This is a genomic window from Nonomuraea sp. SBT364 (genome assembly GCF_001083785.1).
In the GTDB taxonomy this organism is placed as follows: Bacteria; Actinomycetota; Actinomycetes; order Streptosporangiales; family Streptosporangiaceae; genus Nonomuraea.
Genome location: NZ_LAVL01000049.1, coordinates 1 through 53,469, shown reverse-complemented (window position 1 = coordinate 53,469; position 53,469 = coordinate 1). Strand labels below are relative to the sequence as shown.

The 53,469-nt window shown below is 72.7% G+C and carries 46 protein-coding genes, 5 tRNA genes, 1 pseudogene and 1 riboswitch; of the genes and pseudogenes, 28 read left to right on the top strand and 24 right to left on the bottom strand.

The window, feature by feature from the left end; translation table 11 throughout:
- Both ADY59_RS22660 and ADY59_RS48925 read left to right on the top strand, forming a co-directional pair.
- A partial coding sequence (locus ADY59_RS22660) for an ATP-binding cassette domain-containing protein (protein WP_156325660.1) occupies positions 1-396 on the top strand: 396 nt, incomplete at its 5' end.
- A gap of 20 nt (positions 397-416) precedes the next feature.
- Positions 417-2,474 carry a prolyl oligopeptidase family serine peptidase gene (locus ADY59_RS48925; RefSeq protein ID WP_082310318.1) on the top strand — a complete coding sequence of 686 codons (2,058 nt, stop codon included), beginning with the start codon at positions 417-419 and terminating at the stop codon, positions 2,472-2,474.
- Here ADY59_RS48925 and ADY59_RS22650 read toward each other — a convergent pair.
- From ADY59_RS22650 to ADY59_RS22630, 5 genes are all read right to left on the bottom strand, one after another.
- Entirely contained in the window at positions 2,358-2,963 is a 606-nt protein-coding gene (locus ADY59_RS22650) for a response regulator transcription factor (RefSeq protein WP_049565247.1), read from the bottom strand. The two genes, ADY59_RS48925 and ADY59_RS22650, sit on opposite strands and share 117 nt — an antisense overlap.
- Before the next feature lie 81 nt (positions 2,964-3,044).
- Positions 3,045-4,082 carry a zinc-dependent alcohol dehydrogenase family protein gene (locus ADY59_RS22645; protein WP_049565231.1) on the bottom strand — a complete coding sequence of 346 codons (1,038 nt, stop codon included), beginning with the start codon at positions 4,080-4,082 and terminating at the stop codon, positions 3,045-3,047.
- 1 nt (position 4,083) lies between these two features.
- The gene (locus ADY59_RS22640; RefSeq protein WP_049565230.1) at positions 4,084-4,914 is read right to left on the bottom strand and encodes a helix-turn-helix transcriptional regulator; all 831 of its coding nucleotides are present in this window, start codon (positions 4,912-4,914) and stop codon (positions 4,084-4,086) included.
- 64 nt (positions 4,915-4,978) lie between these two features.
- Positions 4,979-6,376: a glutamate--cysteine ligase gene (locus ADY59_RS22635; RefSeq protein ID WP_049565228.1), complete on the bottom strand. Its 1,398-nt coding sequence runs from the start codon at positions 6,374-6,376 to the stop codon at positions 4,979-4,981.
- 34 nt (positions 6,377-6,410) lie between these two features.
- Positions 6,411-7,121, bottom strand: coding sequence for an SDR family oxidoreductase (locus ADY59_RS22630; RefSeq protein ID WP_053175046.1), 711 nt, complete (start codon positions 7,119-7,121; stop codon positions 6,411-6,413).
- Positions 7,122-7,224: 103 nt separating this feature from the next.
- On the opposite strand from ADY59_RS22630, the gene ADY59_RS22625 reads away from it, so the two are divergent.
- The gene (locus ADY59_RS22625) at positions 7,225-8,229 is read left to right on the top strand and encodes a hypothetical protein (RefSeq protein WP_156325659.1); all 1,005 of its coding nucleotides are present in this window, start codon (positions 7,225-7,227) and stop codon (positions 8,227-8,229) included.
- 30 nt (positions 8,230-8,259) lie between these two features.
- On the opposite strand, the gene ADY59_RS22620 is transcribed toward ADY59_RS22625, so the two are convergent.
- On the bottom strand, positions 8,260-9,006 hold the full coding sequence (locus ADY59_RS22620; RefSeq protein ID WP_197093788.1) for a PaaX domain-containing protein, C- domain protein: 747 nt from the start codon (positions 9,004-9,006) through the stop codon (positions 8,260-8,262).
- Between the two features lie 31 nt (positions 9,007-9,037).
- On the opposite strand from ADY59_RS22620, the gene ADY59_RS22615 reads away from it, so the two are divergent.
- Positions 9,038-10,723 carry an acyl-CoA dehydrogenase family protein gene (locus tag ADY59_RS22615; protein WP_049565222.1) on the top strand — a complete coding sequence of 562 codons (1,686 nt, stop codon included), beginning with the start codon at positions 9,038-9,040 and terminating at the stop codon, positions 10,721-10,723.
- Between the two features lie 124 nt (positions 10,724-10,847).
- On the opposite strand, the gene ADY59_RS22610 is transcribed toward ADY59_RS22615, so the two are convergent.
- The gene (locus tag ADY59_RS22610; protein ID WP_231618837.1) at positions 10,848-11,714 is read right to left on the bottom strand and encodes a LysR family substrate-binding domain-containing protein; all 867 of its coding nucleotides are present in this window, start codon (positions 11,712-11,714) and stop codon (positions 10,848-10,850) included.
- A 55-nt stretch (positions 11,715-11,769) separates the two neighbouring features.
- Between ADY59_RS22610 and ADY59_RS22605 the strand changes: the two genes are divergently transcribed.
- The 5 genes from ADY59_RS22605 (at position 11,770) to ADY59_RS22585 (ending at position 16,166) form a co-directional block, all read left to right on the top strand.
- Positions 11,770-12,141 (top strand): DUF5997 family protein, encoded by a 372-nt coding sequence (locus ADY59_RS22605; protein WP_049565218.1) that lies wholly within the window; start codon positions 11,770-11,772, stop codon positions 12,139-12,141.
- Between the two features lie 724 nt (positions 12,142-12,865).
- On the top strand, positions 12,866-13,846 hold the full coding sequence (locus ADY59_RS22600) for an ADP-ribosylglycohydrolase family protein (protein ID WP_049565216.1): 981 nt from the start codon (positions 12,866-12,868) through the stop codon (positions 13,844-13,846).
- Positions 13,840-14,130 carry a transposase gene (locus ADY59_RS48025; protein ID WP_082310316.1) on the top strand — a complete coding sequence of 97 codons (291 nt, stop codon included), beginning with the start codon at positions 13,840-13,842 and terminating at the stop codon, positions 14,128-14,130. The genes ADY59_RS22600 and ADY59_RS48025 overlap by 7 nt, the downstream gene beginning before the upstream one ends.
- A 90-nt stretch (positions 14,131-14,220) precedes the next feature.
- Positions 14,221-15,147 (top strand): endonuclease/exonuclease/phosphatase family protein, encoded by a 927-nt coding sequence (locus ADY59_RS22590; protein ID WP_063780739.1) that lies wholly within the window; start codon positions 14,221-14,223, stop codon positions 15,145-15,147.
- Positions 15,148-15,347: 200 nt separating this feature from the next.
- Positions 15,348-16,166 (top strand): alpha/beta fold hydrolase, encoded by an 819-nt coding sequence (locus tag ADY59_RS22585; RefSeq protein ID WP_049565214.1) that lies wholly within the window; start codon positions 15,348-15,350, stop codon positions 16,164-16,166.
- Between the two features lie 400 nt (positions 16,167-16,566).
- Here ADY59_RS22585 and ADY59_RS22580 read toward each other — a convergent pair whose 3' ends face one another.
- Positions 16,567-17,550, bottom strand: coding sequence for a helix-turn-helix transcriptional regulator (locus ADY59_RS22580; RefSeq protein WP_049565212.1), 984 nt, complete (start codon positions 17,548-17,550; stop codon positions 16,567-16,569).
- Between the two features lie 60 nt (positions 17,551-17,610).
- Between ADY59_RS22580 and ADY59_RS22575 the strand changes: the two genes are divergently transcribed.
- The 3 genes from ADY59_RS22575 (at position 17,611) to ADY59_RS22565 (ending at position 21,408) form a co-directional block, all read left to right on the top strand.
- Complete coding sequence (locus ADY59_RS22575; RefSeq protein ID WP_049565210.1) at positions 17,611-18,801, top strand: epoxide hydrolase family protein; 1,191 nt, start codon at positions 17,611-17,613, stop codon at positions 18,799-18,801.
- 313 nt (positions 18,802-19,114) lie between these two features.
- Positions 19,115-20,464: a carotenoid oxygenase family protein gene (locus ADY59_RS22570; protein ID WP_049565208.1), complete on the top strand. Its 1,350-nt coding sequence runs from the start codon at positions 19,115-19,117 to the stop codon at positions 20,462-20,464.
- Between the two features lie 194 nt (positions 20,465-20,658).
- Positions 20,659-21,408, top strand: coding sequence for a crotonase/enoyl-CoA hydratase family protein (locus ADY59_RS22565; protein ID WP_049565206.1), 750 nt, complete (start codon positions 20,659-20,661; stop codon positions 21,406-21,408).
- A 2-nt stretch (positions 21,409-21,410) separates the two neighbouring features.
- Here the strand turns inward: ADY59_RS22565 and ADY59_RS22560 are convergent, their stop codons facing one another.
- Positions 21,411-21,701, bottom strand: coding sequence for a hypothetical protein (locus tag ADY59_RS22560; RefSeq protein ID WP_053175043.1), 291 nt, complete (start codon positions 21,699-21,701; stop codon positions 21,411-21,413).
- Between the two features lie 192 nt (positions 21,702-21,893).
- On the opposite strand from ADY59_RS22560, the gene ligD reads away from it, so the two are divergent.
- The gene (gene ligD, locus ADY59_RS22555) at positions 21,894-23,075 is read left to right on the top strand and encodes a non-homologous end-joining DNA ligase (RefSeq protein ID WP_049565204.1); all 1,182 of its coding nucleotides are present in this window, start codon (positions 21,894-21,896) and stop codon (positions 23,073-23,075) included.
- Positions 23,076-23,108: 33 nt separating this feature from the next.
- Here the strand turns inward: ligD and ADY59_RS22550 are convergent, their stop codons facing one another.
- Genes ADY59_RS22550 through ADY59_RS22540 form a run of 3 tightly spaced genes read right to left on the bottom strand, consistent with a single transcriptional unit; the run spans position 23,109 to position 28,194 of the window.
- Positions 23,109-26,444 carry a hypothetical protein gene (locus tag ADY59_RS22550; RefSeq protein WP_156325658.1) on the bottom strand — a complete coding sequence of 1,112 codons (3,336 nt, stop codon included), beginning with the start codon at positions 26,442-26,444 and terminating at the stop codon, positions 23,109-23,111.
- 28 nt (positions 26,445-26,472) lie between these two features.
- On the bottom strand, positions 26,473-27,393 hold the full coding sequence (locus ADY59_RS22545) for an SDR family oxidoreductase (protein ID WP_049565200.1): 921 nt from the start codon (positions 27,391-27,393) through the stop codon (positions 26,473-26,475).
- A gap of 36 nt (positions 27,394-27,429) precedes the next feature.
- The gene (locus tag ADY59_RS22540; RefSeq protein ID WP_049565198.1) at positions 27,430-28,194 is read right to left on the bottom strand and encodes an IclR family transcriptional regulator; all 765 of its coding nucleotides are present in this window, start codon (positions 28,192-28,194) and stop codon (positions 27,430-27,432) included.
- Positions 28,195-28,262: 68 nt separating this feature from the next.
- On the opposite strand from ADY59_RS22540, the gene ADY59_RS22535 reads away from it, so the two are divergent.
- Both ADY59_RS22535 and ADY59_RS22530 read left to right on the top strand, forming a co-directional pair.
- Entirely contained in the window at positions 28,263-29,426 is a 1,164-nt protein-coding gene (locus ADY59_RS22535; protein ID WP_049565196.1) for a 4-hydroxybenzoate 3-monooxygenase, read from the top strand.
- Positions 29,427-29,501: 75 nt separating this feature from the next.
- Positions 29,502-29,768, top strand: a complete 267-nt coding sequence (locus tag ADY59_RS22530) for a DUF6401 family natural product biosynthesis protein (protein ID WP_049565194.1) — start codon at positions 29,502-29,504, stop codon at positions 29,766-29,768.
- A gap of 75 nt (positions 29,769-29,843) precedes the next feature.
- Here the strand turns inward: ADY59_RS22530 and ADY59_RS22525 are convergent, their stop codons facing one another.
- Positions 29,844-30,584: a mechanosensitive ion channel family protein gene (locus ADY59_RS22525; protein ID WP_331459502.1), complete on the bottom strand. Its 741-nt coding sequence runs from the start codon at positions 30,582-30,584 to the stop codon at positions 29,844-29,846.
- 268 nt (positions 30,585-30,852) lie between these two features.
- Here ADY59_RS22525 and ADY59_RS22520 point away from each other — a divergent pair, with 268 nt between their 5' ends.
- Positions 30,853-31,344, top strand: a complete 492-nt coding sequence (locus ADY59_RS22520; RefSeq protein WP_049565192.1) for a DUF5946 family protein — start codon at positions 30,853-30,855, stop codon at positions 31,342-31,344.
- Positions 31,345-31,453: 109 nt separating this feature from the next.
- On the opposite strand, the gene ADY59_RS22515 is transcribed toward ADY59_RS22520, so the two are convergent.
- From ADY59_RS22515 to ADY59_RS22495, 5 genes are all read right to left on the bottom strand, one after another.
- Positions 31,454-31,528 (bottom strand) — tRNA-Val (locus ADY59_RS22515).
- Positions 31,529-31,547: 19 nt separating this feature from the next.
- Positions 31,548-31,619: transfer RNA gene (locus ADY59_RS22510), tRNA-Gly, on the bottom strand.
- A 52-nt stretch (positions 31,620-31,671) separates the two neighbouring features.
- Positions 31,672-31,742, bottom strand: a tRNA-Cys gene (locus ADY59_RS22505).
- Between the two features lie 16 nt (positions 31,743-31,758).
- Positions 31,759-31,830 (bottom strand) — tRNA-Gly (locus ADY59_RS22500).
- Positions 31,831-31,916: 86 nt separating this feature from the next.
- Entirely contained in the window at positions 31,917-33,752 is a 1,836-nt protein-coding gene (locus ADY59_RS22495; RefSeq protein ID WP_053175039.1) for a peptidoglycan recognition protein family protein, read from the bottom strand.
- 195 nt (positions 33,753-33,947) lie between these two features.
- Here ADY59_RS22495 and ADY59_RS22490 point away from each other — a divergent pair, with 195 nt between their 5' ends.
- From ADY59_RS22490 to ADY59_RS22460, 7 genes are all read left to right on the top strand, one after another.
- Entirely contained in the window at positions 33,948-34,223 is a 276-nt protein-coding gene (locus ADY59_RS22490) for a hypothetical protein (protein WP_049565190.1), read from the top strand.
- A gap of 10 nt (positions 34,224-34,233) precedes the next feature.
- Positions 34,234-36,054, top strand: coding sequence for a glutamine--fructose-6-phosphate transaminase (isomerizing) (gene glmS / locus ADY59_RS22485; protein WP_049565188.1), 1,821 nt, complete (start codon positions 34,234-34,236; stop codon positions 36,052-36,054).
- A gap of 89 nt (positions 36,055-36,143) precedes the next feature.
- The gene (locus tag ADY59_RS22480) at positions 36,144-36,854 is read left to right on the top strand and encodes an SAM-dependent methyltransferase (protein WP_197093787.1); all 711 of its coding nucleotides are present in this window, start codon (positions 36,144-36,146) and stop codon (positions 36,852-36,854) included.
- Between the two features lie 67 nt (positions 36,855-36,921).
- Positions 36,922-37,869: a tripartite tricarboxylate transporter substrate-binding protein gene (locus tag ADY59_RS22475; RefSeq protein ID WP_156325657.1), complete on the top strand. Its 948-nt coding sequence runs from the start codon at positions 36,922-36,924 to the stop codon at positions 37,867-37,869.
- 4 nt (positions 37,870-37,873) lie between these two features.
- Positions 37,874-38,078: riboswitch (cobalamin riboswitch) on the top strand.
- Between the two features lie 103 nt (positions 38,079-38,181).
- Complete coding sequence (locus ADY59_RS22470; RefSeq protein ID WP_049565184.1) at positions 38,182-40,335, top strand: ribonucleoside-diphosphate reductase subunit alpha; 2,154 nt, start codon at positions 38,182-38,184, stop codon at positions 40,333-40,335.
- A 12-nt stretch (positions 40,336-40,347) separates the two neighbouring features.
- Positions 40,348-41,343: a ribonucleotide-diphosphate reductase subunit beta gene (locus tag ADY59_RS22465; protein ID WP_049565183.1), complete on the top strand. Its 996-nt coding sequence runs from the start codon at positions 40,348-40,350 to the stop codon at positions 41,341-41,343.
- A 20-nt stretch (positions 41,344-41,363) separates the two neighbouring features.
- The gene (locus tag ADY59_RS22460) at positions 41,364-42,494 is read left to right on the top strand and encodes a mechanosensitive ion channel family protein (protein ID WP_053175037.1); all 1,131 of its coding nucleotides are present in this window, start codon (positions 41,364-41,366) and stop codon (positions 42,492-42,494) included.
- Between the two features lie 86 nt (positions 42,495-42,580).
- Here the strand turns inward: ADY59_RS22460 and ADY59_RS22455 are convergent, their stop codons facing one another.
- From ADY59_RS22455 to ADY59_RS54075, 3 genes and pseudogenes are all read right to left on the bottom strand, one after another.
- Complete coding sequence (locus ADY59_RS22455; RefSeq protein WP_049565181.1) at positions 42,581-43,387, bottom strand: cytochrome c biogenesis CcdA family protein; 807 nt, start codon at positions 43,385-43,387, stop codon at positions 42,581-42,583.
- Positions 43,384-44,160, bottom strand: coding sequence for a DsbA family protein (locus ADY59_RS22450; RefSeq protein WP_231618836.1), 777 nt, complete (start codon positions 44,158-44,160; stop codon positions 43,384-43,386). Before ADY59_RS22450 ends, ADY59_RS22455 begins: the two co-directional genes overlap by 4 nt.
- 169 nt (positions 44,161-44,329) lie before the next feature.
- Positions 44,330-44,623, bottom strand: a pseudogene (locus ADY59_RS54075) (MMPL family transporter); the annotation flags it as partial.
- A gap of 439 nt (positions 44,624-45,062) precedes the next feature.
- Here ADY59_RS54075 and ADY59_RS22445 point away from each other — a divergent pair.
- Together ADY59_RS22445 and ADY59_RS22440 are read left to right on the top strand one after the other, a co-directional pair.
- Positions 45,063-45,136: transfer RNA gene (locus ADY59_RS22445), tRNA-Leu, on the top strand.
- Between the two features lie 105 nt (positions 45,137-45,241).
- The gene (locus ADY59_RS22440; RefSeq protein ID WP_049565177.1) at positions 45,242-45,502 is read left to right on the top strand and encodes a hypothetical protein; all 261 of its coding nucleotides are present in this window, start codon (positions 45,242-45,244) and stop codon (positions 45,500-45,502) included.
- A gap of 94 nt (positions 45,503-45,596) precedes the next feature.
- On the opposite strand, the gene ADY59_RS22435 is transcribed toward ADY59_RS22440, so the two are convergent.
- Together ADY59_RS22435 and glgC are read right to left on the bottom strand one after the other, a co-directional pair.
- A complete protein-coding gene (locus ADY59_RS22435; protein WP_049565176.1) occupies positions 45,597-45,896 on the bottom strand; it encodes a hypothetical protein in 300 nt (99 codons plus the stop codon).
- A 16-nt stretch (positions 45,897-45,912) separates the two neighbouring features.
- Complete coding sequence (gene glgC / locus ADY59_RS22430) at positions 45,913-47,148, bottom strand: glucose-1-phosphate adenylyltransferase (protein WP_049565175.1); 1,236 nt, start codon at positions 47,146-47,148, stop codon at positions 45,913-45,915.
- A gap of 179 nt (positions 47,149-47,327) precedes the next feature.
- On the opposite strand from glgC, the gene glgA reads away from it, so the two are divergent.
- On the top strand, positions 47,328-48,500 hold the full coding sequence (gene glgA, locus ADY59_RS22425) for a glycogen synthase (protein WP_049565173.1): 1,173 nt from the start codon (positions 47,328-47,330) through the stop codon (positions 48,498-48,500).
- 56 nt (positions 48,501-48,556) lie between these two features.
- Positions 48,557-50,035, top strand: coding sequence for an Nramp family divalent metal transporter (locus ADY59_RS22420; RefSeq protein ID WP_049565171.1), 1,479 nt, complete (start codon positions 48,557-48,559; stop codon positions 50,033-50,035).
- Positions 50,036-50,041: 6 nt separating this feature from the next.
- Here the strand turns inward: ADY59_RS22420 and ADY59_RS22415 are convergent, their stop codons facing one another.
- Positions 50,042-50,446, bottom strand: coding sequence for a nitroreductase family deazaflavin-dependent oxidoreductase (locus tag ADY59_RS22415; protein WP_049565169.1), 405 nt, complete (start codon positions 50,444-50,446; stop codon positions 50,042-50,044).
- 191 nt (positions 50,447-50,637) lie between these two features.
- On the opposite strand from ADY59_RS22415, the gene ADY59_RS22410 reads away from it, so the two are divergent.
- Positions 50,638-53,469, top strand: a 2,832-nt coding sequence (locus ADY59_RS22410; protein ID WP_049565167.1) for a hypothetical protein, incomplete at its 3' end; no start/stop codon positions are given.

Below are 53,469 nucleotides of genomic sequence, written 5' to 3'. Positions count from 1 at the left end.
GTCCTGGATCGAGCCGTGACCGAGCTGGGGGCGCGGGGGCTGGTGGAGGCGGCCGGCGGCTACGGGGCGCAGGTGGATCCCGGGGCGCTGTCGGCGGGGCAGCGGCAGCTCGTCGCTCTGGTGCGGGCCTATGTGTCGCCGGCGCGGCTGGTGATCCTGGACGAGGCGACGTGCCACCTGGACCCGGCCGCCGAGGCGCGGGTGGAGCGGGCGTTCGTGCGGCGGGGCGGAACGCTCGTAGTGGTCGCGCACCGGCTCACCTCGGCGTTGCGCGCCCGGCGGATCCTGCTGCTGGACGGCGGCCGCGCGCTCGTCGGCGGCCACGAGGAACTGGTGGCCGCCTCACCGCTGTACGCCGACCTGGCCGGACACTGGGAACCGGAGACCGTGTCATGAAAAAAGTCATGAAGAAAACCATGAAATACCCTGAAACGTTCACCCTGCCCCTGGTCGAGAACCTGCACGGCCACCCCGTCAGCGACCCCTACCGCTGGCTGGAGGACCCGGACAGCCCGGCCACCCGCGAGTGGCTGGCCGAGCAGGAGACGCTGTGGCGCGCCGCCCGGCCGCCGCTGCGCGAGCGCTTCCTGGCCCGCCTGACCGAGCTCAGCCGCACCGGCATGGTCACCGCCCCGGTGTGGCGCGGCGGCCGGCGCTTCGACCTGCGGCAGGCCGCCGGCCAGGAGCACCCGGTGCTGTACTGCGACGACCGGCCGGTCCTCGACCCGATGGAGCTCGACCCCACCGGCCTGACCACGCTCGACGACTGGCAGCCCGACCCGTCCGGCCGCCTGCTCGCCTACCAGCTCTCCCGCAGCGGCGACGAGCGCGCCGACCTGTACGTCGGCGACGTCGGCACGGGGAAGCCGGTCGACGGCCCGATCGGCGGCTGCCGCTACTCGCCGGTGGCCTGGCTGCCCGGCGGCGACGCCTTCTACTACGTACGCTTCCACCAGGGCGTCTACCTGCACCGGATCGGCACTCGCGAGGACGTGCCGGTGTTCGAGCGCGGCCCGGTCTCCTACGGGCTGACGATCAGCCCCGACGGCCGCTGGCTGCTCATCTCCGCGGGCACCTCGTACCACGACGTCTGGCTCGCCGACCTGGCGCGCGGCGGGGAGCCGCGCCCGGTGCAGGAAGGCGTGCGGGCCCGCACGGCGGCGGCCGTCGGCCCGGACGGCCGGCTGTACCTGCTCACCGACCGGGACGCGCCACGCCGCAGGCTGTGCGTGGCGGACCCCGAGACGCCGGAGCGGTGGCGCGACCTGGTCGCGGAGGACCCGGAGGCGGTGCTCGGCTCGTTCACCGTCCTGGACGGCGGCAGGCTGCTGGTGTCGGCGACCCGGCACGCCGTCGGCGAGATCGGCCTGTACGACGCGGCGACGGGCGAGCGGCTGGGCCCGGTGCCACTGCCCGGCCTCGGCTCCATCGGCCCGCTCACCTCCCGGCCCGGCGGCGGGCACGAGGCCTGGTTCAGCTACACCGACGCCGTCACCCCGCCGCAGGTCTGGCGGTACGACGCGCGCGAGGGCAGCACCACCCTGTGGGCGACCCCGCCGGGGCACGTGCCGCCGCCGGACGTGGAGAGCCGGCGTCTGGAGTACACCTCCGCCGACGGCACCCGGGTGCGGATGCTCGTCGTGGCACGCCCGTCCGACGGCGGCCCCCGGCCGGCGATCCTGACCGGGTACGGCGGCTTCGGCATCCCCCTGCTGCCCGGCTACGCCAGCGACTCGCTCGCCTGGGTGGAGGCCGGCGGCGTGCTGGCCGTCGCCGGGCTGCGCGGCGGCGGCGAGGAGGGCGAGTCCTGGCACCGCGACGGCATGCTCGATCGCAAGCAGAACGTGTTCGACGACTTCACCGCCGCCGCCGAGAAGCTCATCGCCGACGGCTGGACCACCCCCGACCGGCTGGCCGTCTGGGGCGAGTCGAACGGCGGCCTGCTCGTCGGGGCGGCCGTCACCCAGCGGCCGGACCTGTTCGCCGCCGCCGTGTGCTCGGCCGGCCTGCTCGACATGATCCGCTACCACCGCACCGGCCTCGGCCCCTCCTGGACCGGCGAGTACGGCAGCGCGGACGACCCCGCTCAACTGCCGTGGCTGCTCGCCTACTCGCCCTACCACCGGGTCAGGAAGGGCGTGGACTACCCGGCGACGCTGTTCACCGTCTCGGCCGCCGACACGCGGGTCGACCCGATGCACGCCCGCAAGATGTGCGCGGCGATGCAGCAGGCCACCTCCGGCGACCGGCCGATCCTGCTGCGCCACGAGCCGGACGTCGGACACGGCGCGCGGGCGGTGAGCCGGTCCATCGCGCTCGCGGCCGACGCGCTGGCCTTCCTGGCCGAGCACACCGCGTCAGATCCACCCGGCCTCGCGGGCGATGCGGATGGCGTCGATGCGGCTGCGGGCGCCCAGCTTGGACGTGCTGCGGTGCAGGTAGTTGCGGACGGTGCCCTCCGCCAGGAACAGTGACGCGGCGATCTCGGTCACCGAGGCGCCCTCGGCGGCCGCGCCGATCACGTCCAGCTCCCGCTGGGTGAGCGGCGCGTCCGGCGGGCTCATCGCGGCGATCGCCAGCTCCGAGTCGATCACCCGTTCCCCGGCGGCCACCCGCCGGATGGCGTCGCCGAGCCGGCCGGGCGGCGCGTCCTTGGCCATGAAGCCGCGCACGTGCACGTCCAGCCCGCGCTTCAGCAGGCCCGGCGTGCCCACCCCGGTCAGGATCAGCACCCCGACCTCGGGCATCTCCCGGTGCAGCTGCCCTGCGGCCGACAGGCCGTCCAGGCCGGGCAGGGCGATGTCGAGCACGGCCACGTCGGGCTTGCAGGAGATCGCCGTGGAGAGGATCCGGTCACCCCGGTCCACCTCCGCGACGATCTCGATGTCCTCCTCGTAGGCGAGCAGGGCGACGATCGCCCCCCTGACGAGATGCATGTCCTCGGCCAGCAAGGTCCGGATCATCAAGTTCCTCGTGGTCAGGCGGGCGATCACACAGGCGCTCCTCATCTTTACCCACCCGCGCCGCTTCGAAAAGCGGCCAAGTCAGATCGGGAATCCTGGTGTGATCATCGTGACGCCGGGGACCGAGCCCAGCGAGGCCAGGGCCTTGCCCGCGTCGGCCAGCCCGATCGTCCGCGTGATGAGCTGGTCGGGATGCAGGAGCCCGGCCCTGATCATCTCCAGCATCGGCGGATAGGCGTGCGCCGCCATCCCGTGACTGCCCAGCAGGCTCAGCTCCAGGGCGATCACCCGGTCCATCGGCACCGGCGTCGGGCCGCCCGGCAGCAGCCCGACCTGCACGTGACGGCCACGCCTGCGCAGGCTCTCGACCGAGGCCGCGCACGTCTGCGGGCTGCCCAGCGCGTCCAGCGACACGTGCGCGCCGCCCCGGGTCAGCTCCCTGACCTGGGCGGCGGCGTCGCCCGCCGAGCCGTCGACGAAGTGCGTGGCGCCCGCCTGCTCGGCCAGGTGCAGCGCGTCGGTGCTGATGTCGACGGCCACCACCCGCGCCCCCGCCGCCGTGGCGATCATGACGGCGGACAGCCCGACGCCGCCGCAGCCGTGCACCGCCACCCACTCGCCCGGCCGCACCCGGCCCACCTGCGCCACGGCGCGGAAGGAGGTGGCGAACCGGCAGCCCAGCCCGGCGGCGGTCACCGCGGCCATCTCCTCCGGGATCGCGATCAGGTTGACGTCCGCGTGGTCGATCGCCACGAGCTCCGCGTAGGAGCCCCAGTGGGTGAAGCCGGGCTGCGTCTGCCGCTCGCACACCTGCTGCTCGCCGGTCGCGCAGGCCGTACAGGATCCGCAGGCGCACACGAACGGGACCGTGACGCGCGCGCCGGGCCGCCAGTCGCGCACCTCGGAGCCGACGGCCTCCACCACGCCCGCCAGTTCGTGGCCCGGCACGTGCGGCAGGACCCGGATGTCGGGGTCGTGCCCCTGCCAGCCGTGCCAGTCGCTGCGGCACAGGCCGGTGGCCTCGACCCTGATCACCGCCCCGTGCGGGGCGGGGGCGGGGTCGGGCAGCTCGCGCACGTCGAGCTCTCCACCGAAGACGTCAAAGGCAACCGCTCGCATCTCATGAGCTTAGGGTCAACTGCCGCAGCTCGCGCAAGGCCTGGTGGGAGCGCGACCCGGGCTCGGCGGTGTAGAGGACCAGCCGCAGGTCGTCGCGGTCGGGCACGGGCATGACCTGGCAGATCGCCTCGATCCGGCCGACCCGCGGGTGAGTGATGATTTTGCGCTGCTCGCGCCGGGGCCGCACCTCGTGCTCGGCCCACAGCCGGGCGAACTCCGGGCTGAGCGCCAGCATCTCGGTCACCAGCGCCTGCAGGCCCGCGTCGTCGGGGTAGCGGCCGGCGGCCATGCGCAGGTCGGCGACCGAGGCGCGGGCGAAGCGGCCCTTCTCCTCGTCGCCCAGGTGCTCGGCGATGTCGGGCGCCATGAACACCCAGCGGATGACGTTGAGCTGCTCGGGCGGCCGCGCGTCGAGGTCGCCGAGGAGCAGGCCGGCCACCGGGTTCCAGGCGAGCATGTCGTACTTGGCATCGAGCACGAAGGCCGGCACCTCCTCCAGGAAGGCGATCAGGTGCATGACGGAGTCGGGCACGTCGGTCCTGATCCTGACCGGCTCGAGCGGCTGCCCGGCCAGCCGGAACAGGTGGGCGCGCTCGTCCTGGTCGAGCATCAGGGCCCGGGCCAGCGCGTTGAGCACCTGCCGGGAGGGATGCGGGCCGCGCGCCTGCTCCAGCCGGATGTAGTAGTCGATCGACATGCCCGCCAGCTGCGCGACCTCCTGCCGGCGCAGGCCCGGCGTGCGGCGGCGGCCGGCGTCGGGCAGGCCCACGTCACGCACGGTGACGCGGGCCCGCCTGCTGCGGAGGAATTCGGCAAGCTCGTCGTGGTTCATGCCGCCATTGTCCGCTACGGGGTCCGCTACGGGGGAGCGGCGTGGGTGGTACCGCCGATCCCACCTACGGCCACAGATGCACCGGCAGGCCCGACAGCGCCAGCTCGCGGTAGCGCCGCACCAGCCGCTCCCGGTCGCCGCCGAACGCCTTCAGCGCCTCCCGCTGCCAGGCCGCGCCGGTGCGGCGCAGCTTGGTCCGCTGCTCGATGATCTCGAACGCGTCGTCGACGTCCTTGGCCGACACCCCGGCGCCCAGCAGCGCCGCCCGCGCCTCGGGCAGCAGGCTGAGCACCAGGTCGGCGGCCTCGAACTCGCCGTCCCTGCCGGGCCACGACAGCTTGGCGTCCAGCCCGTGCATGGCCGCCCGGTAGAAGTTCTGGTACGCCTGCGCGAACCGGTAGCCGGTCAGGTCGCGCTCGGCCTGCGCCAGCGTCAGCCCGAGCAGGAACGCGGTGTTGGCTGCCATGTCCGCGCACGACGGCCCGGCGGGCAGCGCGCGCATCTCGATGCGCAGGTGCCCGCCGTCGGCCGGGTCGTAGACGGGCCGGTTCCACTGCCAGATCGTGCCCTGATGCAGCCGGAGCTGCGGCACCTCGGCCGGGTCGCCGCCGGCGGTCAGGTCGGGCACGACCGGGTCGTAGTCGCGCACGTACCGCTCGAACAGCTCGTAGGCGCCCTCGCGCACCCAGTCGGAGCCGAACGTGACCCGCCCGTCCTTGCGGTAGAGCCGCTCCACGTCGCGGTCGTCGGCCGCCTCCTCGAACAGCGCGATCCTGGTCTCCTCCCACAGCGTCCGGCCGAGGAACAGCGGCGAGTTCCCGCACACGGCCAGCACCGGCCCGATGGCGAGCTGGGCGGCGTTGAACAGCCGGGCGAACCGGTCCGGCGGCGTGCGCAGGTGCACCTGCCAGGAGGTGTTGGCGCTCTCCAGGATCACGTTCTCGACCGACAGCTCCAAATCGTCGATCTTGACGAGGAACGGTTCCAGCCGCAGCCGCCGCATGCCCCTGCTCAACGCCTCGTAGCGGTTCTCGTCACTCATCGCGTCGGGCGTGAAGTCGTCCGCGTCGAGCGTGGGCAGGATGCCGATGGGCAGCGCCCCGCCGCCCTCGACGGCCGCGTCCACCATGCGCAGGGTCTCCTGGATCTCCCCGCCGAGCCGTTCGAACGGCCGCCCGGCCAGCGGCAGCGGGGTCAGGTTCACCTCCAGGTTGAACCGGCCCAGCTCCAGCACCACGCGCGGGTCGCCGAGCGAGTCGCGTACCTCGCTGTTGCGCGGCAGCGGCCGGCCGGCCTCGTCGACGAGGAACAACTCCAGCTCGGCGCCGATCGTGACCGGGCCCTCGCCGAACCCCGGCCGGTCGAGCAGCTCGCGCAGCACGACGAGCTGCTCCTCCAGCCGTTCGCCGAACAGCCGGAACTCTTCCTCGGAAAAACGCGCCTTGTCCAGATCCCGTCCCATCACCCCCCTCTGTCCTGGGGGAGCGGGTTGACACCTACCAGGGCACCGGACCGTCGTCCTGCTGGTACGTCCCGGTCGGGCCGTCGGCGTCCAGCGTGGCCAGCCGCACCGCGATGGCCGCGCCCTGCTCGGCGGTCCGGTGGCCGGAGTGCCCGTTGAGGTCGGTGGCGCAGTAGCCCGGGTTGGCCGCGTTGACCTTGATCGGGGTGTCCCACAGCTCTTTGGCGTAGGCGGCGGTGACCATGTTGAGCGCGGACTTGGAGGAGTTGTAGGCCATGAAGTTGTGCGGCCAGAACGGTGAATCGGGATCGAGCGCCAGGTGCAGGGAGCCGAGCTCGCTCGACATGTTCACGATGCGGGCCGAGGGCGCCCGGCGCAGCAGCGGCAGCATCGCGTTCGTCACCGTCACCACACCGAACACGTTCACCTCGTAGGTCTGGCGCATGATGTCGGCCGTCGTGGCGCTGGGCCGGGGGTCCTCCTGCCAGATGGTCATGCCGGCGTTGTTGACCAGGATGTCGAGCGCGCCGTACTCCTCCCCGATCCACTTGGCGGCGGCCTGCACGCTGCTCTCGTCCGTCACGTCCAGACGCACGTACGGCTGGCCGAGCTCGGCGGCGGCGGCCCGGCCGCGCTCCTCGTCGCGCGCCCCCACGACGGCGGTGACGCCGCGTGCGGCGAGCAGCCGCGCGATCTCGAACCCGATTCCCTTGTTGGCGCCCGTGATGAGGGCGGTCGTCGTCATGGCCACCACCTTCGCGGAGAACGGCGGCGCGCAGGAGAGCCCTTCACAGCCTGGGATCGCCGATACCACCCTGAACCGGCGCGATGTCCGCCAGACTGAGACCATGCTTCCCACGGACGAGACGCCCTTCACGTTGCGCCGGGCGACCGGCTCTCTGGCCGAGGGGGCCGCCAAACTGGCCGGCGAGATCGGCGCCACCTCGGTGGAAGCGGTGATCGCCGCCGCCAACCGGCAGGCGGTGCGCCGGGGCGCCGGCGCGGCGCTCGGCGCGATGAGCCCCCGCCCCGCCGAGTGGTACGCCTTCGACGCCGGCGACCAGGACACCGTGGACTGGTACCCGCAGGGCCTGACCTGCGCCGAGGACTCCGGCTCGATCGGCGTGCCGATGTTCGTGGCGACCTGGTACTACAAGCCGGAGGCGGGGGAGCGGGGCATCAGGGCCACGTTCTTCAGCCCGCGGACGCTGAAGTACCGGCACGCGCTGCTCGTCGAGGCCAAGCCCGACGGCTCCTTCGCGCCGATCGACATCCACGCGGGCGGCGTGGCCTGCCACGGCGACCTGCTGTACGTGGCCGACACCTTCCGGGGGCTGCGCGTCTTCGACCTCGGCCACGTGCTCGACCTGCGTACCGTCCAGAACGACGTGGGCGACGGCGACCGCGTGGGCCGGCACGGCGGCCGGTTGCACGCCTTCGGCTACCGGTACGTGATCCCGCAGACGGACTTCTGGCGGGTCGCGGAGAGGCGCGCGATCTTCTCCTTCGCCGGCGTCGACCGGGTCACCGGCACGCTGATCTCCGGCGAGTACGACGGCGACGGCCCCGGCGGCCGCGTCGCCCGCTGGAACCTGCCGCTGGACGGCGTGCCGAGGGACGCCTACGTCCTGGGGCACGAGAAGATCCAGGGCGCGCTCTCGCAGGGCGACACCTGGTACCTCAGCCAGTCGCGCGGCAGCGCCGGCAACGGCAAGCTGCTCGTTCACAGCGGAGGCGAGCTCACCACCAGGCCCTACCCGGTCGGCCCCGAGGACCTGACCGTCCAGGACGGCAGGCTGTGGAGCCTCACCGAGTTCCGTGGCAAGCGCGTCATCTTCGGCGTCGACCTCTGAGACGCCGGAGCTGCCTTCCGAGGTGGCGGGTCATTCTTGAAGGGCCGGGTCATTCTTTGAGGTGGCGGTCGAGGAGCTCCCGGTAGCGGCGGTCGAAGTCGTCGTAGCGGGCGCGCAGGCCGGCGCCCGGCCACCCGGGCGGCAGCAGCTCCGGCGGGAGCAGCGGGTCGGCGAGCAGGTGGCGCAGCACCGCCGCCGACACCAGGAACCCCTCGGCCAGCCCGTCCGCCGGCCGAGCGCCCCGTCGAGCGCCCGTTCGAGCCGGTGGGCCTCGGCGGTCCACCCCTCCAGGTCCCACAGCAGCCCGGTCGGGTCGCCGTGCGGGCGGCCGTCGATCAGCGTGCACTGCGCGGCCACGCTCTCCGGCCACGCCCGCAGCAGGTTGGCCGGCCGCATCCAGGTGCCCTCACGCAGCTCGGCCAGCCGCAGTGCGGTCATCGTGTGCCGGAACGCCGCCCGGTCCGCCGGCGCGCGCCGCTCGGCGGTCACCACGGCGATCTCCCACGTGCCGTCCCACGGCCGGGTGTGCGGGGCGCGGCTCTCGTCCTGCCTGGCCTGCCGCTCGACCAGCCGCTCCGACAGCGTGTAGAGGCCGCCGGCCTGGGTCAGGTCGCCCGCGCCGACCATCCGCGACAGCGCCACCCGCACCGTGCCCTCGGCGATGCCGAACAGCGCGCCGATGCGCACCAGCCGGCGCGCGGGCAGGCTCGGCGGATGGCTGCCCAGCAACGCGCTCAGCACCGCCGACCGGGCACTCAGACCATTACGCTCTTCCATCGCGTGTCGAGTATATGTAACACTCCGGAGTATGGGCCGCTATCTCACCGAACCGTTCGACGGCAGCGACCGTTACGCCACCGAGCGCTACCAGGGCGCGGCCAGGCGCAACTGGTGGCGCTGCGACCCGGCGCTGCGCCTGCTCATGCGGCGCCACCTGGGCGACGGCTACGCCTGGGCCGAGCCGCACCTCGACCGGCTCGGCGCGCTCATGGGCGGGCTGATCGCCGAGTGCGCCGAGGAGACCGACCGCAACCCGCCACGCCTGGAGAAATACGACAAATGGGGGCGTGACATCAGCGAGGTCGTCATGCCGCCCTCGTTCCACACCGCCCGGCAGGCCCTCATGGCCGACAACTTCACCTCCCCGGCCTTCGCCGAGCAGGCCCGCGCCAACGGCGCCGACCCTGCCGCCCTCGCCGCCGCCTGGACGTACCTGCTCGACCAGGCCGACATCGGCATGGGCTGCGCGCTCGGCACCGGCGGCGACATGGTCGTCTCGCTCGCCGAACGCCACGCACCCGACGACGTCAAGGAGCGGGTCCGGCAGATCTTCGCCGACGGCTACTACTCGGGCGAGGCCGCCCAGATGTTCACCGAGCGCACCGGCGGCTCCGACCTGGCCGCCCTTGAGGCCGCCGCCGTCCCCGACGGCGACGCGTGGCTGCTGACGGGCCTGAAGTGGTTCGCCTCCAACGCCAACGGCTCGGCGTTCGTGGTGCTGGCCCGCCACGAGGGCTCCGTCGCGCCGTTCCTGGTGCTGTGGGAGCGCCGCGACGGCAGCCGCAACGGCGTACGCATCCGCCGGCTCAAGGACAAGCTCGGCACCCGCTCCGTCGCCTCGGCCGAGGTCGAGTTCACCGGCGCGGAGGCGTTCCTGCTCGCCGGGCCGGGCTCCGGCTCCGGACTCGGCACCATGATGAAGCTCACCAACGCCTCCCGCCTCGGCGTCGCCATGATGGGCGCCGGCGTCGCCAGGCGCGCCCTCGTCGAAGCGCTCTGCTACACCGGCGCCCGCGAGGCCTTCGGCCGCCCCCTCAGCGAGCAGCCGCTCATGCGCCGCAAGCTCGCCGAGCTCATCGTCGAGGCCGAGGCCGCCCAGGCGCTCGTCTTCGACGGCCACCTCGGGCCCCGCCTGCGCCTCGCCCCCGCGCTGATCAAGCTCCGCGCCGCCCGCCTGGGCGTCACCGCCGCCGTCGACGCCGTCGAGGCGCACGGCGGCAACGGCTACATCGAGCAGTGGCCGGTGGCCCGGCTGCTGCGCGACGCCCAGGTCAACCCCATCTGGGAGGGCGGCGACAACATCCTCTGCCTGGACGTGCGCCGGGCCATGCTCCGCGAGAACGCCCACGAGCCGTTCCTCGACCGCCTCGCGGCCGCCCTGGAATCGGCCCCCTCGGGCGACTGGTCCCTGGTACAAGGCCGCGTCGAGGACCTGCGCAAGGCGATCACCGCCTGGTCCACGCTCGACCCGGCGGTGGCCGAGGCCCGGCTGTACCCGCTGGCCCAGTTCATGGCCGACGTGTACGCCGCCGCGCTGCTGGTGGAGCAGGCGGGGTGGGAGGAGCGTGCGGGGCACGGGTCACGCAAGGCGCTGGTCGCCCGCCTCTACGCCGACGCCCACCTGGCCGACCACGGACCGCTCCGCGGCCTGGACCGCCCGGCCGAGGACCTGGACCACTTCGACGCCCTCGTCAGCGGAGCCCTCACCCTCTGACAGAGATGATGGAGGTGAGCACCTCCCGTCAGTCCTGACCCACCCTCTGCCTGACCTCGGGTCTTCAACGGGATCTGTCCCGCCGCTGCGGTCACCGGGGCGGCGGAGGCAGCGGAATCACCGGTCACCGGGGGCGGCGGCCCGGCTTGCCGCGCCCGGCCTTGCCCCCGCCGGTTTTGCCTCCGCCGGTTTTGCCCTGACCGGTTTTGCCCCCGCCGGCCTTGCCGCGGGCGGTCGGGGTCGCCGAGCGTCCGGAGCTGCCCTGCGCGGGCTTCCGAGCCTGACGCTGCGCGGGCTTACCACCCTGCTTCTCCCCCTGCTTCGCCCCCGCCTTACCTCCTGGCGCCTTCACCGGTTCCTTGTCCGGCTGCTCCGCCGGCGAGGCGGAAGTACGGCCACGCGAGCTGTTCGCCGTCCGCCCGCGGACGATGCCGATGAAATCCTCCACCAGGTCCGTCGTGGCGTCGGTGAGCCAGGCCAGCCCCACCTGCGACTGCGGCGCGTCCGTGACGGGCCGGTACGTGAGATCCCTCCGATGATGCAGACGCGCGAGCGACTGCGGCACCAGCAGCACCCCCGCCCCGGCGGCCACCGACTGGACCGCGTCCCCCGTGGTGGCCGGACGCTCGAACGCGGGCACCCCCGGCCGCACCGCCCACTCCAGCGCGTCGTCCAGCGGATGGAACACCTCTTCACCGGCCAGATCGGCGACGCTCACCTCGTCGGCCGCCGTCACCGCGTGGTCCTTCGGCACCACGACCACCGTGGTCTCCACGTACAGCGGAATCACGCTGAGCCCGTCCCGGTCGACCGGCAGCCGCACGAACCCGGCGTCGGCGCCCCCGCCGCGCAGCAGCTCCACCACCTCGGCCGAGGGCGCCGCCACCAGCGTGAGCGGCACGCCGGGCAGCCTCTCGGCCCAGACACCGACCCATTTCGCGGGCGTCACCCCGGGTGCGTACGCCAGCCGGAACGTCTCCTCATGAGTCACCCCCACAGGGTACCGATGTCAAAGGAACCGGCCGGACCTGACTACCCTTGACCCCATGACCTCGCTCAAACCCAAGACGACCCAGACGATGAAGCCCGCGACCGCGGCCAAGAAGCTGGGCATCCTCCTCTCGGCCACGCCCGCCGAGTTCCAGGAGGGCGTCGTCTCCAGGAGCGAGCTGAACGCGCTGCAGACGTCGCCACCCGCCTGGCTCGCCGACCTGCGCCGCAACGGTCCCCACCCCAAGCAGGTCGTCGCCGCCAAGCTGGGCGTGTCCGTCTCCGGCCTGATCAGAGGCGGGATCACCGACCCACTCACCACGGCCGAGATCGACGCCCTGAAGGCGGAAAACCCGGCGTGGCTCGAGCACGAACGCTCCGTCCAGGCCGACGTCCGCAAGGAAGCCCAACGCCTCAAGGAGCGCTGAGCCCGGCCGCAGCGATCACGACGCCGGCAGCTCCGCCGGTGCTGCGGAGGGGTCCCGCCACGCGTCTTTCGGCGGGTATCCAAGGGCACCTCGCCTCCAGAGCCTGCTCCAGCGCCGTGGCCGTATTCGTGGATCGCCCATGTCTCGGAACAGGCCCCTGATCGTTTCCGCCAGGAGACTTCCGCGCAGCCCGGTCCCGCTCCGGGGCTATAGGCTGACGGGATGCGTTCGGCAGCCGAGTTGCGGCGCCGCCGGCTGGAATCCGTCCCCCTGGTGATGACGCGGGCCGGCATGTACACCACGCACGGCCAGGAGATGGCGACCGTAGGCCGGACCCCGCTGGAGAACCTCTGCTTCCTCGACGAACGCGACGACGACTTCGCCGCTACCGGCCGGATGCTTGGCGTACCGGGGCCGTTCACCTCGATGTTCGGCCCCGGCGGCAGGTGCGTGGAGGAGGCGCGCAGCTGGTCCGGGACGCGGGATGTGCGCCGCGACGACGTCGAAGCAGCCTTCGGAACACCCGGCTTGGTCGTCGGCGAACGGGTTCTCTGCTACGTCTCCGTGGCGGGGGAGTGGGCGTTCTTCGACCGCTGGGACGAACCCGTCATGCGCTATGTGCCGGGAAAGGGCAGCTACGACCCCGTCCCCGGAGACGGGCAGCTCGTCCGGTCCGTGCGCATTACTGCACAGGATTTCGAGAGCGGCTTGGTCCGGGCGACCGATGAGGGGGAGCGAGGCTACCTGGACCGACCGGGTGCGAGGGCTGGTGCTGGGGCTCGCGCTGGGCGACAGCGTCGGCCGTGGAACCGTCCCGCCGTCCGGTCCTCTCCGGGCCGGAGTGAGCACGCAACTGGCCGCCTTCACGATCGAGGGGATCATTCGCGCCTTGGTCCGCGGGGAGCACAGGGGCATCTGCCATCCGCCGTCGGTGGTCTGGCACGCCTACTGCCGATGGGCCGCTCTGCAGGGCATCGAGGTCCACGAACAGCACCGGCACTGGGCGAACGGCTCGGCGCGGTGGCCGGACGGATGGCTCGCCGACGTGTCCGAGTTCCGGGAGCGGCGCGGTTCGGCACCCGCCACCGTCCTGGCGCTGAACCGGCCCGAGCAGGGCAGCACCCGCCGGCCGACCACCCACAGCCGCGGTTGTCATGCCCTCACCCGCTCCCTCCCTCTGGCCGCACTGTCCAAGAATGTTCCCCCGGACGGGGTCGCCGATCTCGCTCAGGACGTGGCCGCGCTGACTCACGGAGACCCGCAGGCGTACCGGGCGACGGCCGCGGCGGCGCTCCTAACGGGGCGGTGCCTGGCCACGAATGCCCTCGGCGATGCGGTGGAGAGCGTGCCTGAGCTGCCTCGGACGCGCGAGCCGGCGGGAATTCTGGGTGAGGCGCGCACGGTATGCGCCAAGGCCCGCGAGGAGCCCCGGTCGAAGGCCCGGCTGGCAGAGGTCGCGCCCGACGCCACCGCGCCGTCGGCGCTGCTCGGCGGCCTGTACGTCGCCGCCGTCAGCGGGGCGCTGCTCGGGGCGCTGTACGGCGTCGGCGCGTGGCCGGTCCGGCTCCTCGGCAGGCTGGAATCGGTGTGGGTCATGGACACACTCGCACGAGACCTGGCGTCGCAGCTGACCGAGAGCCCCTCCGGCAGCGCGTACGAGCCGGCGAAGGATCCCTCCTGGCTGACCCGCTACCCAGGATGGTGAAGCAGCCGAACCAGGTGGGCGGTCTCGACGAAATCGGGTGGGCGGCGGACGAGACGTACAGGCGACTGGGACCGGGACACCCGCGCGCCCGGCCGGACCATCCGACCGTGGACGAGGGCGTCTCCTCCCACGCCAACCGCTTCAAGGGCAGGAGCGTCGTCGTGGAACGGGCGATCAGCCGGCTGAAGACCTTCCGCGCAGTGGCGACCCGGTACGACAAGCGCGCCTGCACGTTCCTGGGCACCGTCCCCCTGGCGGCCCTGATCATTTGGCTTCGCACTTGATCCAAGAAGTAGCCCATAGTGGACATACCATCGGTATACCGGTCATCACTAGCGTGCCGCGTAGCCACCTTGCAGTGAGGGGAATACGCCATGCGCAAGATCTGGACCCGCATCGGTATGGTCATCGCCACGGCGGCCCTGACCGTGCCCGCCACGGCGAACGCATCCGCCGCCGCGGCTTCCTACACCGTCTGGCACTGGAACGTGGCCGGCAACACCCTGAACGGCGGTTCCACCACCAGCGGCATGGTCCAGGCGGCCGTGGGCTCGATCGTCGCCAGGGGCGCGAACCTCGCCTCCTTCAACGAGCTGTGCGTGAACCAGTACCAGGCACTGATCACCGGCCTCCGCAACGCCGGCTGGCCGGCCGACGACGGCAACTTCGCCCGGTTCGCCGTCACGTACTCCGCCAGGTCGGGAGGGCCGTGCGGGGGCCGGGACTTCGGGAACGCCATCTTCAGCAAGCAGCCCCTGGGCGCCGCCGAGCGGATCACCCTTCCCGACGACGGCAAGACCGAGCAGCGGAAGATGCTGTGCGCTCCCTTGCAGGCACGTCCCCGCCTGCGGTTCTGCACCACGCACACCACGTACGTCGACGCCTACCGCGCCTCCCAGCTCAACGCCGTACTCAAGGAGCTCGAGGACTACCACGCCGACGGCGACACCGTGGTCATCGCCGGTGACTTCAACGTCCACCCCGACTCCGCGCGGCTGAACGGCTACTACTCCGCCGGCGTGAGCACAGCCAACAACGGCGGCAACACCGGCCGCTACCACGAACTGGACGACGCGGATCCGAGCAAGTGCCCCGGCTACGGTGAGCTCACCGTCAGCGTGCCGGACGCCAAGGGGCCGTGCGGCACCGGGACGAAGCTCGACATGATCTTCGCCCGGGAGAACAAGATCGTGGGTTCCTACTCCGGCGACTCGCTCGCGCCGTCCACCTCGTGCGCGGGCAACGCCGGCGACCTGTGCTCCGACCACCGCGTCGTGGTCGGAACCGCCACGCTGTCGTAGGGGACGTGGAAGCGCGGCGGACCGCCCGGCGGTCACGGTCGCCGATAGCCGTCCCGGACGACCGCCGCCATTTGCTGTGTGAACTGGGGTGTCACGGTGCCGTAGCGCTGGGCGCGGATCAGGCTTACCTGTGACGTAATTGGCACGCCTACGTCCACGCACAAGACTGATCGTCATCGCCGAAGTGAAGGAGTGACGGGATGTTCTTCGAGACCAGTGACGGGACGCGCCTCGCCTACGAGGACTACGGCCAGGGTGACCCCATCGTTTTCGTCGCCAGCTCCATGCTCTGCTCGGACATGTGGGAGTACCAGGTCCCCTGCTTCGTGGAGCGCGGATACCGCTGCGTCAGCCTCGACCGGCGGGGACACGGCCGATCCGACCGCCCGTCCACCGGCTATGACCTGGACACCGCCGCCGACGACCTGGCCGTCCTGATCGAGCGTCTGGACCTGCGCGACGTCACCTTGGTCGGGCACTCCATGGGGGGCGCCGAGATCGCCCGCTACCTGGCCAGGCACGGCGAGTCCCGGGTCAGGCGGGTGGCGCTCCTGTCGGCCATGCTGCCCTTCGTGCGGCAGACGGACGACAATCCCGAAGGGGTCCCGTCCTTTCTCCTCGACGCGTCGCTGGCCGCGCTCGACGCCGACCGGCCCCATTGGCTGGCCCGGCAGGCGCAGGCGTTCTTCGCCACCCATCTCGGCAACGAGGTGTCCGTCGCCCAATCCGATCATGTGATGCAGCAGTGCCTGGCAACGTCCGCCTGGGCGGTCCGCCAGTGCCAGCAGGCCGTGGTGGACTTCGACCACCGGGCCACCCTGCCGGAGATCACCGTGCCCACGCTGGTCGTGCACGGTGCGGCCGACTTCTCCGCCCCGGTCGAGGTCACCGGCCGCAGGACGGCGCAGCTGATTCCCGGCGCCACCTACCTGGAGTATCCGACGGCCGGGCACGGCCTGTTCGTCAGCCACCGCGACCAGCTCAACGCCGACCTGCTCGCCTTCCTCAAGCAGGACTGAGGCGAGTACGCGTCATCTGCGGACCTGCATTCGGCAAGACACGTCGTCGGTACGGAGGCCCCGGCCGTGCAGATTTACGCTTTCCGCATGGCATTTCCTATCCCAGAAATCAAGGTCGGGCTCGCCGAATTCGGTGGCGAGCGCGACGCCTGGTGCTCGAACTGTGGGAAGCGTGCGGCACTGTACTACGTTGATTCGCCGACCGGGAGCACCACGTACGTCTGCGCGGCTCATGCCGGACCCGAGGTGGAGGCAGCGCTCTTGCGATCTGCCGACGAACGATCTTGATCGCGTTTCTGGAAGTTTGTGCCGAATCCACGGATGCTCGACGGAGTCGAGCTTGTATGCCCGTCTCGCGCCGCCCGGGGGCGCACCCGCGCGTGAGCCGAACCCGACCGGATCACCGGCGTTCTCCGCCGAAGGCCGTTCCCTCCGGGACCGCCTGCCGGTAGCGGTCGGCCAGGGCGCGAATCGCCGCGACGAGCTCGGGCGGCTCGGTGACCTTGAAGTCGGCGTCGAGCATGCCGAGGTAGCAGGCCAGCATCTGCGGTGTGTCCGAGCCGACCTCGGCCACACAGGCGTCATCGCCCAAGGGCTCCACCCGAATGCCGGACGGGAGCCGGGCGCGCACGTGCTCGGCCGGTGCGCGTACCGTCACCCGCGCCCGGAACTGCCAGGTCGCGGTGGCCAGCCCGGTGGCGACGTGGCCGACGAGGTCACCGCCGGGGTCCTCGCGGGGGGTGAACCGTGGGCCGTTCGGTGTCCGCAAACGCAGCCGGTCTATCCGGAAGGTGCGCCAGCCGGACTTCGCGACGTCCCATCCGACCAGGTACCAGCGGCCTCGGCTGTGCGCGAGCCGATGCGGCTCGACCTCGCGGTGACTGGCCGACCCGTCATGGCCGGCATAGTCGAACCGGAGCCGCTCGCGGCCGCGCGAGGCCGCCGCGATCGCGATGAGCGTATCGGCGTCCACGCGGGGGCCCGCGTGCGGAAGGGGGACGAGGTAGGCGCGCAAGCCGTTGACACGACGGCGAATCCGTGAGGGCAGCATCTGTTCCAGCTTGGTCAGGGCGCGCAGCGCTGCCTCCTCGATGCCGGTGATCGCGCCCTGTGTGGCGCCCACCCGCAGCCCGACCGCGACGGCAACCGCTTCATCGTCATCGAGCAGCAGCGGCGGCAACTCCGCACCCGCCCCGAGCCGGTAACCGCCCGTGACGCCCCTGATCCCATGCACCGGATAGCCGAGGCCGCGCAGGCGTTCCACATCGTTGCGCACGGTGCGCGCGCTGACGCCGAGACGCTCGGCCAGCTCCGGTCCGGTCCAGTCCCGCCGCGTCTGCAACAAGGAGAGCAGCCGCAGCAGTCGTTGTGCTGTGTCCGACATGCTGCAAGTCTGCCCGGATACAGGAAGGGACGGTTCCTGTATCACGCCTAGATTTCCGCCATGGACAACAAGACAGACATCCGCCCGTTCCGCGTCGACATCCCGCAGTCCGAGCTGGACGACTTGCGCGAGCGCCTCACGCGCGCCCGCTGGCCCGAGCAGATTCGCGGAACCGGGTGGGAGCGCGGCGTTCCTGTGGACTACCTCAAGGAACTGGCGGCCTACTGGGCGGACGGCTTCGACTGGCGCGCGCAGGAGAAGGCGCTGAACGAGCACCCGCAGTTCGTGACCACGATCGACGGCCAGGACATCCACTTCCTGCACGTCCGCTCACCCGAGCCGGATGCGCTGCCGCTGATCCTCTGCCACGGCTGGCCGGGCTCATTCGTGGACTTTCTTGACATGATCGGGCCGCTGACCGATCCCCGCGCGCACGGCGGTGACCCGGCGGACGCGTTCCACGTGGTCATCCCGTCGCTGCCCGGCTTCGGGTTCTCCAACCCGGTGCGGGAACCGGGCTGGGGCAACCTGTTCCGGGTGGCCGCCGCATTCGGGGAACTGATGAGCCGGCTCGGCTACCGGCGATTCGCCGTGCAAGGCAGCGACGTCGGCGGTGGTGTGACCATGCTGCTGCCCATGGCCGCCCCCGGCCGCGTGGCCGCCACCCACGTCAGCGGCCCATCGCCGTACCCGTTCGGCCCGCCCATCGAGACGGACGGCCTGTCCGACGCGGACCGGGCGCGCGCCGAGCGGTTCAACACCGCCCGCCAGGACGGCCTCGGCTATCTGCACCTGCAGTCCACCCGCCCGCAGACCCTGGCCTACTCGCTGAACGACTCGCCGATCGGACAGCTGGCGTGGATCGCGGAGAAGTTCAAGGAATGGACCGATCCCGCCGCCGAACTGCCCGAGGACGCCGTGGACCGCGACCAGTTGCTCACCAATGTGAGCCTGTACTGGTTCACCGGCTCCGGCGCGTCCTCGGCCGGCACCATCTACGAGGGCATGCGCGCCTACCGCGAGATGGCCTCCAGCCAGTCCGGCGACGATCAGACCGGGTGGCCGTCCGCGCCGGCGCCGCCGCAGGGGATCGCGGTGTTCGCGGCGGACATGACGATCCGCGCCCTCGCCGACCCGGCGGACACCGTCGACCACTGGTCGGAGTTCGACCGGGGTGGCCACTTCCCCGCGATGGAAACGCCCGGCCTGCTCGTCAGCGACCTGCGTACGTTCTTCCGCGTCGCGCGCTGATCCTGGTACGGGCGGGGCGGCCGCCCCGCTTTGGGCCGGGGCGTCGATCTCACTGTTCCGGGGCATTCGCGCGGTCCGAACCAACGCTGCCGCGTGCGGCCGGACGGGTCGCTCTGCCCCGGATCGGCACGCCGCCTTGGACAGAGGCGTCCCGCATGACGAACGCTCACATCCGCCGACGGGTTCTGTCGTGACGCTCTCACCAGGGCTCTTGCCATGCGGCTGAGACGGCCGGGAAGAACAAGACTGTTGTCCGAGGATTCTTTCGTGCACGGTTGTCGGCGTCTCCACCACATGCCGACAGGAGTTCCCCATGTCCGAAACCGTGCCGCTGCACCTCGCGGGCAACAACGCGCCCGTCGCCGAGGAGGTGACCCTGGAGCCGTCCAAGGTCGTGGGCCAGATCCCGGCCGAGCTGAGCGGGCAGTTCTTCCGCAACGGGCCCAACCCGCGCACCGGCTGGTCGCCACACTCGTTCGCGGGCGACGGCATGATCCACACCATCGCGCTCGACGGCGGCAGGGCGCGCTGGTACCGCAACCGGTACGTGCGCACGCCGCTGTACGAGCACCCCGGCGAGTCCCGCTTCGCCCTCGCCTTCGACCAGGAGACGGGCCGGATCGACTACCGGGTCACCACGGCCAACACCCACCTGATCGCGCACGCGGGCCGGCTGTTCGCCCTGGAGGAGGGCGGCTTCCCGTACGAGGTGACGCCGGACCTCGCCACGATCGGGGCGCACACCTTCGACGGCGCCCTTCGGACCCCGATGACCGCGCACCCGAAGACCTGCCCGATCACCGGTGAGCTGCTGTTCTTCGGCTACCGGCTGCGCCCGCCGTACCTGACCTGCTACCGCGCCTCGTCCGCCGGTGAGGTGGTGCAGACGCGGGTCGTGGACGTGCCGCGCGCGACGATGATGCACGACTTCGCCATCACGCGGAACCATGTGGTCTTCATGGACCTGCCGGTGGTCTTCGACGCCGCCCAGGCCGCGGCGGGCGGGCCGCCCTGGCGCTGGGACGACGCCCACCGCGCCCGGTTCGGCGTGCTGGCGCGTACGGCCGGGGACGACGCGCCCGTACGCTGGTTCGACGTCGCCCCGTGCTACGTCTGGCACACCATGAACGCCTTCGAGGACCCGGAGGCCGACACGATCACCGTCACCGGCACCCGCGTACCCACACTGTGGCGCGAGGGCGCCGACGACGTGGCGGGCGGGCTCCCGGTCGTGTACCGCTGGACGCTGCACCTGCGGTCGGGCGCCGTCGCCGAGGAGCCGCTCGACGACGCGCCCAGCGAATACCCCCGGGTGGCCGACTCGATGCTCGGGCTCGCCCATCGGTACGGCTACACGACGAGCTTCTCCCTGGACGCCGAGCCCGAGCGGTCGCAGATCTACGCCTATGACCTCACCCGCGGCGGCGTACGGTCGGCGCACCGCCTCCCGCCCGGCCACACCTGCGGCGAGGCCGTCTTCGTGCCGCGGGCCGGGACCGGTGAGAACGACGGCTACCTGATGACGTTCGCCCACGACCGCGGCGCCGGCACGAGCTACCTGGCCATCCTGGACGCCGCCGACCTGGCCGCACCCCCGCTCGCCGAGGTGCACCTCCCGGTACGCATCCCCGCGGGCTTCCACGGCAACTGGATCCCGGCCTGACCAACGCGTTCCCCGACGCCGCACACGTTCGGCCAGGCCGCCGCCGTCCTGGCACGTCCTGGTGTCGCGAGGCCGATCCTGACGACCTGCGGAGAACTCGCGCGGTCCGCGCGCTTCTCGACGGTTGAAGCGCCTGGCCTGACTCCGCGTCCCGCCGTAGCGTGAGGCGTGGCGAGGGATCCAGGGAGGCAGCCATGACCGTACGAGTCGAGCGCGACGGCCCCGTCACCACCGTCGTGCTCAGCAGGCCCGAGGTGCGCAACGCCGTCGACGGCAAGACCGCCGCCGCGCTCACCGACGCGTTCCGGGAGTTCGACGCGTCCGACGCCGCCGTGGCCGTGCTGTGGGGCGAGGGCGGCACGTTCTGCGCGGGCGCCGACCTCAAGGCGCTGGACAACCACGTCGGCGAGGACGGCGACGGGCCGATGGGGCCGACGCGGCTGCGGCTGTCCAAGCCGGTGATCGCCGCCGTCACCGGGCACGCCGTCGCCGGCGGGCTGGAGCTGGCGCTCTGGTGCGACCTGCGGGTGGCGGAGGAGGACGCCGTGTTCGGCGTGTTCTGCCGCCGCTGGGGCGTGCCGCTCATCGACGGCGGCACCGTACGGCTGCCGCGCCTCATCGGGCAGAGCCGGGCGATGGACCTGATCCTCACCGGCCGTCCCGTCACGGCGCGGGAGGCGTACGAGATGGGGCTGGCCAACCGGGTGGTGCCGGGCGGTACGGCACGGCGGCACGCCGAGGAACTCGCCCGGGAGATCGCCCGGTTCCCGCAGGATTGCCTGCGCGGCGACCGGCTGTCAGTGCTGGAGCAGCGCGGCCTGCCCGAGGCGGAGGCGATGCGCAACGAGCTGCGGCACGGGCTCGTCTCGCTGCCGGGCGCGGTGGGCGGCGCGGCCAGGTTCAGGGCTGGGGCGGGGCGGCACGGAGACTTCGGCCACTTCTGACCTCAGCCGAACAGGTCGTCGAGGGTCTGGACGGTGGCCGCCCTGGTGAGCCAGCCTTCCAGCCGGTCGAGGTCCGTGCAGGTGGTGATCCGGGTGCGGACGTCGTCGGGGAGGTCGAAGCCCCGGGCGGTCAGGACGAGCATGACCGACCTCACGGCCTCCTCGGCCTTCCCTTCCTCCCTGCCCTCTTTCTTGCCGCGGCCGAAGTGCTCGCGGGCGAAGGGACTGTTGACGGGCCAGGTGGTGGACGTCATGATCTCCTCCATGAGACGGCGGATGTCGGGCGCGGACATGCTGTAAGCGTATTCATGGTACTGCGGAGCGTGATCGTCACTTCTTCCTGCCGTCCTGAAACGGGGGTGCGGGGGCCGGACGTTCTGCGCGTTGAGCCGGTTCGTAACGCCACGGGCTCGGCGGGGGACGGGGACGACCCCGGAGGGTGGTGACGCGGGGGAATGTCGGGCCGTGCGCGTATCGTGACCTGCATGCCCGACATCGAGGTCGCCGGCCGCGAGGTACGCGTGACGAGCCCCGACAAGGTGGTGTTCCCGCAGGCCGGGGTCACCAAGCTCGACCTGATCCGCTTCTACGAGCAGGTCGGCGAGGCGGCGCTGCGCGGCGTCCACGGCCGGCCGATGGTGCTCAAACGGTTCGTCAAAGGCATCGAGGAGGAGCCGTTCTTCCAGAAGCGCGCCCCGGCCAAGCGGCCCGCCTGGATCGAGGTGGCCGAGCTGCGCTACCGCTCGGGGCTCAGCGCCGAGGAGGTCGTCTGCACCGACCTGGCGCAGCTCCTGTGGGTGGTCAACCTGGGCTGCATCGACCTCAACCCGCACCCCGTCCGCGCCGACGACCTGGCCAACCCCGACGAGCTGCGCATCGACCTCGACCCGGTGCCGGGCGTCGGCTGGGCCGACGTGCTGGCCACCGCCCAGGTCGCCCGCGAGGTGCTGGCCGACCACGGCCTGACCGCCTGGCCCAAGACGTCCGGCTCGCGCGGCTTCCACGTCTACGCCCGGATCGACCGGCGCTGGCCGTTCGCCCAGGTGCGCAAGGCGGCCGAGACCGTCGCCCGCGAGGTCGAGCGTCGTGCTCCCGGGCTGGCCACCAGCCGGTGGTGGAAGGAGGAGCGGCACGGCGTGTTCGTGGACTTCAACCAGAACGCCTACGACCGCACCGTCGCCTCCGCCTACTCGGTGCGCGCGGTCCCCGACGCCCGCGTGTCCACCCCGCTGACCTGGGACGAGGTGCCCGGCTGCGAGCCGGCCGACTACACGATCGCGACCGTGCCCCGGCGGCTGGCCGAGGTGGGAGACCCGTGGGCCGACATGGACCTGCATCCCGGGTCGCTCGACGGCCTGCTGGAGCTGGCCGAGGAGCTGGGGCCGGCGCCCAAGCCGCCCAAGGGCAGCGGGCGCAGGCAGCAGACCCGGCCCGTCATCGAGATCGCCAAGGCGCAGCACAAGGACGAGGCGCTGGCCGGGCTGGAGCGCTGGAAGGCCCGCCATCCGGACGTGGCCGCCTGCCTGGAGCCCGCCGACGTGCTCGTCGACGGGATGCGGGGGCGCAGCAGCGTGTGGTACCGGATCCGGGTCAACCTGCAGAACGTCCCGGAGGAGCGGCGCCCGCCGCAGGAGCCGCTGGAGTCCGACTACGACCCGTGGAGCTAGCCGGGCGGGCCCCGGGAGCTGGGGCGCCCGCCCTCATTCGTCCGCCGTGGTGACCTGCGACGCCTGGTGGGCGGCCTCGCGCAGGCCGCTCCCGCGCACCCGGCGCAGCACCTCCCGCCACGGCTCGGCCCACCCCGACCGCGGGCCGCATTCCGCCGCCAGCGCCGTAGCCAGCAGCGCCCCCACCTCCGCCGCCACTCCCGCCGCGTCCGCCGTATCGGCGTCCGCCACTCCCGCCTGGGGTGTGAGGGTGGTCAGCCATTGGGCGTGGGGGAGGATGCGGTCGGCGGGGACTTCGTCCGTCGACCGCGCCAGGGCGTGGGCCGTCGTGACGGCGGCCAGGATGCCCGGGACCGTCCGCGTCAGCCGGGCCAGGACCGCCCGCGGGGCGTCCCAGTCGACGGTGGCGGCCAGGAGCTCGGCCGCGAGGTCGGCGGGCAGCTCGCCGGCCACCCCGGCGACGACCGCGGCCGCCGGTTCCGGGTCGGCGTGGTGCGCCGCGCTCAGGTCCGACGCGATGGCGGCGAGCCGCTGGGCGGCCGGCCGGTCACGGTCGGCGCCGGCGTCCGGCCCGGCGGGCGCGGCGGCCAGCGCGCGCACGGCCGAGCGCAGCTCCTCGGCCCCGTACCCGGAGCACGCCGCGCTCACCAGCCCGCGCGCGGCGGCCCGCCAGTCCGCGGTCTCGCCGAGCTCGCGGACGATCCCGGCCAGCCGTTTCACGGCCCCCGGCGCGTAGGCGGCCCAGCGGGGCAGCGTCTCGACGGCGGTCAGCCGGGTCTCCAGGTCGCGCGCGTGCGTGGCCTCCGCGATCAGCGTTCCGTACGCGGCCCGCCACCGCTCGGGCACCGCCAGCGGATGGGTGCCGAGCACCGGGGCCGCCAGGTCGCCCGCCCCGGCGACGGCCTCCCGGAGCAGCTGCCACGCGTCGGGTTCGGCGAGCAGGCCGAGCGCCGCCGAGACGATCGCCACCCGGACGTCCTTGTGCTGGCCCTCGGCGTCCCACAGGCTCCGCAGCACCCGGAACGCGCCGGGCGCGCGGTGCCGGGCGAGCAGCCGGGCCGCCTCCTTGCGCGCGGTGATCTTGCCGTCGGCCAGCACCGGCGCCAGCGCCGCCGGCAGCTCGGCCGGCGGGACGAACCGCGCCGCCCGCGCCGCCGCGTACACCGCCACGTGCGCGTCGTCGCCGCCCGCGTGCGCGAGCAGGCCGGCCAGCACGTCCTGCGGCCGCGCCGTCCACGGCAGCGCGGTCAGCGCCGCCCGCCGCAGCAGCGCCTCCTCCGACTTCAGGTGCCGCTCCAGCCGCCCGGCCTCGATCGCGGGCACCTCGCCCATCGTCCGCACGGCCTGCGCGCGCTCGTTCGTGGGCAGCCGGGTGTCGCGCGCGACCTGCTCCAGCAGCTTCACGTACGCGGCCCGCTGCCGGGCCGTCCACCGCAGCACGGCCCGGCGGGGGACGTGAGGCACCCGCCGCACGTCGCTCCTGGCGAAGCGGCCCGCCGGGGCGCGCCGGCCCAGCACCGCCTCCAGCAGGTCCGTACGGTGCCACACCACCGCGGCGAACACGCTGCCGACCGTCACCGTCGACGGATCGGCCGCCAGCAGCCCGGCCACCCGCTCGCCGCGCGTGCGCGGCGGCTCCAGCCAGAGGTCGATCGCCTCGATCGCGGCGAGTTCGCTGACGGCGGTGAGCGCGCGTTCCAGGGCCCGTTGCAGCTCGGGCAGGCCGTGACCGCGCCGCCCGAGCGCGTTGGCGAGCAGGAAGGCCAGCTCGTGCCGGTCGCGGCGGCTGCCGGCCTCCAGGTAGGGCGCCAGCCTGCGGACCAGCACGACCTCCTGGCCGCGCCGGAGCACGCGCGACAGGTGGCTCAGCGAGGCGGTCCCCACATAGCCGGTCAGCCGCTCGAAGGCGCGCAGGCCGTACTCCAGCAGGGCCCGGTCGTCCCGCGTCGCGCCCTGTTCGAAGACCCGGGTGGCCAGGCGGGCCAGGCCGAGCCGGGTGTGGTAGGAGCAGTCGCGGGCGGCGAGCGCGTCCTCGACGAGCCGGTCCAGCCAGGGCACGTGATCGGCCAGGAACAGCCGCGGCGGGATGCCCGCGAGCGCCTCGATCGCGCTCTGGCGCACCGGGTCCTGCTCGTTGCGCAGCCGTGCCAGCGCGTCCAGCATGCGGGTGACGACGCCGGGGTCGCGGCTGCGCCCGGCGCAGGCGATCAGGTGCCCGTAGCCCACGGCCCGGTCGGCGCCTTCCGATCGCCGGGTCGCGGCACGCAGGACCGGTTCGGCGTCGTCGTACGGGAGGAAGGCGGTGATCTCCAGGGTGCGCCGGGGGTCCTCGGCGACGGCCCGCAGCCCGAGCGTCCGCCGCGCCTCCGTGACGCGGCGGCGCAGCGGCAGCACGTTCAGCAGGTGGACCGAGTGGAGGGCCTGGGAGAGGTCCACGCCCGCCGTCGCCGCGCCGAACACGGCGTCCCTGCGGCCCGGAGGCACCGACAGCAGCAGGTTGACGATCGAGGGCTCGTGGTCGCGCACCGCCCGTCCGACCTCGCCGAGCCTGCCGTCGGGGAAGGCGGCCAGGCGCTGCCGGACGGCGGCGTGCCGCAGCAGCCCGATGAGCTGCGCCTGCCGTCCGGGGACCAGGTAGAGGCCGAGCGCGCGCTCCGGGTCGGCCTTCAGGAGCAGCCCGGCGCACCGCCAGTCGCGCGGCGTCCAGTAGCGCTCCAGCAGCGCGATCACCCGTTCGGGGGCGTGCTGCGCGGCGACCTCGACGCCGGGGGCGAGCGCGGACCACCACGCCGCGCGCAGCTGGCGGGGCAGCCCGGCGAGCACCGACTCGGCGTGGCCGAGCACGACGAGCGGATGCCGCTTGGCCAGCGTTCGCCAGTTGGGCACGGCGTGCTCCAGGTCGGGCAGCCGGGCGGCGGCCAGCTCGCCGGGGCAGGCCGCCAGCAGGCCCGCCGCCTCGCGGTCGCCCCACCGTTCCCTTACCTCGTCGATCAGCCGCCCGGCCAGCTCGCTCCTGCCGCCGCGCCTGATCGCCCGGTAGACCATCGCCCGCTGGGCGGCGGGGCCGGTGCGGACGATCTGCAGGAGGGCGTCGTCCGGCGCGCCGAGCCTGGCCGCCGAGATGATCGCGAACCGGTTGACGTCGGGGTCGGGGTCGGCCATCGCGCGTGTGAGGTGCGGGATGTCGCGGGCCATCGCCGCCAGCCGCACGGCGAGGAACCGCTCGTACTGCCCCTGTCCGGCCAGTCCGTCCAGCAGGGCGCGCAGCTCGGGCCGCCCGGCGAGACGCCGCGCGTGCTCGGCCAGGCGACGGCACCGCTGCCCGTGCGCGAGTGATTCGACGTCCTTGACCAATGCATGAGGCCGCATAACCGCCTCATTATGGTGGGTTACCGGATCAACCGCGCGTCGGTCGCTGGTATCCCTCGTCGCCGCCGTAGACGTGCCGGTCGGGGTCGCGTTCGGGCTGGTTCGCCGGGCTGGTGGGGGAGGCCGTGTGCTCCTCGGCGAAGTCCTCCGACGGCATCGGCGGCGGGTTGAGGTAGTCGTGCCAGGTGATGCGGCCCGTCGGCGTCGCGTCCGTGGTCAGCGCGCCCGCCCGCTGCGCCGCGGCGACCTTGCCCGGATAGCGCAGCGGCGGGCACAGGCGCCGCAGCCGGCGGGCGGTCAGCCAGGTCGCGACCAGCTCGGGCGTCGCCAGCACCTGCGGCCCGCCGTACTCGATCACGGTGCGCCGCGGACCGCCGGCGAGCAGGCCGGTCAGCCGGCCGGCGACCTCGCTCGTGTCGACCGGCTGCCACGGCAGCGTGCGGTCCACCGGCAGCACCGGCGAGCCGGCCAGCCCGCGCAGCACCCGGTCGAGGCGCTGGTGCAGGTGGGTGGTGCGCAGGACGGTGAAGGCCACGCCGCTCTCCCTGACCAGCCGCTCGGCCTCGGACCTGCGGCGCAGCGGCCCCGCCCGGCCGGCCCCGACGGCCGACACGTGCAGCAGGTGCGCCACGCCCGCCTCCCGGGCGGCCGCGACGAGCGCGCGCGTGCCGGTGGCGTCGACGGTCAGCGCGCCGGGTGCGGTGCCCGGCCTGGAGAGCAGGTCGCCCGCCGTGGCGCGGTCGAGCGCGGCCAGGTGGGCGACCGCGTCACAGCCGGCCACGGCCTCCCGTACGCCGTAGCCCGTGGCCAGGTCGCCGCGCACCCAGGTGACGTCGCGCCGGGCTTGGTCCTCCCGGCTCAGCGCCCGGATCTCGTGGCCGGCCCTGAGAAGGGCGGGCACCGCGGCCCGGCCGAGCGTGCCGGTCGCGCCCGTCAGCATGATGAGCATGACACGCCCCTACCCACCAGGCCCCGGACATGCCGCTCAGTCGTCCGCCGGCAGCGGAGCCGCCGCGCGGGCGATGCCCGCCGCCGCCGCGCGCAGCGGCTCCACCAGCCGCGGCAGCTCCCGGGCCCGCCGGGACGCCAGCACGATCCCGAGCGCCGCGATGGCGCGCCCCTCCACCAGCACCGGCGCCGCCGCCGAGCACGACCCCACCGTCATCTCCTCGTAGGTGAGCGCGTGGCCCTGCGCCCGCACGGCGGCCAGCTCACGCGCCAGCCGCCCCGGCTCGGTGATCGTGTGCGCGGTGGGGCGTTCGAGCGTGCGCGCCAGATAGGCCTGCACGAACCAGTCGGGCTCGTACGCCAGCAGCGCCTTGCCCACCCCCGTCGGGTGCATCGGCAGCCGCCCGCCCGTCCGCGACACGATCGGCACCGCGCGCCTGCCGTACACCTTGTCCACGTACAGCACCTCCAGGCCGTCGCGGACGGCCAGGTGCACGTTCTCGCCGGTGCTCGCGAACAGCTCCTGCAGCCACGGGTGCGCGACCTCGCGCAGCGGCCCGGGCGCGAGCTGGCCCAGCTCCCACAGCCGCATCCCGATCCGCAGCCGCCCGCCGGGGGCGCGGCTGAGCGCCTGCCAGCGTTGCAGCTCGCCGACGAGCCGGTGCGCCGTCGCCAGGGCGACGCCGCTGCGCTCGCTCACCTGCGTGAGCGTGAGCTCCCGGTGCGCCGCGTCGAACGCGCCCAGGATGGCCAGCACCTTGGAGGTGACCGTACGGCCCGGCTCACGGGCGCCGCCTGACATGTGGCTATTCTTCCACTGGGCGGAAGCCGGTCCTCGATCCGGGGCGCGCCGGGCAGCATGCTTCCCTCATGCGAACTCAGGTAGGGATCATCGGCGCCGGACCGGCCGGACTGCTCCTTTCTCACCTGCTCCACCTGCGCGGCATCTCCTCGGTGGTGCTGGAGAAGCGCAGCCGTGACTACGTCGAGCGGCGGGTCCGCGCCGGCGTGCTGGAGCAGGGCACGGTCGACACGCTGGTGGCGGCGGGCGTGGGCGGACGGCTGCTCAGGGAGGGCCTGTCTCACCACGGCATCGAGCTCCGGTACGGCGGCGCGGGGCACCGCATCCCGTTCGAGAAGCTGGTGCCCGGCCGGGCCATCACCGTGTACGGCCAGCAGGAGGTCGTCAAGGACCTCATCGCCGCCCGGCTGGAGGCGGGCGGCGACGTCCGCTTCGAGGTCGAGGACGTGGCGGTCCACTCGCCCGGGGACCGCCCCTACCTGACCTTCGGCGGCGAGCGGCTGGACTGCGACGTGATCGCCGGCTGCGACGGGTTCCACGGCGTGTCCAGGCCGTCGGTGCCGCCGGGGGTGCTGCGGACCTACGAGCGCGACTACCCCTTCGCCTGGCTCGGCATCCTGGCCCGGGTGGCGCCGTCGTCGGAGGAGCTGATCTACGCCAGGACCGAGCGCGGCTTCGCCCTGCACAGCATGCGCACGCCCGAGATCAGCCGCTTCTACCTGCAGGTGCCGCCCGACGCCGGCGAGGCGGAGTGGCCCGACGAGCGGATCTGGGCCGAGCTCAAGGCCAGGCTGGAGACGGTGCCCGGCTTCACGCTGACCACCGGCGAGATCATCGAGAAGGGCGTCACCCCGATGCGCGGCTTCGTCACCGAGCCGATGCAGTACGGCCGCCTCTACCTGGCCGGGGACGCCGCCCACATCGTGCCGCCGACCGGGGCGAAGGGGCTGAACCTGGCCGTGGCCGACGTCCGGGTGCTCACCGAGGCGCTGGCCGCGTTCTTTCGCGACGGTTCCACGGAACTGCTCGACGGCTACTCCGGCGCGTGCCTGAAGCGGGTGTGGCGGGCGCAGCACTTCTCCTGGTGGATGACCACGCTGCTGCACACGTTCGACTCCGACGACGACTACGGGCGCAAGCTGCAGTTGTCCTACCTGGACTACGTGACGTCCTCGGACGCGGCGGCGACGACGCTCGCGGAGAACTACGTGGGACTGCCCCTCGAAGGGTAAAGGGGTTTTGGCATGCTTTAGTGTTTAGTGGTGCTTTTTGCGGATGGATGGGCGGCTGCGCCCCTGCGCTCGGTCATGACGACCCTCGGGCAGGACCAGCTCGCCAGGATGGCCACGGACCCCGGGCTGGTCGCCGCGGTGGACCAGCACGCGGCGGTGCTGCGGGACGCGATCCCGCTGGACCGCGAGACGCTGGGCGACTACCTGCTCGGCTTCCTCGACGAGCTGCGGCACCGGGGGTGGGCCTTCGACGGCGAGCCGGACGCCGCCGCCCTCCGTCTGACGGCGGTGTGCTGGCTCGCCCGCGAACGAGGTTTCCTCGACGGCGAACTCCCCGCCTGACCACCCCTTCCGGGCGTCCCGGCTGGTCCGGCTGACCACCCCGGGACCGGCCGACGGCCGGCCCCGTGAGGGCGGTCAGGGTTCCCGGTAGTCGGACCGGGTGGCGCCGCCCGTCTGGGTGCGCGGCGTCTCTTCCGTCATCTGCTGGGCGTCCCCGCGACCTCGCTGGTACGCCTCCGCGTGCGCCCTGGCCTGCGGCGCCTCCTGCTCGATCCGGCCCAGCCAGCGCTCCCACCGCTGCTGCATCGGCCGGACGAGACCGCCGCCCACGCCGATCGCCGCGATGGCGCCGATCGTCGCCAGCACCGTGATCAGCACCGGGATCGTGACCGCGGTGGCCACCCCGATCTGGTTGAGCGCGGCGATGATGCCCAGGGCCCAGATGAACACGGCTGCGGCGGTCGCCAGCCAGCGGCCGTACGACAGCTCGCCGAGCGCGCTGGAGATGATGTCCCGGACCGCCTTGGCGATGGCCCCGGTCACCACGATGATCACGATCGCGACCACCGCCAGCGGCAGCCAGGCCACCACGCCGGTGAGCAGCGTCGAGATCGGGTTGGGCCCGAACACGCTGAAGGCGATCTGCAGCGTGATCAGCAGCAGCGCGTAGTACAGCAGCTTGGACAGCAGCCCGCTGGCGCCGTAGCGGCTGCGTTCCTGCCACCGCCCCGCGGCGCCGCTGCGCGCGACCGCCCGGTCGAAGCCGACCCGGTTCAGCACCTTGCCCAGGAGCTTCGCCAGCAGCTTGGCCACGATCCAGCCGATAATGAGAATGACGACGAACGCGACGAGCTTCGGAACGAATGTCGCTATCATCCGCCAGGCATCGGATATGCCTTGGCCTATGTTGATGTCCACGGTTTCCTCCTCCGAGGAGCCAATGCCTGCGCGCTACCCGCTCACCGTCCCGTTATGCACGGAGAGCGACCAAAAGTGCGCCTTTCGGCGTATTTCATCAACGGAGAGTAATGAGACGGCCTGGTGACGGTAGACGGACGCCAGGGGCCGGCAATGCCGCCGGATGCGCGCCGGCTCGCGGAAATGCCGTCGACAGGGCCGTCTCCGGCCCCTTAGGGTGCCGCCCATGACGGACAGCCCGGACAACCCGGATCGGTGCGACTGCGGGGCGGCCGCCGGCCCGCTCGGCGTGTGCGTGGACTACTACCACGCGATCCTCGCCGAGGAGCAGGGCGATCCGCGGATGTACCGGTGGCACGCGCCCGTGGTCTGCGCGTACCTGCTGCAGCACCCCTCCCGGGGACACGAGAAATACCTCGACAGCCAGTTCCGGATGCTGCAGCTCTATGTGGACCAGGGTTTGGACGCGCTGCTGCGGGTGGCGGCTCACCAGGTGGCGCGCAACAAGCACGGGGTGCGGTCGGGCTACGACATGGCGCCCCTGGCCGGCTACGCGCCGCTGCCCCCGGACGGGCCGCCGGCTGGCTTCGGCGCCGCGTTCAGCGGCCTGCCCTGCCGGGACGGCAGCTTCGTGGCTGACGGGCATCCGGCCTACGGCCGTCGCATGGAAGCCATCGCAGCGGCGACCGTGGAATCCTGGAAAGCCGTCCGCACCTGAGCCGCGGGACGGCGCCCGCGCGAGACAGCGGGCCCGGCGGCGCTCGATCAACCGGGGACAACAAGAAGCCCCAGATCCCGGTATGAACCAGGAGCTGGGGCGGGAAATCTGGTGGACGATACTGGGATTGAACCAGTGACCTCTTCCGTGTCAGGGAAGCGCTCTCCCGCTGAGCTAATCGTCCGGGTTGAGTTGTCACTCAGAGCGGAAGACGGGATTCGAACCCGCGACCCTCACCTTGGCAAGGTGATGCTCTACCACTGAGCCACTTCCGCATGGCGTTGCACTTACTTTAGCGGATCCTGACGAGTCCGCCGAACCGCGCCGAGGTGGAGACGGGATTTGAACCCGTGTAGACGGCTTTGCAGGCCGCTGCCTCGCCTCTCGGCCACTCCACCAGGAGTTAGAACTCCGAGCGGAAGACGGGATTCGAACCCGCGACCCTCACCTTGGCAAGGTGATGCTCTACCACTGAGCCACTTCCGCGTGTTTCCGGCACTGAACCGGCCACGGGAAAACCATATCGCCTCCCGGGAGTGCCCGTGTGCACGGTGAGGCCGCTGTGGCGAAATTCAGCGGATGACACGCACGTCCTCGGCCCGGACGAACGCCACCCGGTGGCCGAGCTGGATCTGGTGGTAGCGCAGGTTCCCCTTGACCGTGACGTGCCTGGCCGGGTCGAAGGAGCGGGCGGAGTGGTAGGCGCCGGCGAGCGTCTGGCCGAGGGCGTACGACTGGCCGGGAGCGAGGGTGTAAGGCAGGGGGGCGTGGCGCTGGAAGGGCGCCCGGGTGCCCGCGTAGGCCCGCTTCTCGGGGAAGGCGCGCCCGTACACCTTGACGCCGGGACGGACCGGCGTGACGAGCGGCCCCCGGGCCGCGACGGCGGTGGGGCGTGCGGGCGGGTTGTGGAACCAGGCCCTGCGCCCCAGGTACCAGATGGCCGTCCAGTCGCCGCGCTGCTCGGCCACCCCGAACCGCTGCCCGGCCGACGCGCGGGCGCTGTGGTCGTAGACGCTGTACGTGCTCGGCTTGCCCGGCCGTTTGCCCGCGTCGTCCACGAGTGGGGCGTCCTCGCGCGGCTCCGTGCGCAGCCAGAGCGTCGAGGCGCCGTGCGGGGGGCACCGCTTGGCGGGCTTGGCCGTCTCGCAGCCGGTGAACCGGGGCCGGTGCTCGTCGTAGGACGGCAGGACGAGCACCGACTCCGGGCCCCGCCCGTAGCCGGCCTGCTCGTACGCGGGCCGGTCGAAGGGCTCGCCGAGCAGGTCGAAGTAGTGGGCCCAGTCCCAGTACGGGCCCGGGTCCTCGTGCATCTGCGGCAGTGTCGCGGCCGACGTGCCCGGGACGTTGTCGTGGCCCAGGATGTGCTGGCGGTCCAGCGGGATGTCGTGCTTGTCCGCCAGGTAGCGCACGAGCTTGGCCGACGCCCGGTACATCGCCTCGGTGTACCAGGTGCCGCCCTTGGCCAGGTAGCCCTCGTGCTCGATGCCGATCGAACGGGTGTTGACGTCCCAGTTACCGGCATGCCAGGCGATGTCCTTGTTGTGCACGTGCTGGGCGACATGTCCGTCGCGGGAGCGGATCGTGTAGTGCCAGCTCACGTACTTCGGGTTCCTCACCAGTGACGCGATGCCGTCGTAGGTGCCCTCGGTGTCGTGGATCACGATGTAGTCGACGCGGCGGGGGCGGTCCAGGCGGTCGTGGTTGCCGTGGTCGCCCTTGCCGGTGCGCGCGTACGCGGCGGGCAGCCATTCGCAGGCCAGCGTGTGCGGGCACTCGGCCGCGCCCTTCGCCCTGCGCAGCGGCGCCGGGCCCGGCAGGCCGGCGGTCGCGGGCAGCCGCACCGTCGACCCGTCGTCCGTGCGGCGTTCCGTCCCGGCGCGCATCACCGACAGCACCTCGTCGGCGAACTCGCGCGAGCCGGCGTAGCGCGCGACGGCGTCGTACCAGCCGGCCGGGTCGGCGCTGGGGCGCTCCTGGTAGGAGGCGAGCAGGGCGGCGCCGCCCCGGATGTTCGCCGCCGGATCGCTCCGCAGCCGCTCCGCGCTCAGCCCGGTCAGCCGTCCGGCCTCCGCCACCGTCGGACCTCCGTACGTCGCCGCCCCGGGGCTCTCCTGGCCGGCGTTCATCGGCGGGCGGGGGCGGGCGGTGTCGCCGCGGCGGTCGGCGTGGGTGTGGCCGGGACCGGGCGGGGCGGCGGCGGGGTCGAGCAGGTGCATGGGGCCGTAGCCGCCGGCGGTGCTGGGGGCGCCGCCGTGGGCGTCCCAGCGGGACTGCAGGTACGACACGCCCAGCAGGACGCTCTCCGGCACCCCGTACGTGCGGGCGGCCGAGGCGAAGTCGGCCTGGCGGACGTCCGGCCGGCCGGGCGCGACCAGGACGGTGGCGGCGACGACGGCCCACAACAGCATGACAACCCCCACGGAACGGCACACAACGACTACTAGCCGTAACCATTCCCAGATAGGGATGTGTCAGACGGGACACACGATACTGATGTGACTGAACGTAATCTTCCCCCTCATGACAGAAGATGGGGGTAAATCCTGCCCGATATCGGGCAGGAAGTTGAAGTGTCGCGTTCCAGCTGCGTAGTGTCCTCGACTGTGTCCACGGCACGGCATCCCTACGAGGACCTCATCGCCCACCTGACCAGGAGCACCCCGCTGGGGCCTGGCGAGGCGGCGCGCGTGGTGGCCGACGTCCTGGCGTACTTCTCCGAGCCGGCGGAGGAGTTCGTGCGGCGGCGTCACGGCGAGCTGAAGGCTCGCGGCCTGACCAACGACGAGATCTTTCCCAGGATCGCCGCGGAGCTGCGCGGCCGCCGGGTGGCGGCCCCCGAGCTGTCGCTGCGTCAGCTGCGCCGGATCGTTTACGGATAGGAGACCTCGGATGTGCGGAATCGTCGCGTACGTGGGGCCGCAGGATGCGGCGCCGATCCTGCTCGAAGGGCTGCAGCGGCTGGAGTACCGGGGCTATGACTCGGCCGGGGTCGTGGTCTCCAACAAGGGGCTCAAGCTGCGCAAGGTCAAGGGCCGGGTGGCCGATCTGGCCAAGGTGATGCCGGCCCGGTTCAAGGGGACGCTCGGCATCGGCCACACCCGGTGGGCGACGCACGGCGTGCCGAGCGACGTCAACGCGCACCCGCACCTGTCGTCGGACGAGCGCATCGCGGTCGTGCACAACGGCATCATCGAGAACGCCGACGAGCTGCGCGCCAAGCTGATCGCCGACGGGGTGGGCTTCCAGTCCGAGACCGACACCGAGGTGCTGGCCCACCTGATCGCCCGCGCCGTCGACGAGAACGACTCCCTGGAGGAGGCCGTACGCAAGTCGCTCAAGAGCGTCGTGGGCACGTACGGCATCGCGGTGATCGACGCCGAGCGGCCGGGAGAGGTCGTGGTGGCCCGCAACGGCAGCCCGATCGTGCTCGGCATCGGTGAGAAGGAGATGTTCGCCGCCTCCGACGTGGCCGCGCTGGTCCGCTACACCCGCCAGGTCGTGCACCTGGAGGACGGCGAGCTGGCCGTGCTGCGCGCCGACGGCTTCCACACCTTCGCCAGCGACGCCCGCGAGACGGCCAAGGAGCCGCTCACCGTCGACTGGGACGCCGGCCACTACGACACCGGCGGCTACGAGCACTACCTGCTGAAGGAGATCTCCGAGCAGCCCGAGACCGCGGCCCGCACGATGAGCGGCCGGCTGGACGAGCGCTTCCACGTCGCGCACCTGGGCGGGCTCAACATGGACGCCCGGGAGACCCGCTCGTTCCGCCGGGTGAAGATCATCGGCTGCGGGTCGGCCTACTACTCGGGCCAGATCGGCGCCCAGCTCATCGAGGAGCTGGCGCGCATCCCGGCCGACGCCGAGCCGGCCAGCGAGTTCCGCTACCGCAACCCGGTCGTCGACCAGGACACCCTCTACGTCGCGATCAGCCAGTCCGGCGAGACGTACGACACGCTCGCCGCCGTGCAGGAGCTCAAGCGCAAGGGCGGCCGGGTCATCGGCATCGTCAACGCGGTGGGCAGCGCCATCGCCCGCGAGGTCGACGGCGGCGTCTACCTGCACGCCGGGCCGGAGGTGTCGGTCGCCTCGACCAAGGCGTTCACCTCGACGGCGATCGCGTTCGCGCTGCTCGCGCTGCATCTGGGCCGGGTGCGCGACCTGTCGCCCGCCGACGGCCGCCGCATCTGCGAGGGGCTGCGCAGGCTGCCCGACCAGATCGAGGAGATCGTCGCCCAGGGCGACAAGATCGCCGAGTTGGCCCGCAAGTACGCCAAGCACGCGAGCATGATGTTCGTCGGCCGGGTGCGCGGCTACCCGGTGGCCCGAGAGGGCGCGCAGAAGCTCAAGGAGATCTCCTACGTGCACGCCGAGGCCTACCCCGCCAGCGAGCTCAAGCACGGGCCGCTCGCGCTGATCGGCCCGGAGATGCCGACGGTCGCGATCGTGCCCGACGACGAGCTGCTGGACAAGAACCTCACCACGCTCGGCGAGATCCGCGCCCGCGGCGGCCAGGTGCTGATGGTCGGCCACCGCGAGCCCGACGCCAAGCTGGCCGACGACGCCATCGTGGTGCCGAAGAACGAGATCGAGCTGGACCCGATCCTGCTGGCGATCCCGCTGCAACTGCTGGCCTACCACGCGGCCGTCGCGCTGGAGCGTGACGTCGACAAGCCGCGCAACCTCGCCAAGAGCGTCACAGTGGAGTGACCCCGAGGCAGGGAATGCTTACCGTCGAAGGGGTCACAGTGGGAATCGGCCCCCTGTGGCCCTTGACAGTGAGCACCTAGGGTCGAATTGTGTCCCAGTTCGACCCACGCACTCCCAATCTTGCCCGGATGTACGACTACCTGCTCGGCGGCACGGACAACTACGCGGTCGACCGCGAGGCCATCGACAGGCTGTCGGACCTGATCCCGGAGGCCGTGCCGCTGGCCAGGGCCAACCGGGGCTTCCTCCAGCGCGCCGCCCGCTATGTCGCGGCGGAGGGCGTCAGCCAGTTCATCGGCCTGGGCAGCGGGCTGCCGACCCAGGGCAACGTGCACGAGGTCGTGCCCGAGGCGAAGGTCGTCTACGTCGACCACGACCCGGTCGTCGCCGCGCACGCCCGCGAGCTGCTGGCCGGCGAGCCCCGCGCGATCTTCGCCGAGGCGGACCCGCTCGACGCAGACGAGGTGCTGGCCGGGGCGGCCGGCTTCCTCGACCTGGCCGCGCCGGTCGCGGTGCTCCTGGTCGCGATGCCGCACGGCGGCCGCGACCCGGGGGCGATGATCGCCCGGCTGCGGGAGGCGGTGGCGCCCGGCAGCTGCCTGGCGCTCACCCACGCCGCCTCCGGCGACCGCCGGGACGGCACCCGCAGCCCGGCGGAGATCCGCGCGTTCTTCGGCGACTTCGCGCTCGTCCCGCCCGGCCTGGTGCAGGCCGCCGAGTGGCGGCCGGACCGGCCCCGGCTGGTCGGCGGCACGCCGCTGCCGTCGTACCTGCTGGCGGGGCTCGCGATGAAGAAGTAGCGGCATATCGGATTAACTATGCGTGATCCGTCAATAACCTGAGGTAACTGCTCGGGGGAGGCGGGTCATGCGGCGTAGACGGTTTCTCGCGGCGGGCCTCGGGATGGCGGCCGCCGTGGCCGGCTGCGGCACCGAGCGTCACCCGTCCGGCGCGGGAGACGTACGGGGCGCCTACGAGATCGTGGCCGGCGGTGAGCGGTGGGAACGCGTGACGCGCGCGTTCGCCGGGGCGGCGGGCAGGGCCGGGTTCGCGGCCCGGGGAGCCGTGCGGATCACCGTCACGGGGCTGCCCGCGCTCGCCGCCGCCGAGCTGAACGACGGCGAGTCCCTGATCGACACCGCGACCCCGCTGGCCAGGCTGGCCGGCGAGGTCGTGGTCGTGGTGGTGCCCGCCGGGTCCCGGTTCCGCGGCTTCGAGGAGTTCGGCGCGCACCTGCTGGCCAGGCCGGGGGAGACGCCGCTGGCCGGCGGGCCCCAGGGTGAGCCCGACCACCTGCTGTTCGGGCTGATCGCCAAGGGGCTGGGCGCCGACACGCGGCAGCTCGACTACACCGGCTACCGGACCAGCGCCGAGGCGGGCACCGCACTGCGGGCCGGCCGGGCCGCAGCCGCGGCCGGCGCGCTCGCCGACTGGCGCGGCCCCATCAGGGAGGGCGCCGTGCGGGTGCTGGCCGTCTCGTGCGCCAGGCGGTTCCCCGGCGTGGACGCGCCGAGTCTGCGGGAGAGCGGGATCCGGGTGGACTTCGCCAACTGGTGCGCCGCCGTCGGCCCTGGCGCCATGCCGGAGGACGGGCGCGCCTCGGCGGTGCGGATGTGCGAGGAGGTGACCGGATCGCCGTTCTGGCAGCGGGCCTGCGAGGCGAGCGGCTGGGTGCGCATCCCGCTGGCCGGCGACGACTTCCGCGCCTGGCTCGACTCCGAGGTGCGCAGGACCGAGTCCGTGCTGCGCGATCTCGGCCTCCTCGAAACCGGTGGCGGCACAACATGCTGGGGTAGTTGCGGAAACGGCCACTAGATGTAGGATCCTGCTCGTCGCTGGTTCGCCCCTCGGGGCGGAGTGAAAGGGAACCCGGTGCGATTCCGGGGCTGCCCCGCAGCGGTGAGCGGGAACGACCGCCGTCACAAGCACTGGAGAGATCCGGGAAGCGACGGCCAGTAGGACTGCACGGTGTTCCGTGACAGGCGCCCGCGAGCCCGAAGACCTGCCAGCGCTGTCTTGTCCAGGGCCTCGAGGGAGGGCCCGCGGGCGTCGTGCGGCCGGGGATCCGAGGCGAGCCGCCGTGCTCTCGCGTGCCCTCACGGGGGAAAGCTCGCGAGGAGAGAGCACGTGACACAGATCGTCGAAGGTGATCGCCGGCTGGCCATCGAAGAGGCCGCGGCGCGGGTGATCACCGATCCGGCCAACTCACGGGTGGCCGCCCGGCTGCTGTCCGAGGAGATCGCCGAGGAGGCCGCCGGCCACGGGGTTCGGTCGTTCTCCGAGTCGGTCGCCGCCACCCACGCCGCCGGGCTGCTGCAGGACTCGCTGGCGGCCTTCGTCGCCGCGCACGCCGCCGAGCTCGACGCGCTGATCAGCGAGGAGGCCGACGAGCGCTTCGAGTACTTCGGGCTGCGCACCGTCTACGACCGTTACCTGCTGCGCCACCCCGCCACACGGGCGGTGCTGGAGCGGCCGCAGCACTTCTTCCTGCGGGTGGCGTGCGGGCTGTCGGAGACGGTCGCGGAGGCGGCCGAGCTGTACCGGCTGATGGCCGCGCTGGCCTACCTGCCCAGCTCGCCGACGCTGTTCAACGCGGGCGCGCGCCGCCCGCAGCTGTCGTCCTGCTTCCTGCTCGACTCGCCGCGCGACGAGCTGGAGTCGATCTACGACCGCTACGGCCAGGTCGCCCGGCTGTCGAAGTACGCGGGCGGCATCGGCATCTCGTGGACCCGGGTGCGCTCACGCGGGTCGCTGATCCGGGGCACCAACGGGCACTCCAACGGCATCGTGCCCTGGCTGCGCACGCTCGACTCCTCCGTGGCCGCGGTCAACCAGGGCGGCCGGCGCAAGGGCGCGGCCTGCGTCTACCTGGAGACCTGGCACGCCGACATCGAGGAGTTCCTCGAACTGCGCGACAACACCGGCGAGGACGCCCGCCGCACCCACAACCTCAACCTGGCCAACTGGGTGCCGGACGAGTTCATGCGCCGGGTGGAGGCCGACGAGGTCTGGTCGCTGTTCGACCCCAAGGAGGTCCCCGACCTGACGGACCTGTACGGGACCGAGTTCGACCGCGCATACCGCGCCTACGAGGCCGCCGGCCGGTTCGTCCGCCAGATCCCCGCCCGGACGCTCTACGGCCGCATGATGCGCACGCTCGCGCAGACCGGCAACGGCTGGATGACGTTCAAGGACGCCGCCAACCGCACCTCCAACCAGACGGCCCGACCCGGCAACGTCATCCACCTGTCGAACCTGTGCACCGAGATCCTGGAGGTCACCGGCGACGCCGAGACCGCGGTGTGCAACCTCGGCTCGATCAACCTCGCCGCCCACCTGCGGGAGGGCGAGGTCGACTGGGACCGGCTGCGCGGCACCGTCCGCACCGCCGTGCGCTTCCTCGACCGGACCATCGACCTGGGCTTCTACCCCACCCCCGAGGCCGAGACGGCCAACAAGCGGTGGCGGCCGATCGGGCTCGGCGTGATGGGACTGGCGGACGTGTTCTTCGCGCTGCGGCTGCCGTTCGACTCGGCCCCGGCGCGGGAGCTGTCGACCCGGATCGCCGAGGAGATCGCGCTGGCCGCCTACGACACCTCCGCCGACCTGGCGGCCGAGCGCGGCAGGCACCCCTCCTACGACGACACCCGGGCCGCCGCCGGGGTGCTGCACCCCGACCACTACGGCGCCGCGTCCGCGCCCCGCTGGGACGCGCTGCGCGCCAAGATCGCCGCGAACGGGCTGCGCAACTCGCTCATGGTCGCCATCGCGCCGACGGCCACGATCGCCTCCATCGCCGGCTGCTACGAGTGCATCGAGCCGCAGGTGTCCAACGTGTTCAAGCGCGAGACGCTCTCCGGCGAGTTCCTCCAGGTCAACCGCTACCTCGTGGCCGATCTGCAGGCGCGGGGGCTGTGGACCCAGCCGGTGCGCGACGCGCTCAAGCGCGCCGACGGGTCCGTGCAGGACGTGCCCGGGGTCCCGGACGAGCTCAAGACCCTCTACCGCACCGCGTGGGAGCTGCCGCAGAAGGCGCTGATCGACCTCGCGGCGGCGCGGCAGCCGTACATCGACCAGTCGCAGTCGCTCAACCTGTTCATGGCCAGCCCCACCATCGGCAAGCTGTCGTCGATGTACGCCTACGCGTGGAAGAGCGGCCTGAAGACCACCTATTACCTGCGTTCGCGCCCGGCCACCCGGATCGCGCAGACGACCGTCCCCGTCGCCGAGGCGGTCGCCTGCTCGCTGGAGAACCCGGAAGTCTGCGAAGCCTGCCAGTAAGGAAGAACCATCATGCTGCTCGACCCCGGAATGGACCTCACGCTGCGCCCGATGCGCTACCCGGACTTCTACGAGCGTTACCGGGCCGCCATCCGCAACACCTGGACGGTGGAGGAGGTCGACCTGCACAACGACCTCGCCGACCTGGCCAGGATGACGCCGCAGGAACGCCACCTGATCAACCGCCTGGTCGCCTTCTTCGCCACCGGCGACTCCATCGTGGCCAACAACCTGGTGCTCAACCTCTACCAGCACCTCAACGCGCCCGAGGCGCGCCTCTACCTGAGCAGGCAGCTCTACGAGGAGGCTGTGCACGTGCAGTTCTACCTCACGCTGCTCGACACCTACCTGCCCGATCCGGACGAGCGGGTCACGGCGTTCGCCGCGATCGAGCACATCCCGTCCATCAGGGACAAGGCCGAGTTCTGCTTCAGGTGGATCGACTCGATCAACGGCATCCAGCGGCTGGAGAGCGCCGACGAGCGGCGGCAGTTCCTGCTCAACCTCATCTGCTTCGCCGCCTGCATCGAGGGCCTGTTCTTCTACGGCGCGTTCGCCTACGTGTACTGGTTCCGGTCCCGGGGGCTGCTCGGCGGGCTGGCCGCCGGGACGAACTGGGTGTTCCGCGACGAGTCCATGCACATGGAGTTCGCCTTCAGCGTCGTCGACACCGTCCGCGCCGAGGAGCCGGAGCTGTTCGACGACAAGCTCGGCGAGCAGGTCACGCGCATGCTGGAGGAGGCGGTCGAGGCCGAGCTGGCCTTCGCCCGCGACCTGTGCGGCGACGGCATGCCCGGGATGGGCGTCGAGCAGATGCGCGCCTACCTGGAGTACGTCGCCGACCAGCGGCTGGCCAGGCTCGGCATGCCCGGCCGCTACGGCAGCGCCAACCCGTTCGCGTTCATGGAACTGCAGGACGTGCAGGAGCTGGCAAACTTCTTCGAACGGCGCGTCTCCGCGTATCAAGTGGCGGTTGAGGGCAATGTGACCTTTGACGAGACGTTCTAGAACATTTGGGGGAGTTGAGCGTGCAGCCGACGTCCAACTGGCTGATCATGGCGATCTCCGTCGCCGGGGCGATCCTCGGCGTGGAACTGGCCAGGCGGGTGCTGTCGCGGGTCGGCCGCAAGTACGCGCTCGCCCGGCACCTGGTGGAGCACTGCACCTGGGCCACCTTCGCCATGGCGGCCGTGCTGGCCTGCAACATCGTGTTCGGGCCGTGGATGATGGGCGACACGCGGCAGGAGCGCGCGCTCGGGGAGTCGATCGACCGCGTCGTCGGCCTGCTCACGATCGCCACCGTCACCTGGGTGATCATCGGCGTCACGTACGCGCTCACCGACGTCATCCTCGACCGGCTGGTGCTGGTCGAGGGTGAGCGCAACCGGCGGGCCCGGCGGATCATGACGCAGATCGCGCTGGTCCGCCGGATCGCCGCCGCCACCATCATCGTCGTCGCGCTCGGCGCCATGCTCTTCTCCTTCCCGCAGGTGCGGGCGCTCGGCGCCGGGCTGCTCGCCTCCGCCGGCATCGCGGGCGCCGTCGTCGGCATCGCCGCCCAGCCCACGATCGGCAACATGCTCGCCGGCCTCCAGCTCGCCTTCAGCGACGCGCTCCGCCTCGACGACGTCGTGGTGGTCGAGGAGGAGTGGGGCCGGATCGAGGAGCTCACGCTCACCTACGTGGTGCTGCGGCTGTGGGACGAGCGGCGGCTGGTGCTGCCCGTCTCCTACTTCACGCAGAACCCGTTCGAGAACTGGACCCGGCACGGCAGCCGCGTCCTGGCCGTCGTCTACCTGCGGGTCGACTGGTCGGTGCCGGTCGACGAACTGCGCGAGGAACTGTACGCGTTCATCCAGGAGAGCCCGCTGTGGGATCAGAAGGACTGGACGCTCCAGGTCACCGACGTGCTCCCGAACGGCCTGGTGGAGCTGCGCGGGCTGATGAGCGCCGCCGACTCGGCCTCCGCCTGGGACCTCAAGTGCGACGTACGTGAGCACTTGGTGAAGTTCGTCCGCGAGAACCACCCGGACGCGCTGCCCCGCTTCCGCGTCGAGACCCCGGAGAGCCGGGCCGGCGTCCCCTGGACGTCGGGCAGGCGCGTCGCGGCCACCGGGACGCCGGGAGCCGCCGGCCGCGACGACCCCGGCGACGCCTGACCCGGCGCCCGTAGCAGCGGCCGGATCAGCGGCCGGATCACCGGCCGGATCAGCGGCTGGATCAGCGGCCGGATCACCGCCTGGGTTCAGCGGCGCCGTAGCCGCCAGGCCGTGACCGCGGCCAGGACCACGGCCGCCACCCCCACCAGCACCAGGTCGGGCACCCGCACCGACGACGCCACCTCCTGCAGCCGCGCCTCCCACTCCTCGGGGAACGGCGGCGCCAGCCCGCGGGTGCCGTCGGAGACCAGGAACAGCACGCCGAGCCCGGCGAACACCAGCCCCGACAGCAGCGACGTGGTGTGCAGCCGCAGCCTGCCGGCCCGCAGCCCCCGGCCCCGCAGCCACCGCCTGCCGCCCAGGTCGAACCGCTCCCACAGCGCGGCGAGCAGCAGCAGCGGCGCCGCCATCCCCGCCGCGTAGACGGCCAGCAGCACGCCGCCGCGCAGCCCGTCGCCGGAGGCCGCCGCCACCGTGAGCACCGCGCCGAGCACCGGCCCGGCGCAGAACCCGGCCAGCCCCGACACCGCCCCCAGCGCCAGCACCGCCCCCGCCGAATCGCCGCGCACGTGCGCCCGCAGCCGCTCCAGCGGCCCGGCCGTCCACCCCTGACCGGCCATCTGCGCCAGGCCCAGCCCGATCAGCAGCCATCCGGCGACCGTCACCAGCAGCTCCTGGTGGCCGTAGAACAGGCGGCTCACCTGCGCCGACCCCATCCCGAGCGGCACCAGCACCAGGCACAGGCCCAGGTAGAACAGCAACGTCCGGCCGGCCAGCCTGCCCCCGCCCGGGAACGCGTAGCCGAAGAACGCCGGCAGCAGCAACGCCCCGCACGGGCTCAGCAGCGAGAACAGCCCGCCCAGGAACGCGGCGGCGTAGCCGATGCCGTTCATCCGCCCCGGCGCGCCTTCTCGATCGCCTCCCGGAACGCCGACACCGGCTGCGCGCCGAACAGCAGCTCGCCGTTGACCAGGAACGCGGGAGTGCCGGGCAGGCCGAGCTGGTAGGCGAACGCGGTGTCGTGATCGACGGCCCGCCGCACCGCCTCGCCGCGGCGGTCGCGGTCGAACCGGGCCATGTCCAGCCCCGCCGTGACGGCGGCCGCGCGCAGCCGACCGGCCGTCACCCGGGTCCCGCCGGCGAACAGCGCGCCGCGGAACTCCCAGAACCGGCCCTGAAGCGACGCGGCCCGCGCCGCGTACGCCGCCTCGACGCTCGCCTCGCCCCTGATCGGGTAGTCGCGCCAGAAGACACGGACGACGCCGGTGTCGATGTAGTCGCGCTTGAGCACGGGCTCGATCTCGCGCGCGTAGCGGCGGCAGTTGGGGCACTGGAAGTCGCCGAACTCGACGATCGTGACGGGCGCCCCGGCCGATCCCTTGGCCAGCTTCATGTCCACCGGCGGCGGCGTCGGCCCCTCCCACACGGTGCCCCCCGGACTCTCCCGCGCCGTCGCCCCCGCGTCGGCGGGGCTCGCGCCGCTCGGGGCCGGGCTGATGGCCGGGCTGGTGGCCGGGCTGGTGACGGTCGTGCCGGTGGTGGTCGCGCTTTCGCCGCCTTTGCCGCCTTCGCCGCCGACGTCGAGGGCGGCGACGCCGAGGACCGCCAGCACCGCCGCCCCCACCACGGCGCCGAGCACCGCCCTGCGTCTCGATCCTGCGTCCATCTGCCCCATCATCCCAGCCCCGGCGCCCGGCACGGCCTCCCGGGAGGCCGGCGGCGAGCACCACGCCCGCCGGCATGATCACGCCTCCGGTCGTCACCAGGGCCCGGACCACACCGCGCGAGGCGCCTGTCCGCGCGCTCTCCTCCCTGGCCCCGGTCATCGTGCCCAGCGCGGCGGCGAAGGAGATCACCACCGTGGCGATCAGGACGAGCGGCGCCACCAGCGACCGCAACAGCAGGCCGAGCACCAGGGACACCACGAGGATAATGAGCGGGATCAGCTTGCGCTCGTCGGCGGCCGCCGCCTTGACGGTGTCCGGGTTCTGCGCGCTCGGGCCGCCCACCCTGGCGCTCGGGTCCACCGCGGCGATCCGGGCGCGGAGGGTGTCGATGGCGGCGTACTCGGCAGGCGTGGCCTGCGCGGCGGCCCGCAGCCGGTCGCCCGTCGCCGCCTTGCCGATCACGACAGCGACCTGCAGCGGCACTGGCGGGACGTGCGCAGCGCCACCTCCCACGCGGCGCTGCGCTTCGAGCGCACCAGCGGCCCGTACGCGCGGGCGGCGGCGGCCCCCGCTTAATCGGTGGCATCCCGCACGATCACCGGGCTACCGTGGACAGTGTCCGGAACGACGTACGAGGAGGCGGGCGGTGACCCTTTCGACACCGGTGACATCGGTGACGCTGCCGGCGCTGACGCCTCCGGCCTCCGGGTGACCTGACGAGGACACCAGGACGGCCGCCCGGGCTCGCCCCGAGGCGGCTTTTTCATGAACGTCATCAGGATCGACCGGCCCTGAAAGGACAGGGCCGGGAGCAAGGCCTGCGCGGCGGGGCTGGCGGCCCCCGGGCGGACCGAGCTCATGTCCCGGGCCGAGCCCCCGCCGGCCCGTCCCGGGGCCCAGCGCCGCTCTGGCCCAACTGGCAGAGGCGCCGCCTTCAGGAGGCGGAGGTTCGGGGTTCGAATCCCCGGAGCGGCACCCTGCCCCCCGCTGCGCGCGGGCCCGCGTGGCGTTTCCCCTGCCCGTCGGCGCGCTCCGTATAGTGATGCACCGATGACACTTCGTGATCACGGGGGGAATATCATGAAAGCCATCCTTGCCGTCTCCGCCGGCGCCGTTCTCGCCGCCGCCGCCCTGTCCGCGACCCTCGCGGGCCCGGCCGCCGCCGACGGCCACCGGGGCTGCGACGAGAAGCACGCCACCTGGCAGAAGATCCACGACGACGACACCGTCTCGTCCGGCACGTACGACAAGGTCGACTGCGACGACGACCACTACGGCTGGTGGTACGACGACGACCACCACCACAGCGGCTGGACCGGAAACTACGGCCTGGACGACTGACCCGGCGGCACCCCGGTCCCGGAGCTCGCACCCGAGCCCGGGACCTCGCCATGTCCAGGGCTGTCCAGGGCTGCCCGGGGCTGTCCGGGGCTGTCTAGGCCCCCGCCTCCCAGACGGCCTCGAACGCCGCCGCGCCGATCTCGGTCAGCTCCCAGATCTCCAGCGCCTGGTCGGTCAGGAACCCGTGCTCGTCCTGCAGGTGCCGCCACCAGTAGCGGTGCACGTCACGCCCGGCGCCGATCTCGACCTGCCGGATCGCCCAGTGCTCGCCCTCGCCCTCGACGCTCTCGAACAGCCATACGCCGCCCTCGTCGTCGTCGCCCCGCCAGTGCCGGCGGGGCAGGGCGGACTCGCTCAGGTCGCGGATCAGCGGTTGGCGGAGATCAGGCAGCACACCCCACACTCTACGGTCAGCGGTCGACGATCTCGTTCTTGCCGATGACCACGACGCCGCCGCGGGTCAGGGCGAAGCGGGTGCGGTCGTAGTCGAGGTCGAAGCCGATGCGGGCGCCGTCGGGGATGACGACGTTCTTGTCGATGATGGCCTTGCGCACGATCGCGCCGCGGCCGACCTTGACGTTCTCCATCAGGACCGAGTCCTCCACCAGCGAGTGGGAGTGCAGGACGACCTTGGGCGCCAGGATGGAGCGGTAGGCGGTGCCGCCGGAGACGATGACGCCGGGCGACACCAGCGAGTCGATGGCCCGGCCGACGCGGTCGCCGTCGTTGTGCACGAACTTGGCCGGCGGCAGCGGGTCGTGGCCGGTGTGGATGGGCCACTTGTCGTTGTAGAGGTTGAAGACCGGGTGCGCGGCGATGAGGTCCATGTGCGCCTCGTAGTAGGCGTCGAGCGTGCCCACGTCGCGCCAGTAGCCGCGGTCGCGCTCGCTCGACCCGGGCACCACGTTGTTGGCGAAGTCGTACACGTCGGCCCCGCCGGACTTGACCATCATCGGGATGATGTTGCCGCCCAGGTCGTGCTTGCTGGTGGGGTCGAGGGCGTCCTCGCGCAGCGCGTCGATCATGGCCTGCGTCTTGAACACGTAGTTGCCCATCGAGGCGTAGACCTCGTCGGGCGAGTCGGCGAGCCCGACGGCGTCCTTGGGCTTCTCCCGGAACGCCACGATGCGCCTGCCCTGCGGGTCGGTCTCGATCACGCCGAACTGGTCGGCCAGCGACAGCGGCTGCCGGATGGCGGCGACGGTCACGTCGGCGCCGGAGTCCTCGTGCTGGTCGACCATCTGCCGCGGATCCATGCGGTAGATGTGGTCGGCGCCGAACACGATCACGTGCTCGGGCATCTCGTCGTAGATCAGGTTCAGGTTCTGGAAGAGGGCGTCGGCCGAGCCGGAGAACCAGCGCGGGCCGAGCCGCTGCTGGGCGGGCACCGGCGTCACGTAGTTGCCGAGCATGGCCGACAGCCGCCACGTGCGCGAGACGTGGCGGTCGAGGCTGTGGTTCTTGTACTGGGTCAGTACGACGATCTTCAGATAGCCGCCGTTGGCGAGGTTGGACAGCACGAAGTCGATGAGCCGGTACATCCCGCCGAACGGCACCGCCGGTTTCGCCCGATCCGCCGTGAGAGGCATGAGCCTCTTTCCCTCTCCACCTGCCAGCACGACCGCAAGCACCCTCCGGGACCTCATGTCCAGGACGCTACCCTCAATCGGCCGATCTATCGACGAAAGCGCGTCCGGCTCCCTCCCGTCGTGTCCCGTTCTCCCGGGTTATGTACGCCGCGCCGCTCGGCCGCCTCGGCCGTCGTTCGGCATGTCGGGGCTTGTCGGTGTGTCCCTGGGCGGCGCCTTCCTCGTAAGGTCGTGTCATGCGTGTTGATCTGCTGAGCAGGGAGTACCCGCCGGAGGTCTACGGCGGCGCCGGAGTGCACCTGGAGTATCTGGCCAGGGAACTGCGCGAGCTGGCCGACGTGCGGGTCCGATGCTTCGGCGCGGACCGGGACGAGCCGGGCGTGTCGGCCTACCGGGTGCCCGCCGGGCTGGGCGCGGCGAACGCGGCCCTCCAGGTCCTCGGGGTGGACCTGGAGATGGCCGCCGCCTGCGCGGGCGCCGACGTGGTTCACTCGCATACCTGGTACGCCAACTTTGCCGGGCATGTCGCGAAGCTGCTCCACGGCGTCCCGCACGTGGTCACCACCCACAGCCTCGAACCGCTGCGCCCGTGGAAGGCCGAGCAGCTCGGCGGCGGCTACGCGATCTCGTCGTGGGCCGAGCGGACGGCGCTGGCCTCCGCCGACGCGGTGATCGCGGTGTCGGCGGGGATGCGCCGCGACGTGCTGTCGGCCTACCCGGGGATCGACCCGGCCAAGGTGACGGTGATCCACAACGGCATCGACACCGCCGAGTACGTTCCGGACAAGAACCAAGAAGTCCTGAAAAAGTACGGCATCGACCCCGACAGGCCGTACGTCATCTTCGTCGGCCGGATCACCCGGCAGAAAGGGCTGGTCCACCTCCTGCACGCGGCGCGGTCCTTCGCCCCGCAGGCGCAGCTCGTGCTGTGCGCGGGCGCGCCCGACACGCCGGAGATCGAGGCGGAGGTGACCGCGCTGGTGCGCGGGCTGGGCCGCGACGGCGTGTTCTGGATCTCGGAGATGCTGCCCAAGCCCGAGGTCATCCAGCTGCTCACGCACGCGTCGGTGTTCGTGTGCCCGTCGGTGTACGAGCCGATGGGGATCGTCAACCTGGAGGCGATGGCCTGCGAGACGGCCGTGGTCGCCACGGCCACGGGCGGCATCCCCGAGGTGGTCGCCGACGGCGAGACCGGCCTGCTCGTGCCGATCGACCAGGGCGCCGACGGCACCCCGCACGACCCCGGACGGTTCGCCGCCGACCTGGCCGAACGGGTCAACGCGCTGCTGGCCGAACCGGCGCGCGCCAAGGCGATGGGACGGGCGGGCCGGACCCGCGCGGTCGAGCACTTCTCCTGGGCCACCGTCGCCCGCCGCACCCTCGACCTGTACGGCTCGCTCCGGCGCTGATTGGGCCTTGCCGACCCTCCCGCCCGGGATCACGCTGTGGGGCAGGAGGCAAGGACATGGCGCACCCACTCGGAGTCAGCCGCCCGGATCTCGACGTCACCGACCTGCCCACGCCGGAGGAGGTCTTCAAGGTCTCCAGGATCGGCCCGGCGCAACTGTTCAAGTACGCGGTCGGGCCGAGCCTGATCGCCCTCGGCATCTCGATCGGCAGCGGCGAGTGGCTGCTCGGCCCCCTCAGCGTCGGCCAGTACGGCTTCGTCGGGGTCGGCTGGGTGATCCTGGTGTCGGCGCTGCTGCAGACGTTCTACAACGTCGAGTGCTCCCGCTACGTCGTCGCGACCGGGGAGACCCCGGTCGTCGCCTGGGGGCGGGTGCCGCCGGGCTGGCGGCTCTGGGTGCCGCTGTCGGTGCTGGTCGTCATCTTCGCCTTCATCGCCGGCGGCTGGGCCGCCTCGGCGGGACAGGGCGTGTACGCGCTCGTCCACGGGACGATCCCGCCGGCCGGCGCCGAGGAGCCCCGGCTGTGGGCCATCGCGCTGCTCGTGCTCGTCTTCCTGATCACCGCGCTGGCCCGGCGCATCAGCCGGGCGCTGGAGCTGGCCAACTGGGTGCTGGTGTCGGTGATCCTGCTCGCGCTGCTGGTCGTCGACCTGCTGGTGGTGCCGTGGGAACTGTGGTGGGAGGGCATCCGCGGCTTCGTCACCGGCGCCGGGCCGCCCGCCGGGATCACCGCGACGCAGCTCGGCGCACTGGCCGGGTTCACCGCGCTCGCCTCCGGCCTCAACTGGTACGTCATGGGGCACTACCGGGACAAGGGCTACGGCATGGGCTACCGCACCGGGTTCATCTCCGGGCTGCGCGGCGAGCGGCGGGAGATCCTGGCCAGCGGCGTCACCTTCCCCGACGACGAGCTCAACCGGGGGCTGTGGCGGCGGTGGTACCGGCTGCTGATGGTCGACATGTGGGGCGTGTTCTTCGTCGGCGCGATCCTCGGCATGCTGCTGCCCACGATCCTCATGTCGCAGGCCGTGGCGCTCTCCGGCGACCGGCCGTCCAGGGCGGACGTGCCCACGTTCGTGGCGGCCGCGCTCGGCGACGAGTACGGCCGGGGGGTGTTCTACGTCGCGCTGGTCCTCGGCGTGCTGGTGCTGTTCTCCACCCAGCTCGGCATCTTCGAGGCGATGGTGCGGGTGACGACCGACGCCGCCCACGCCACCAGCCCGCGGCTGCGCCGGCTGGTGGAGGGCGACCCGCGCCGCTTCTACTACCCGTTCATGATCGTCCTGCTGGTGGTGATCTCGATCGTCATCCACCTCAGCCTGCCCGTGGCGCTGGTGGAGTGGTCGGCGAACATGTCGAACCTGGGCGCGCTGATCTACCCGTTCTTCCTCATGTACCTCAACAGCAAGCTGCCCAGACCCGCCCGGCCCCGCCCGTGGCACTACGTCATCCTCGGGCTCAACTTCCTGTTCTTCGGGTTCTTCTTCGTCAACTTCATCGCCGACTTCCTCGGAGACCCGCTGGTGACGTTCTGACCCGCGTCAGCGGGTGCGCTCCAGCACCACGATCGGGATCTCCCGGTCGGTCTTCTTGGTGTACTCGTCGTAGTCGGGCCACGTGGCGGCCATCAGCCGCCACAGCTCCGGCCGCTCCCCGCCGGTGGCGGTGCGGGCGCGCGCCTTGAACCTGTCGCCCTTGACCTGTGCCTCCACCTCCGGCTCGGCCAGCAGGTTCTTGTACCAGTCGGGATGGTCGGGGTCGCCGCCGTTCGAGGCGACGATCACGTAGTCGTCGCCGTGCCGCTGGTAGATCAGGGGCGTCGTGTAGGGATCGCCGGAGTTGCGGCCCTTGGTCGTCAGCAGCAGCACGGTGGTGTCGTTCCAGTCGTGACCCTCCGCGCCGTCGGTCTCGCGGTAGCGCCGGACATGTTCCTTGCCATAGAGCATGCCTGGTTGCCTACCCTCGCGGCGAGCTTCCGACCTCGGCATGTACGACGGTGGGGATACGGTGAGCATCCCGTGGGGATCCCGTGGCACACACCTGGACAGGGGCGGTCCTGTACGCCGGGGCACAGCAGTGAGAGCCTTTCCCCCTTGACCGCTCCCCTGTCCGAAGGCGGGGTTTCTCGGAGGTTGTGATGAACGATCCGGCCTGGGCTCTCGCGGCCCGCATCGCGGCCTTCGACCGGGCCGCCGATCCCGGGCCGGTGCGGGACCCGGCGGCGCTGGCCGACGCCGAGCAGGCGATGCGGGCCTGCGACGGCGGGCCCGCCGACGCCGTGACGTGGCGGCTCATCGGCATGCTGCACCTGGCTCGCTACCGCCTCGACGCGGGCGACGCCGTGGAGGCCGCGGTGGCGGGCGTGTTCTTCGCCGCCGTGGCCGTCGTCGACCCGCGCGGCCTGCCGGACAAACTGCGCGGCTCCGGCGCCCCCGCCGCCGACGCGCCCGAGACCTGGGCCGGGCTCGTCGAGGAGCTGTTCCGCCACGTCGACCCCGGCGTCCACCCGCACGTCGGACTGCTCCTGCACACGCTCGTCGGCCGCGCCGTGGGCGCGCCCTCGGCCGTGCTGTCTGCCGTGCCCTCGGCCGAGGTGTGCGACCGGCTCGCCCAGGTCCTCCTCCAGGAGGCCACCGGCGCCTGGGCGCCGCGCGCGCTGGCCCTCCTGGGCGACGGCCTGCTGCGCCTGAACCGCGCGAGCGGGCGGCCCGAGGCGCTCGACGACGCCGTCCACGTGCTCTTCCGCGCCGCCCTCGGCGACCTCGACGCCCTCGCCGCGCTCGCCGCCGCGCTGGGCCCGGCCATCCCCGGCGACGACGAGCTCACTCGCGCCTACCTGACGGCGGCCTGGCGGCCCGCCGGCCCCGAACGGTCCCAGGCGCTGCTGGCCCTGCTGGAACTCACCGCGCGGCGGGCGGCCGAGTCGGCGCACGACGCCGACCTGCTGGCGTTCATCCGGGCCGGGCAGGCGGCGCTCGACTTCTGGCACGAGCCGGGCGCCGCCCACCCCCGCGTCCTCGCCGGGTACGCCTCCGGACTGGTCGAGTGGTACGCGGTCACCGGCGACGAGCGGTCACTGGAGGCGGCGCGCGAGATGCTCGCCGCGCTCGGCGGCCCGGCCGGGGACATCCCCGCCGAGCTCGGCCGCGACCCGGTGGGCCGGCTCGACCTCCTGGCCGGCCGCCGCTGGCGCCGCTACCGCGTCACCGGCGACCCCGCCGACCTGGAGATCGCCCTCCACGCCCTGCGCCAGGCGGCGGCCCGCGCCCACACCGGCCACCCCGACCGGCCCCGCCTTCTCGCCAACCTCGCCAACGCCCTCGTCCAGCGGGCGGGCGACGCCCACGCGGCGGAGGCCGTCGCGGCCGCGCGGGCGGCCGTGGCGGCGTGCTCCGGCCACGACCCGCTGCGGCCCCGGGCGCTGCTGCTGCTCGGTCAGGCCCTCCGGCTCGATCCCGGCGCGGGCGCCGCCGACGAGGCCGTCGCCGCCTTACGGGAGGCGATCGCGGCCGGCGAGGAGCCGGCCGAGGCGTACGCGCTGCTGTCCGGCATGCTGTGCCGGCGCGCCCAGGCCGGGGGCGGGAGCCAGGACCTCGACGACGCCGTGCGGGCCGCCCGCCAGGCCGCCGAGTCGGCCGCCAAGGCCCTGCCCGGCCAGCCCGACGTCCCGGGCCCGCTGGCCAGGGCGCTGCTGGTGCGGTTCGGCGCCCTGGGTGACCCGGCCGACCTGGCCGAAGCCCTGACCGTGCCCGCCACCGCCCTGGACCCCGACCTGCACACCCTGCTCACCCGCACGCTCACCACCCTGGTCGACGAGGGGTCGCCGGGGCCGGTGGGGGGCGACGGGGGGCCGGCCGAGGCGGCGGTTCGGCTGGCGCTGGACGTCGATGACGACCTGGCCTCCAGGCTGCTCGCCCTGGCCGGACGGCACCGCCCGGAGGGGGAGCCGGGCGCGGTCGCGGCCCGCCTGCTCGGCACCGCGGCGAGCCTCGTGGACCAGGGCCGCCATCGGCTCGCCCTCGACCTGCTCGCCCGGCCCGGGCGGGCGTTCGCCGAATCCGGTGCGGCCGAGGCGTTCTCCCTGATCGGCCGCTGCCATGAAGGGCTCGGCGACCGGGCGGAGGCCCTGCGGTCGTTCGAACGGTCCGCGGCCGCGTACCGGGAGCTCGGCGACCTCCTGGGGGAGGCGGCGCAGCAGGAGCGCGCCGCCGCCGCGCTCCTGGCCGGGGGCGACCAGGAGGCCGCGCTGGAGCGCGCGAGCCGCGCCCGCGAGCTCTACCTGGCACTCGGCGAGACCGAACGCGCCGCCCGGGTGCTCATCGGCAGCGCCCGCTGCGGCGCCGAGCTGGGCCACCTCCCCGCCGCCGCCGAGATGATCACCACCTGCGCCGCCGAGCTGGAGGCCGCCGGCTCCTGGGACGACGCCTGCCAGGCGCTCGACGCCCACGCGACCCTCCTGTACGCCCTCGGTCACGCCGACCACGCCGCCGCCTGCGAGACCGCCATCGTGGAGATCGTCCGCCGCCGGGGCCGCCGGCGCGAACCCGCCGACGAGTGGTACCACATCGCCCGCCGCCGCCGCGCCCGCGGCGACCTGCCCGGCGCCCGGCACGCCTTCGAACGGGCCGAACGGGCCTACAACACGATCGGCCACGACGACGGCATCGCCGCCGTCCGCTACGCCCTGGGCACCCTCGCCTACGCCGACGGCGCCCCGGACCGGGCCGCCCAGGACCTCGCCGCAGCCGCCGACGCCTACGCCCGCCTCGGCTCCCCGTCCCGCGAGGCCGCCGCCCGCACCCTGCTCGGCGCCTGCCTCGGCGACCTCGACCGCCCCGACGACGCCCGTACGGAACTCGCCCGCGCCTTCGACCTGGCCGCCTCCGAAGGCGACCTGGAAGCCCTGTTCTCCGTCACCCTGGCCAGGGCGGACCTGGCGCTCGCCCCCGCCACCGGCCCCCCAGCACCT

Bases quoted from the DNA above. Each gene is read 5' to 3' on its own strand.
- ADY59_RS48925 (WP_082310318.1), top strand. From the start codon at position 417: ATGAAATACCCTGAAACGTTCACCCTGCCCCTGGTCGAGAACCTGCAC.
- ADY59_RS22650 (WP_049565247.1), bottom strand. From the start codon at position 2,963: ATGATCCGGACCTTGCTGGCCGAGGACATGCATCTCGTCAGGGGGGCG.
- ADY59_RS22645 (WP_049565231.1), bottom strand. From the start codon at position 4,082: ATGCGAGCGGTTGCCTTTGACGTCTTCGGTGGAGAGCTCGACGTGCGC.
- ADY59_RS22640 (WP_049565230.1), bottom strand. From the start codon at position 4,914: ATGAACCACGACGAGCTTGCCGAATTCCTCCGCAGCAGGCGGGCCCGC.
- ADY59_RS22635 (WP_049565228.1), bottom strand. From the start codon at position 6,376: ATGGGACGGGATCTGGACAAGGCGCGTTTTTCCGAGGAAGAGTTCCGG.
- ADY59_RS22630 (WP_053175046.1), bottom strand. From the start codon at position 7,121: ATGACGACGACCGCCCTCATCACGGGCGCCAACAAGGGAATCGGGTTC.
- ADY59_RS22625 (WP_156325659.1), top strand. From the start codon at position 7,225: ATGCTTCCCACGGACGAGACGCCCTTCACGTTGCGCCGGGCGACCGGC.
- ADY59_RS22620 (WP_197093788.1), bottom strand. From the start codon at position 9,006: ATGGAAGAGCGTAATGGTCTGAGTGCCCGGTCGGCGGTGCTGAGCGCG.
- ADY59_RS22615 (WP_049565222.1), top strand. From the start codon at position 9,038: ATGGGCCGCTATCTCACCGAACCGTTCGACGGCAGCGACCGTTACGCC.
- ADY59_RS22605 (WP_049565218.1), top strand. From the start codon at position 11,770: ATGACCTCGCTCAAACCCAAGACGACCCAGACGATGAAGCCCGCGACC.
- ADY59_RS22600 (WP_049565216.1), top strand. From the start codon at position 12,866: ATGAGGGGGAGCGAGGCTACCTGGACCGACCGGGTGCGAGGGCTGGTG.
- ADY59_RS48025 (WP_082310316.1), top strand. From the start codon at position 13,840: ATGGTGAAGCAGCCGAACCAGGTGGGCGGTCTCGACGAAATCGGGTGG.
- ADY59_RS22590 (WP_063780739.1), top strand. From the start codon at position 14,221: ATGCGCAAGATCTGGACCCGCATCGGTATGGTCATCGCCACGGCGGCC.
- ADY59_RS22585 (WP_049565214.1), top strand. From the start codon at position 15,348: ATGTTCTTCGAGACCAGTGACGGGACGCGCCTCGCCTACGAGGACTAC.
- ADY59_RS22580 (WP_049565212.1), bottom strand. From the start codon at position 17,550: ATGTCGGACACAGCACAACGACTGCTGCGGCTGCTCTCCTTGTTGCAG.
- ADY59_RS22575 (WP_049565210.1), top strand. From the start codon at position 17,611: ATGGACAACAAGACAGACATCCGCCCGTTCCGCGTCGACATCCCGCAG.
- ADY59_RS22570 (WP_049565208.1), top strand. From the start codon at position 19,115: ATGTCCGAAACCGTGCCGCTGCACCTCGCGGGCAACAACGCGCCCGTC.
- ADY59_RS22565 (WP_049565206.1), top strand. From the start codon at position 20,659: ATGACCGTACGAGTCGAGCGCGACGGCCCCGTCACCACCGTCGTGCTC.
- ADY59_RS22560 (WP_053175043.1), bottom strand. From the start codon at position 21,701: ATGTCCGCGCCCGACATCCGCCGTCTCATGGAGGAGATCATGACGTCC.
- ligD (WP_049565204.1), top strand. From the start codon at position 21,894: ATGCCCGACATCGAGGTCGCCGGCCGCGAGGTACGCGTGACGAGCCCC.
- ADY59_RS22550 (WP_156325658.1), bottom strand. From the start codon at position 26,444: ATGCGGCCTCATGCATTGGTCAAGGACGTCGAATCACTCGCGCACGGG.
- ADY59_RS22545 (WP_049565200.1), bottom strand. From the start codon at position 27,393: ATGCTCATCATGCTGACGGGCGCGACCGGCACGCTCGGCCGGGCCGCG.
- ADY59_RS22540 (WP_049565198.1), bottom strand. From the start codon at position 28,194: ATGTCAGGCGGCGCCCGTGAGCCGGGCCGTACGGTCACCTCCAAGGTG.
- ADY59_RS22535 (WP_049565196.1), top strand. From the start codon at position 28,263: ATGCGAACTCAGGTAGGGATCATCGGCGCCGGACCGGCCGGACTGCTC.
- ADY59_RS22530 (WP_049565194.1), top strand. From the start codon at position 29,502: ATGACGACCCTCGGGCAGGACCAGCTCGCCAGGATGGCCACGGACCCC.
- ADY59_RS22525 (WP_331459502.1), bottom strand. From the start codon at position 30,584: ATGATAGCGACATTCGTTCCGAAGCTCGTCGCGTTCGTCGTCATTCTC.
- ADY59_RS22520 (WP_049565192.1), top strand. From the start codon at position 30,853: ATGACGGACAGCCCGGACAACCCGGATCGGTGCGACTGCGGGGCGGCC.
- ADY59_RS22495 (WP_053175039.1), bottom strand. From the start codon at position 33,752: ATGCTGTTGTGGGCCGTCGTCGCCGCCACCGTCCTGGTCGCGCCCGGC.
- glmS (WP_049565188.1), top strand. From the start codon at position 34,234: ATGTGCGGAATCGTCGCGTACGTGGGGCCGCAGGATGCGGCGCCGATC.
- ADY59_RS22475 (WP_156325657.1), top strand. From the start codon at position 36,922: ATGCGGCGTAGACGGTTTCTCGCGGCGGGCCTCGGGATGGCGGCCGCC.
- ADY59_RS22465 (WP_049565183.1), top strand. From the start codon at position 40,348: ATGCTGCTCGACCCCGGAATGGACCTCACGCTGCGCCCGATGCGCTAC.
- ADY59_RS22455 (WP_049565181.1), bottom strand. From the start codon at position 43,387: ATGAACGGCATCGGCTACGCCGCCGCGTTCCTGGGCGGGCTGTTCTCG.
- ADY59_RS22450 (WP_231618836.1), bottom strand. From the start codon at position 44,160: ATGGACGCAGGATCGAGACGCAGGGCGGTGCTCGGCGCCGTGGTGGGG.
- ADY59_RS22440 (WP_049565177.1), top strand. From the start codon at position 45,242: ATGAAAGCCATCCTTGCCGTCTCCGCCGGCGCCGTTCTCGCCGCCGCC.
- glgC (WP_049565175.1), bottom strand. From the start codon at position 47,148: ATGAGGTCCCGGAGGGTGCTTGCGGTCGTGCTGGCAGGTGGAGAGGGA.
- glgA (WP_049565173.1), top strand. From the start codon at position 47,328: ATGCGTGTTGATCTGCTGAGCAGGGAGTACCCGCCGGAGGTCTACGGC.
- ADY59_RS22420 (WP_049565171.1), top strand. From the start codon at position 48,557: ATGGCGCACCCACTCGGAGTCAGCCGCCCGGATCTCGACGTCACCGAC.
- ADY59_RS22415 (WP_049565169.1), bottom strand. From the start codon at position 50,446: ATGCTCTATGGCAAGGAACATGTCCGGCGCTACCGCGAGACCGACGGC.